Annotated in this window: 52 protein-coding genes (1 of these 52 cut by a window edge); 35 read left to right on the top strand and 17 right to left on the bottom strand. The window is 72.3% G+C overall.

Annotation, left to right across the window (positions count from 1 at the left end; all coding sequences use genetic code 11):
- Positions 1-657, bottom strand: the 5' portion of a protein-coding gene (locus ACT3TZ_RS08405; RefSeq protein WP_444582954.1) for an ROK family protein. The gene continues 444 nt to the left of window position 1, outside the view; only the first 657 of its 1,101 coding nucleotides appear in the window; its start codon is at positions 655-657; its stop codon lies beyond the left edge, outside the window.
- A 115-nt stretch (positions 658-772) separates the two neighbouring features.
- Between ACT3TZ_RS08405 and ACT3TZ_RS08400 the strand changes: the two genes are divergently transcribed.
- Complete coding sequence (locus ACT3TZ_RS08400; protein ID WP_444582953.1) at positions 773-2,218, top strand: MFS transporter; 1,446 nt, start codon at positions 773-775, stop codon at positions 2,216-2,218.
- 154 nt (positions 2,219-2,372) lie between these two features.
- Here ACT3TZ_RS08400 and ACT3TZ_RS08395 read toward each other — a convergent pair whose 3' ends face one another.
- A complete protein-coding gene (locus ACT3TZ_RS08395; protein ID WP_444582952.1) occupies positions 2,373-2,822 on the bottom strand; it encodes a hypothetical protein in 450 nt (149 codons plus the stop codon).
- A gap of 302 nt (positions 2,823-3,124) precedes the next feature.
- Here ACT3TZ_RS08395 and ACT3TZ_RS08390 point away from each other — a divergent pair, with 302 nt between their 5' ends.
- The 7 genes from ACT3TZ_RS08390 (at position 3,125) to cls (ending at position 10,644) form a co-directional block, all read left to right on the top strand.
- Entirely contained in the window at positions 3,125-4,306 is a 1,182-nt protein-coding gene (locus ACT3TZ_RS08390) for a trans-sulfuration enzyme family protein (protein WP_444582951.1), read from the top strand.
- A gap of 143 nt (positions 4,307-4,449) precedes the next feature.
- The gene (locus ACT3TZ_RS08385) at positions 4,450-5,583 is read left to right on the top strand and encodes a trans-sulfuration enzyme family protein (RefSeq protein ID WP_444582950.1); all 1,134 of its coding nucleotides are present in this window, start codon (positions 4,450-4,452) and stop codon (positions 5,581-5,583) included.
- Positions 5,584-5,717: 134 nt separating this feature from the next.
- On the top strand, positions 5,718-6,569 hold the full coding sequence (locus ACT3TZ_RS08380; RefSeq protein WP_444582949.1) for a transporter substrate-binding domain-containing protein: 852 nt from the start codon (positions 5,718-5,720) through the stop codon (positions 6,567-6,569).
- A gap of 6 nt (positions 6,570-6,575) precedes the next feature.
- Positions 6,576-7,244: an amino acid ABC transporter permease gene (locus tag ACT3TZ_RS08375; protein ID WP_444582948.1), complete on the top strand. Its 669-nt coding sequence runs from the start codon at positions 6,576-6,578 to the stop codon at positions 7,242-7,244.
- Complete coding sequence (locus ACT3TZ_RS08370) at positions 7,228-8,025, top strand: amino acid ABC transporter ATP-binding protein (protein ID WP_444582947.1); 798 nt, start codon at positions 7,228-7,230, stop codon at positions 8,023-8,025. The genes ACT3TZ_RS08375 and ACT3TZ_RS08370 overlap by 17 nt, the downstream gene beginning before the upstream one ends.
- A gap of 149 nt (positions 8,026-8,174) precedes the next feature.
- Positions 8,175-9,089, top strand: a complete 915-nt coding sequence (locus ACT3TZ_RS08365; RefSeq protein ID WP_444582946.1) for a Bax inhibitor-1/YccA family protein — start codon at positions 8,175-8,177, stop codon at positions 9,087-9,089.
- Positions 9,090-9,165: 76 nt separating this feature from the next.
- On the top strand, positions 9,166-10,644 hold the full coding sequence (gene cls / locus ACT3TZ_RS08360) for a cardiolipin synthase (protein WP_444582945.1): 1,479 nt from the start codon (positions 9,166-9,168) through the stop codon (positions 10,642-10,644).
- A gap of 30 nt (positions 10,645-10,674) precedes the next feature.
- On the opposite strand, the gene ACT3TZ_RS08355 is transcribed toward cls, so the two are convergent.
- Positions 10,675-11,445, bottom strand: coding sequence for a hypothetical protein (locus tag ACT3TZ_RS08355; RefSeq protein ID WP_444582944.1), 771 nt, complete (start codon positions 11,443-11,445; stop codon positions 10,675-10,677).
- Positions 11,442-12,323: a hypothetical protein gene (locus ACT3TZ_RS08350; protein WP_444582943.1), complete on the bottom strand. Its 882-nt coding sequence runs from the start codon at positions 12,321-12,323 to the stop codon at positions 11,442-11,444. Before ACT3TZ_RS08350 ends, ACT3TZ_RS08355 begins: the two co-directional genes overlap by 4 nt.
- Before the next feature lie 181 nt (positions 12,324-12,504).
- Between ACT3TZ_RS08350 and thiM the strand changes: the two genes are divergently transcribed.
- The 4 genes from thiM (at position 12,505) to ACT3TZ_RS08330 (ending at position 16,101) form a co-directional block, all read left to right on the top strand.
- Positions 12,505-13,335 carry a hydroxyethylthiazole kinase gene (thiM, locus tag ACT3TZ_RS08345; RefSeq protein WP_444582942.1) on the top strand — a complete coding sequence of 277 codons (831 nt, stop codon included), beginning with the start codon at positions 12,505-12,507 and terminating at the stop codon, positions 13,333-13,335.
- A gap of 1 nt (position 13,336) precedes the next feature.
- The gene (locus tag ACT3TZ_RS08340) at positions 13,337-14,200 is read left to right on the top strand and encodes a thiamine phosphate synthase (RefSeq protein WP_444582941.1); all 864 of its coding nucleotides are present in this window, start codon (positions 13,337-13,339) and stop codon (positions 14,198-14,200) included.
- Between the two features lie 68 nt (positions 14,201-14,268).
- A complete protein-coding gene (thiD, locus tag ACT3TZ_RS08335; RefSeq protein ID WP_444582940.1) occupies positions 14,269-15,189 on the top strand; it encodes a bifunctional hydroxymethylpyrimidine kinase/phosphomethylpyrimidine kinase in 921 nt (306 codons plus the stop codon).
- 96 nt (positions 15,190-15,285) lie between these two features.
- Positions 15,286-16,101 carry a LuxR C-terminal-related transcriptional regulator gene (locus ACT3TZ_RS08330; protein WP_444582939.1) on the top strand — a complete coding sequence of 272 codons (816 nt, stop codon included), beginning with the start codon at positions 15,286-15,288 and terminating at the stop codon, positions 16,099-16,101.
- A 37-nt stretch (positions 16,102-16,138) separates the two neighbouring features.
- Here ACT3TZ_RS08330 and ACT3TZ_RS08325 read toward each other — a convergent pair whose 3' ends face one another.
- Positions 16,139-16,648: a hypothetical protein gene (locus ACT3TZ_RS08325; protein WP_444582938.1), complete on the bottom strand. Its 510-nt coding sequence runs from the start codon at positions 16,646-16,648 to the stop codon at positions 16,139-16,141.
- 222 nt (positions 16,649-16,870) lie between these two features.
- The gene (locus ACT3TZ_RS08320) at positions 16,871-18,088 is read right to left on the bottom strand and encodes a glycoside hydrolase family 3 N-terminal domain-containing protein (protein WP_444582937.1); all 1,218 of its coding nucleotides are present in this window, start codon (positions 18,086-18,088) and stop codon (positions 16,871-16,873) included.
- Positions 18,089-18,263: 175 nt separating this feature from the next.
- Between ACT3TZ_RS08320 and ACT3TZ_RS08315 the strand changes: the two genes are divergently transcribed.
- Both ACT3TZ_RS08315 and ACT3TZ_RS08310 read left to right on the top strand, forming a co-directional pair.
- Positions 18,264-20,423, top strand: a complete 2,160-nt coding sequence (locus ACT3TZ_RS08315) for a prolyl oligopeptidase family serine peptidase (RefSeq protein WP_444582936.1) — start codon at positions 18,264-18,266, stop codon at positions 20,421-20,423.
- Positions 20,420-21,916, top strand: coding sequence for an alpha/beta fold hydrolase (locus ACT3TZ_RS08310; protein WP_444582935.1), 1,497 nt, complete (start codon positions 20,420-20,422; stop codon positions 21,914-21,916). Before ACT3TZ_RS08315 ends, ACT3TZ_RS08310 begins: the two co-directional genes overlap by 4 nt.
- Before the next feature lie 69 nt (positions 21,917-21,985).
- On the opposite strand, the gene ACT3TZ_RS08305 is transcribed toward ACT3TZ_RS08310, so the two are convergent.
- Positions 21,986-23,386, bottom strand: a complete 1,401-nt coding sequence (locus ACT3TZ_RS08305) for a DUF2079 domain-containing protein (protein ID WP_444582934.1) — start codon at positions 23,384-23,386, stop codon at positions 21,986-21,988.
- Positions 23,387-23,410: 24 nt separating this feature from the next.
- On the opposite strand from ACT3TZ_RS08305, the gene ACT3TZ_RS08300 reads away from it, so the two are divergent.
- Positions 23,411-23,773, top strand: coding sequence for a DoxX family protein (locus ACT3TZ_RS08300; RefSeq protein WP_444582933.1), 363 nt, complete (start codon positions 23,411-23,413; stop codon positions 23,771-23,773).
- A 100-nt stretch (positions 23,774-23,873) separates the two neighbouring features.
- Here the strand turns inward: ACT3TZ_RS08300 and msrA are convergent, their stop codons facing one another.
- From msrA to ACT3TZ_RS08270, 6 genes are all read right to left on the bottom strand, one after another.
- Complete coding sequence (gene msrA, locus ACT3TZ_RS08295) at positions 23,874-24,569, bottom strand: peptide-methionine (S)-S-oxide reductase MsrA (RefSeq protein ID WP_444582932.1); 696 nt, start codon at positions 24,567-24,569, stop codon at positions 23,874-23,876.
- Between the two features lie 126 nt (positions 24,570-24,695).
- On the bottom strand, positions 24,696-25,976 hold the full coding sequence (locus tag ACT3TZ_RS08290) for a THUMP-like domain-containing protein (RefSeq protein WP_444582931.1): 1,281 nt from the start codon (positions 25,974-25,976) through the stop codon (positions 24,696-24,698).
- Positions 25,973-27,001: an NADP-dependent oxidoreductase gene (locus ACT3TZ_RS08285; protein ID WP_444582930.1), complete on the bottom strand. Its 1,029-nt coding sequence runs from the start codon at positions 26,999-27,001 to the stop codon at positions 25,973-25,975. The genes ACT3TZ_RS08290 and ACT3TZ_RS08285 overlap by 4 nt, the downstream gene beginning before the upstream one ends.
- Positions 26,998-27,807 carry a family 1 encapsulin nanocompartment shell protein gene (locus ACT3TZ_RS08280; protein ID WP_444582929.1) on the bottom strand — a complete coding sequence of 270 codons (810 nt, stop codon included), beginning with the start codon at positions 27,805-27,807 and terminating at the stop codon, positions 26,998-27,000. Before ACT3TZ_RS08280 ends, ACT3TZ_RS08285 begins: the two co-directional genes overlap by 4 nt.
- Positions 27,804-29,024, bottom strand: a complete 1,221-nt coding sequence (locus ACT3TZ_RS08275) for a Dyp-type peroxidase (RefSeq protein ID WP_444582928.1) — start codon at positions 29,022-29,024, stop codon at positions 27,804-27,806. Before ACT3TZ_RS08275 ends, ACT3TZ_RS08280 begins: the two co-directional genes overlap by 4 nt.
- Positions 29,025-29,111: 87 nt before the next feature.
- On the bottom strand, positions 29,112-29,423 hold the full coding sequence (locus ACT3TZ_RS08270) for a hypothetical protein (RefSeq protein ID WP_444582927.1): 312 nt from the start codon (positions 29,421-29,423) through the stop codon (positions 29,112-29,114).
- A 212-nt stretch (positions 29,424-29,635) separates the two neighbouring features.
- On the opposite strand from ACT3TZ_RS08270, the gene ACT3TZ_RS08265 reads away from it, so the two are divergent.
- The 17 genes from ACT3TZ_RS08265 to ACT3TZ_RS08185 all read left to right on the top strand — a co-directional run bounded on the left by ACT3TZ_RS08265 (position 29,636) and on the right by ACT3TZ_RS08185 (position 50,265).
- Positions 29,636-30,628 carry an ABC transporter permease gene (locus ACT3TZ_RS08265; RefSeq protein ID WP_444582926.1) on the top strand — a complete coding sequence of 331 codons (993 nt, stop codon included), beginning with the start codon at positions 29,636-29,638 and terminating at the stop codon, positions 30,626-30,628.
- A gap of 4 nt (positions 30,629-30,632) precedes the next feature.
- Entirely contained in the window at positions 30,633-31,628 is a 996-nt protein-coding gene (locus tag ACT3TZ_RS08260; RefSeq protein ID WP_444583025.1) for an ABC transporter permease, read from the top strand.
- A gap of 9 nt (positions 31,629-31,637) precedes the next feature.
- Positions 31,638-33,401, top strand: a complete 1,764-nt coding sequence (locus tag ACT3TZ_RS08255) for an ABC transporter ATP-binding protein (protein WP_444582925.1) — start codon at positions 31,638-31,640, stop codon at positions 33,399-33,401.
- A 90-nt stretch (positions 33,402-33,491) separates the two neighbouring features.
- Positions 33,492-35,204, top strand: coding sequence for an ABC transporter family substrate-binding protein (locus ACT3TZ_RS08250; protein ID WP_444582924.1), 1,713 nt, complete (start codon positions 33,492-33,494; stop codon positions 35,202-35,204).
- A gap of 89 nt (positions 35,205-35,293) precedes the next feature.
- Positions 35,294-36,181 carry a hypothetical protein gene (locus ACT3TZ_RS08245; protein WP_444582923.1) on the top strand — a complete coding sequence of 296 codons (888 nt, stop codon included), beginning with the start codon at positions 35,294-35,296 and terminating at the stop codon, positions 36,179-36,181.
- Positions 36,181-36,915 carry a GAP family protein gene (locus tag ACT3TZ_RS08240; RefSeq protein ID WP_444582922.1) on the top strand — a complete coding sequence of 245 codons (735 nt, stop codon included), beginning with the start codon at positions 36,181-36,183 and terminating at the stop codon, positions 36,913-36,915. Before ACT3TZ_RS08245 ends, ACT3TZ_RS08240 begins: the two co-directional genes overlap by 1 nt.
- A 209-nt stretch (positions 36,916-37,124) precedes the next feature.
- The gene (locus ACT3TZ_RS08235; protein ID WP_444582921.1) at positions 37,125-37,985 is read left to right on the top strand and encodes a metallophosphoesterase family protein; all 861 of its coding nucleotides are present in this window, start codon (positions 37,125-37,127) and stop codon (positions 37,983-37,985) included.
- A gap of 369 nt (positions 37,986-38,354) precedes the next feature.
- Positions 38,355-38,651 (top strand): co-chaperone GroES, encoded by a 297-nt coding sequence (gene groES, locus ACT3TZ_RS08230; RefSeq protein WP_444582920.1) that lies wholly within the window; start codon positions 38,355-38,357, stop codon positions 38,649-38,651.
- 14 nt (positions 38,652-38,665) lie between these two features.
- Positions 38,666-40,249 (top strand): chaperonin GroEL, encoded by a 1,584-nt coding sequence (gene groL, locus ACT3TZ_RS08225; RefSeq protein WP_444582919.1) that lies wholly within the window; start codon positions 38,666-38,668, stop codon positions 40,247-40,249.
- 166 nt (positions 40,250-40,415) lie between these two features.
- A complete protein-coding gene (locus ACT3TZ_RS08220; protein ID WP_444582918.1) occupies positions 40,416-41,105 on the top strand; it encodes a hypothetical protein in 690 nt (229 codons plus the stop codon).
- Positions 41,102-42,073: a pseudouridine synthase gene (locus tag ACT3TZ_RS08215; RefSeq protein ID WP_444582917.1), complete on the top strand. Its 972-nt coding sequence runs from the start codon at positions 41,102-41,104 to the stop codon at positions 42,071-42,073. Before ACT3TZ_RS08220 ends, ACT3TZ_RS08215 begins: the two co-directional genes overlap by 4 nt.
- On the top strand, positions 42,070-42,993 hold the full coding sequence (locus ACT3TZ_RS08210; RefSeq protein WP_444582916.1) for a hypothetical protein: 924 nt from the start codon (positions 42,070-42,072) through the stop codon (positions 42,991-42,993). The genes ACT3TZ_RS08215 and ACT3TZ_RS08210 overlap by 4 nt, the downstream gene beginning before the upstream one ends.
- A 94-nt stretch (positions 42,994-43,087) precedes the next feature.
- Positions 43,088-44,383, top strand: a complete 1,296-nt coding sequence (locus ACT3TZ_RS08205) for a threonine/serine ThrE exporter family protein (RefSeq protein ID WP_444582915.1) — start codon at positions 43,088-43,090, stop codon at positions 44,381-44,383.
- Between the two features lie 102 nt (positions 44,384-44,485).
- Positions 44,486-45,985: an IMP dehydrogenase gene (gene guaB, locus ACT3TZ_RS08200; protein WP_444582914.1), complete on the top strand. Its 1,500-nt coding sequence runs from the start codon at positions 44,486-44,488 to the stop codon at positions 45,983-45,985.
- A gap of 175 nt (positions 45,986-46,160) precedes the next feature.
- Positions 46,161-46,967, top strand: coding sequence for a hypothetical protein (locus ACT3TZ_RS08195; RefSeq protein ID WP_444582913.1), 807 nt, complete (start codon positions 46,161-46,163; stop codon positions 46,965-46,967).
- A 369-nt stretch (positions 46,968-47,336) separates the two neighbouring features.
- Positions 47,337-47,846: a hypothetical protein gene (locus tag ACT3TZ_RS08190; protein WP_444582912.1), complete on the top strand. Its 510-nt coding sequence runs from the start codon at positions 47,337-47,339 to the stop codon at positions 47,844-47,846.
- 40 nt (positions 47,847-47,886) lie between these two features.
- Positions 47,887-50,265 (top strand): ATP-binding cassette domain-containing protein, encoded by a 2,379-nt coding sequence (locus ACT3TZ_RS08185; protein WP_444582911.1) that lies wholly within the window; start codon positions 47,887-47,889, stop codon positions 50,263-50,265.
- A gap of 24 nt (positions 50,266-50,289) precedes the next feature.
- Here ACT3TZ_RS08185 and ACT3TZ_RS08180 read toward each other — a convergent pair whose 3' ends face one another.
- From ACT3TZ_RS08180 to ACT3TZ_RS08170, 3 genes are all read right to left on the bottom strand, one after another.
- Positions 50,290-50,688 (bottom strand): VOC family protein, encoded by a 399-nt coding sequence (locus ACT3TZ_RS08180; RefSeq protein ID WP_444582910.1) that lies wholly within the window; start codon positions 50,686-50,688, stop codon positions 50,290-50,292.
- A 79-nt stretch (positions 50,689-50,767) separates the two neighbouring features.
- Entirely contained in the window at positions 50,768-51,253 is a 486-nt protein-coding gene (locus tag ACT3TZ_RS08175) for a hypothetical protein (RefSeq protein ID WP_444582909.1), read from the bottom strand.
- 104 nt (positions 51,254-51,357) lie between these two features.
- A complete protein-coding gene (locus ACT3TZ_RS08170; protein WP_444582908.1) occupies positions 51,358-52,179 on the bottom strand; it encodes a hypothetical protein in 822 nt (273 codons plus the stop codon).
- 186 nt (positions 52,180-52,365) lie between these two features.
- Here ACT3TZ_RS08170 and ACT3TZ_RS08165 point away from each other — a divergent pair, with 186 nt between their 5' ends.
- The 3 genes from ACT3TZ_RS08165 to ACT3TZ_RS08155 all read left to right on the top strand — a co-directional run bounded on the left by ACT3TZ_RS08165 (position 52,366) and on the right by ACT3TZ_RS08155 (position 54,960).
- Entirely contained in the window at positions 52,366-53,130 is a 765-nt protein-coding gene (locus ACT3TZ_RS08165) for an exonuclease domain-containing protein (protein ID WP_444582907.1), read from the top strand.
- A gap of 121 nt (positions 53,131-53,251) precedes the next feature.
- Positions 53,252-54,361, top strand: coding sequence for a GuaB3 family IMP dehydrogenase-related protein (locus tag ACT3TZ_RS08160; RefSeq protein ID WP_444583024.1), 1,110 nt, complete (start codon positions 53,252-53,254; stop codon positions 54,359-54,361).
- A gap of 41 nt (positions 54,362-54,402) precedes the next feature.
- Positions 54,403-54,960 carry a GNAT family N-acetyltransferase gene (locus ACT3TZ_RS08155; protein ID WP_444582906.1) on the top strand — a complete coding sequence of 186 codons (558 nt, stop codon included), beginning with the start codon at positions 54,403-54,405 and terminating at the stop codon, positions 54,958-54,960.
- A 13-nt stretch (positions 54,961-54,973) separates the two neighbouring features.
- Here ACT3TZ_RS08155 and ACT3TZ_RS08150 read toward each other — a convergent pair whose 3' ends face one another.
- Entirely contained in the window at positions 54,974-56,170 is a 1,197-nt protein-coding gene (locus ACT3TZ_RS08150; RefSeq protein WP_444582905.1) for a WxL protein peptidoglycan domain-containing protein, read from the bottom strand.
- Positions 56,171-56,221: the final 51 nt, after the last annotated feature.

Genomic DNA, 56,221 nt, shown 5'->3' with positions numbered 1-56,221 from the left:
CCCGTCCTCGACCAGCATGAAGGCGGCATCCCGCACGGCGTGCGGCGCCGCCCAGGACTCCCCGACGATCGCGGCCGTCGAGTCGTGGTCGATCAGCGCCGGCAGCTCGAGGCGCGCCGTGAGCTCGGCGCGCAGGGCGAGTCCCTGCCACGGGTCCTCCGGGTCCGTCCCGCGGAAGATCCCGCCGTCGTGGTCCGTGGGGCCGGGCATGCCCACGCCGATGCCCACGAGTCGTCCCGCGCCCGTCCTGCGGACCCGCCCTGCGAGGTCCACGATCGTGCCGACGAGGGCGTCGGGGGTCGTCGTCGCGTCGATGCGGGCGTCGGCGCGGTCGAGCACCTGCCCGGCCAGGTCGACCACCACGGCGCGGGCGCGCGTGCGCGAGACGTGCACGCCGATCGCGCGCCGCGCCCCGGGCACCAGTGCGTACAGCGTCGCGGGCTTGCCGGGACCGGCGCTGATCGTCCCGGCCTCGACGATGAGGCCGCGCGCGCGGAGCCGCACGAGGATCTTGGTCATGGCCTGCGGCGTGACGTCGAGGGCCGCCGCGAGATCGTGGCGCGACATCGGGTTGCCGCGGCGCGCGAGGGAGAGCACGGCCGCATCGTTGACGCCCCGGACGAGGTCGAGATGTGCTCCGCCGCTCACGCGCCCCATTATGCGGGGCCCTCGTGCCACGACGGCCGCCGTGGCGCACTCCACACGTCACGGAGCGACAAAGTCCGTCCCACCCCGTTGACGAATCGCAACAGCGTTGCCTTACCGTGGAGGCGTGGCTACCGCACCCCTGAGGCCCAGCACCCGTCCCTCCTCCGCGGCGCGCGACGAGAACTCGTCGGCGCTGACCCCCGCACGTCGCCGCCTGGCCCTGTTCGCCCTGGCCCTGGGCGGCTTCGGGATCGGCTGCAGCGAGTTCGTCTCGATGGGGCTGCTCCCCGGGATCGCCCACACGCTCCTGCCCGGACTCATGGCCGAGGCGCCCGAGCAGGGCATCGCCCGCGCGGGCCTCGCGATCAGCGCCTACGCGCTCGGCGTCGTGGTCGGCGCGCCGACCGTCGCCGTCCTCGCCGTCCGCATGTCCCGCACCCGCCTCATCGCGCTGCTGGCCGTCGCGCTGCTGGTGGGCACCGTCCTGTCGGCCATCATGCCGACCTTCGACCTCACGATCCTGGCGCGCTTCGTCGCGGGCCTGCCCCACGGCGCCTACTTCGGCGTCGCCTCGCTGATCGCCGCCTCCCTCATGGGTCCCGGCTCGCAGGGCAAGGGGGTCGCGCTGGCGCTCTCGGGCCTGACCATCGCCAACCTGCTGGGCGTGCCGCTGCTGACCGCCTTCGGTCAGAACCTCGGATGGCGGATCAGCTACCTGCTGATCGCCGCCGTCTTCGCCGTCACCGTCGTCATGCTGCTGACCGTCGTGCCCCACCAGGGCCGTCCCGCCGAGCGCTCGGTCGTCGAGGAGCTCAGCGCCTTCCGCAGCAAGCAGGTCTGGGCCGTCATCGGCATCGGTGCCGTGGGCTTCGCGGGCGCCTTCGCCGTCTTCAGCTACATCGCCGAGATCTCCCAGCAGGTCGCGGGCACGAGCGCCGCCTTCGTGCCGATCGTGCTGGCGTGCGCGGGCCTGGGCATGACGCTGGGCAACATGGTGGGCGGCTGGGCCACGGACCGCTCGCAGAACGGGACGATGTTCATCGGCTTCCCGCTGTACATCGCGGCGCTCGTCGCGCTGTTCCTGTTCTCGGGATCCCCCGTGGGCCTGATGGCGACCCTCTTCCTGGTCAACCTCGCCAACGCGATGCTGGGTCCCGCCGTGCAGACCTGGCTGATCAAGGCCGCCGGCCCCTCGCAGGTGCTGGGCGCCTCGCTGAACCACGCCTCGTTCAACGTCGCCAACTCCCTCGGCGCCGCGCTCGGCGGTGCGGTGATCGCCGCAGGCTACGGCTTCCGGGCCCCCGCCGTGGTCGCGATCGTCCTGGCCTCGACCGGCTTCGCGATGGTCCTCGCGGCCCTGGGCACCAAGCGGGCGCTCGCACGGCGCTCCGCCCGCGTCCGCCCGGTCCCACCCGTCGACGTCACCGCACCGGCAGGGACGGCCGACGCCTCCGCCGCACAGGATCTCCCGACCTCCGCGGAGGATGCCACGACGCCCTCCGAGGAGCACCGGGTCGCCGTGGCCGCCGGTGAATCCGGCCGGGACGCGGCGGACACGACCATGCGCTGAGTCCCGACGCCTCGTCGTGGGGCGCCGGACCGTTCGTCGGTCCGGAGCCCCACGACGTCGCCCCGATGGCTCGGGCATCCCCCGTGCCCGGCGACGGCGCTCGACCGATCGTGCCGCGGCGCGCGCCTCGGGCCCGGCCGTCGCCGAGACCGCCTCAGCGGCGCGCGACGGCCCCGCGCCCGGCGCGTGAACGATGACGCCGGGCAGCGCGCGTCGAGCGCACCCATCGCAGCAGCAGCCGCCGCACGCCCACGAGCGAGTCGACGGCGAGGGCCATGAGCACGGCCGAGACGACCGAGACGATGAAGGTCCCCGTCGCCGTCCCGAGCAGTCCCAGGTGGGCCGCGAGGCTCCACGAGGCCGCCGCCGCACCGCCGCCGGCGGCGATGTCGCGCACCCGCAGCGTGCGCACGGCGGGGGCGACGTCGCGGGCCCTGGCGGACGCGGCCGTCGGCCTCGTCGGCTTCGCATCCGTCGATCCCTCGGCCGCGACGACGGGCAGCGGCCCGGTTCCCAGCGCGCGGAGCACCGAGGTCGCGGTTCGGGGTCGGCGAGGCGTGTGATGGACGGGTCGGACAGCGTCGAGCACGGCGGTCTGCGGCATCCCTCCAGCGTGCCGCAGCCAGGCGGCGTGCTGTCGTCGCGACGTGCGAGGGCCTCGCGGCGCTGTCGTGAAGACGCCTGCACACCTCGGCTCGGCCCGTGCCCCCACCGTCACCCGATCCGTCGCCTCGCGCCGCCACCTGTGCCTGTCGGGCCCGGTCGGCTCCCGTCCGTGCGGTCGCCCGCCCCCACGTCGCCCGTGGCTCGCGGGCCGCCCGGTCACACTCCGACACGTGAGGGGCGCTGTGAACCATCACAGTCGTAGCGTCAGGGCACCGCCCCGAGATCCGACCGAGGAGAACCGTGCACATCGACACCATCGCCGTCCAGGCCCTGCGCGGGCACGAGCACGGCGCCGTCGTCCCACCGATCCACCTCGCCTCGACCTTCGAGCTGGATCCGGCCGACAACAGCGGCGCCTACGACTACCAGCGGGGCGCCAACCCCACCCGAGCCGCCCTCGAGACCGTGCTCGCGGCGCTGGACGGCGCCCGCTTCGGCTTCGCCTTCGCCTCGGGCATGGCGGCCACCAGCGCGGTGTTCTCCCGCCTCACCGCCGGCGACGAGGTGATCCTGCCCGCCGGGGTCTACGGCGGCACATACCGCTTCGTCGACAAGTTCTTCGAGGCCCGCGGCCTGCACGCGCGCTTCGTGCCCGACCTCGGCACGCTCACCGACGCCGACTTCACCGAGCGCACGGCGCTCGTGTTCGTCGAGACGCCCGCCAACCCCACGCTGCGGATCACCGATCTGCGACGGATCGCGGACCTCGCGCACGCCCACGGCGCGATCGTCGCCGTCGACAACACCTTCATGTCCCCGGTGCTGCAGACGCCGCTCGCGCTCGGCGCGGACATCGTCGTGCAGTCGGCCACCAAGTACCTCGCCGGGCACTCCGACCTCCTCGGCGGCACCGTCACGACCGACGACGAGGAGATCGCCGCGAGCCTGGCGCTGGCCCAGAAGGCGCTCGGCGGGGTGCTCAGCCCCTTCGACTCCTATCGGCTGATCCAGGACATCAAGACCCTGCCGCTGCGCCTCGAGCGCCAGCAGGCCAACGCCGTGGCCCTGGCCGAGCACCTGCGCGACCACGAGGCGATCGGCCGCGTGCTCGTGCCCGGATCCCACGACGCCCACGAGGCGGCCGTCCACGCGTCCCAGGCCTCGGGCCCCGGCGCGGTGCTGTCCTTCGAGCTGGGGGAGGGGATCGACCGGATCGCGTTCCTGCGCGCCCTGCGGATCCCCGTCTACGCCGTGAGCCTGGGCAGCGTCGAGACCCTCGTCTGTCATCCCGCGACGATGACCCACGAAGCCATGACCCCTGCCGCACGAGCCGCCGCCGGCATCAGCGACGAGCTGCTGCGCCTGTCCGTCGGCATCGAGAACCTCCAGGACCTGCGCGAGGACCTCGACCAGGCCCTCGCCGCGGCGCGCAGGCCGCGCACGGCCGCCGAGGCGACGGCCGAGATCCCGGTGCACGTCTGAACAGGACAGGAGCTCGACTGCCGTCCGCAGGCCCCTGCGCTTCCCATCACACCCTTCTCAACCCGTTATGGGGAGCCAAAGCGATCGTTTAGTCTGAGATGGTCGTCGGCCGTCGCCGTCGACACCCTCGACCAGGAGCAGCCGTGCACATCGACACCATCGCCGTCCAGGCCCTTCGCGGGCACGAGCACGGAGCGGTGGTGCCCCCCATCCACCTCGCCTCGACGTTCGAGCTCGACCCCGCCACGGCCGACGGCACCTTCTCCTACCAGCGCGGCGGCAACCCCACCCGCTCGGACCTGGAGGCGGTGCTCGCCCAGCTCGAGGACGCCCAGCACGCCTTCGCCTACGCGACCGGCATGGCCGCGACCGCCGCGGTGTTCGGCCTGGTGGAGACCGGCTCCGAGGTGATCCTCTCGGCGTCCGTGTACGGCGGCACGTTCCGGCTCGTCGACAAGGTGTTCCCGGGCCGCGGCCTGACGGGACGCTTCGTCGAGCAGCTCGACACCCTCACCGACGAGGACTTCACCGAGGACACCGCCATGGTGTTCGTCGAGACCCCCGCCAACCCCACCCTGCGCGTGACCGACCTGCGCCGGATCATCGAGCTCGCACACGCCCACGGCGCGCTCGTGGTGGTCGACAACACCTTCATGACCCCCGTCCTGCAGCGCCCCCTGGACCTCGGCGCCGACATCGTCGTGCAGTCGGCGACGAAGTACCTCGCCGGGCACTCCGACCTCCTGGCCGGCACCGCCACCACCAACGACGACGCGCTCGGCGCGGCCCTGGCCCTGTCCCAGAAGACGCTCGGCGGGGTGCTCAGCCCCTTCGACTCCTACCGGCTGATCCAGGACATCAAGACCCTCCCGCTGCGCATCGAGCGCCAGCAGGCCAACGCCATCGCGATCGCCGTCCACCTGCGCGAGCACGAGGCCGTCGCGAACGTGCTGACCCCCGGCTGGCACGGCGAGGCCGAGGCCGTCATCCACGCCTCCCAGGCCTCGGGTCCCGGCGCCGTGGTCTCCTTCGAGCTGGCGCCCGACGTCGACCGCGTCGCCTTCCTCCGCGCCCTGCGGATCCCGGCCTTCGCGGTCAGCCTCGGCGGGGTCGAGTCGCTCATCTGCCACCCGGCCACCATGACCCACGAGGCCATGACCCCGCAGGCGCGCCTGGACGCCGGGATCTCCGACGAGCTGCTGCGCCTGTCGGTGGGCATCGAGGACATCGGCGACCTCCTCGCCGACCTCGACCAGGCGCTCGCCGCTGCCCGCTGACCCCGTGGGCGGTCGGGGAATCCCCGCGGCCCACGTGCAGGCGACGGCGGCCCGCCACCCCGACCGGAACCCTCCCCGACCCACCTCCACCGCGAGCACCCGATGCCCGCCGCGACCCAGAGAAGAGAACTCCCATGACCGCAGCCTTCCGCCCCTCCCGACGTCTCGCCCTGACCACAGGCTCCGGCCTGGGCCTGGCCGCCCTCCTCGCCGCGTGCGGCCCCGCCCAGAACCGCGGCGCCGACGGCAGCGTCGCCTCCGACGGCGGCGACGTGGACGATCTGCTCCCGGGCATCGAGTCCTCCAAGAAGGTCCGGATCGGGCTCGAGGGCACCTACAAGCCCTACGCCTTCCACGACGACTCCGGAGCCCTCGTCGGCTTCGAGAAGGAGATCGCCGACGCGATCGCCCAGGGTCTCGGCGCGACGCCCGAGTACATCGAGACGGAGTGGGACTCGCTCATCGCGGGCCTGGACGTCAACAAGTACGACTTCGTCATCAACAACGTCGGCATCACCGCCGAGCGCGAGGAGAAGTACCTGTTCTCCCAGCCCTACGCCCGGTCGATCGGCCGCGTCGCCGTGCCCAAGGACTCCGACATCCAGACGCTCGCGGACCTCAAGGGCCGCACCGCCGCGCAGTCGGCCACGAGCAACTGGGCCGCGCAGATGACCAAGCTCGGCGCCGTGATCCAGCCCGTCCAGGGCTTCGCCGAGGCCATCGAGCTGCTGGTCCAGGGCCGCGTCGACTCCACCGGCAACGACATCGTCTCCTTCCAGAGCTACCTCCAGGAGAAGCCCGACGCCAACTTCCGCCTGCTGGACGAGGAGCTCCCGGACGACTCGACCGTGGGCGTGATCTTCCGCAAGGACCAGGCGCCGCTGCAGAAGAAGGTCGACGAGATCCTCACGGGCCTCAAGAGCGACGGCACCCTCAAGGGCATCTACGAGAAGTGGGTGGGCACGGACCTCACCCCGCAGAGCTGACCTCCGATGGACAGGGTCCTCGAGCTGTGGATCAGCTCGCTGCCGCGCATGCTCGTCGCGACCGCCGAGGTCACGATCCCGCTGTCGCTCATCTCCTTCGCGATCGCGCTGGTGCTCGCGGTGATCACGGCGCTCACGCGCCTGTACGGCCCGAAGCCTCTGGCCGCGATCGCCTTCGTGTACGTCTGGATCTTCCGCGGGACGCCGATGGTGGTGCAGCTGTTCATCGTCTTCTTCGGCCTGCCCAACGTCGGCATCGTCCTGCCCGCCTTCGGCGCGGCGATCGTGACGCTGGCGCTGAACACCGGGGCCTACGCCTCCGAGGCCGTCCGCGCCTCGGTGCTGTCGATCCCGCGCGGGCAGTTCGAGGCCGCCCAGACCCTGAACCTCTCGCGCTGGTCCACCTTCACCAAGGTGGTCTCCCCACAGGCGTTCCGGATCGCCCTGCCGCCACTCATGAACGACTTCATCGACCTGGTCAAGGGCACCAGCCTCGTCTTCGCCATCACCATCGTCGACGTGTTCCAGGTGGGCCGGCAGATCGCGGCGGCGAACTTCGAGCCGCTCATCATGTACTCGCTGGTCGCCCTGATCTACCTGGCGATCGTCTCCGTGCTCAGCATCCTGCAGAGCCTGCTCGAGAAGAGGATGTCGCGCCATGTCCGCACAGCCTGACCGCCCTGCGCGTCCCGACGTCACCGAGCCGCCGCTGACGCTCTCCGGGATCCGCAAGACCTTCGGCCGCCTCGTCGCCCTGGACGACGTGAGCCTCGAGATCCCGCGAGGGCGCACCACGGTGCTGCTGGGCCCCTCGGGCTCGGGCAAGTCGACGCTGCTGCGCAGCATCAACTACCTCGAGCACCCCGAGGCGGGCGTCATCGACTTCGGCGAGGCCGACGGCAACGGCCGGTTCGCCCTCGACCGGCCCCTGAGCGCCAAGCAGGTCCGTGCGCTGCGATCCCGCTCGACGATGGTGTTCCAGCAGTTCAACCTGTTCCCGCACCTCACGGCCCTGGCCAACGTCACCCTCGCCCCGATCGAAGCCCTCGGGCAGAGCCGTTCGGCGGCCCAGGAGCGTGGCCGCGAGCTGCTCGAGAAGGTGGGGCTCGGGGCCAAGACCGACGCCTACCCCGATCGGCTCTCCGGAGGTCAGCAGCAGCGCGTCGCGATCGCCCGGGCGCTCGCGATGGACCCGGACGTGCTGCTGTTCGACGAGCCCACCTCGGCCCTGGACCCCGAGCTCGCCGCGGAGGTCGTCGCCGTGCTCGCGGACCTCGCCACCGAGGACCGCACCCTCGTGGTCGTGACCCACTCGCTCGCCTTCGCGCGACGGGTGGCGGACAAGGTGGTGTTCCTCGAGGACGGGAAGATCGGCCTGGACGGCTCCTCCGACGACTTCTTCGAGAGCACCGACCCGCGCCTGCGACGCTTCCGGGAGGTCGTCAGCTCGGTGTGACCGCCGGCGGTTCGCCCACGGCACACTCCCTGACCGGATCCCTGCAGGCAGGGCCCGATACGATGGACGGCGACGCGCAGCATCTGTCCGCAGCCAGGGACCGCACGGCGCTCGCGCCCTCATGACCGCACGGCCCCCGAGGAGGAGCCATGGCCAGACACAACATCATCTTCGGCAACGACAAGGCGCTGAACAACGGCTACGCCGGGTTCGACGACCGCACCCCGGTCGACGACCGCGCGCGCGGAGGCTTCGGCCGGTCCGCACCGCAGTTCGGCGCGCAGGCTCCGCAGTACGGCCAGGCGCCGAGCACGCAGGACGACCTCGAGGCGAGCTTCTCCCGGCCGTCCGCCACGGGTCACGACACCGGCCGCATGACCATGCGCGACGCGCTGAACGCGGTCACCGCGACGCTGGGCTTCGTGATCGTCGTCGGACTCGGCGTGGGCGTGATGCCCACGGTCCTCCGCGTCGTCAGCGGGGAGCAGGGCGACGAGCTCGGGCAGCTCATCATGCTCGGTGCGCTCGGCATCGGCCTCGTCGGCGGCATCGTCACGGGGCTCGTCAACGCCTTCAAGCGCACGCCGTCGGCTCCGCTGGTGCTGGCCTACGCGGTGTTCCAGGGGCTCCTGCTCGGAGGCCTCTCGGCGCTGTTCGAGATGCGCTACCCGGGCATCGCCCTCCAGGCCATCGGCGCGACGCTCGCGGTCGCGGGCACGGTCCTGGTCCTGTTCCGCATCGGCGTGCTGCGCACGTCGCCGCGCCTGAACAAGATCTTCATGGTCGCGATGGTCGCCTACCTGGCCTTCTGCCTCGTCAACATCGGCTTCTCGATCTTCGCGGGCTACGACCTGCGCCAGGGGGTCCTCGGTCTGGTGATCGGCGCGATCGCGGTCGTCATGGCCTCGTACTCGCTGGTCATGGACTTCGAGGACGTCCAGCGCGGCGTGAACGCCGGCGTCCCGCGCAGCTACGCGTGGCGCTGCGCTTTCGGCATCGCCGCGACCCTCGTCTGGATGTACATCGAGATCCTGCGGATCCTGTCGATCCTCCGGGGGAACTGACACGTACCGCTCGGCGGGCCCGGCACCTCCTGAGGTGCCGGGCCCGCCGTCGTCAGGAAGGGGCGCCGTGGAGGCGATGTGGGAATGGATCCGGCAGTACGGGCCGGAGATCTTCGCGTACGGCACGTTCACCATCGACCTGATCCTGCGGATCACGGCGATCATCGTCGTGCCGCGCAACCGCCGGCCCGGCTCGGCGATCGCCTGGCTGCTCGCGATCATGATCTTCCCGTGGATCGGCTTCCCGCTGTTCCTGCTGCTCGGCAACGCGCAGCTGCCGCGCCGCCGGCGCGAGAAGCAGAAGATCGTCAACCAGCTCATGCACGAGCGGGCCGAGGACATCCCCGACAGCGACCTGGATCCCGACAGCCCCTCGTGGCTGCAGTCCGCGGTGACGCTGAACCGGAACCTCGGGGCGTTCCCCCTGACCGGCAACAACTCCGCCGAGCTGCACATCCACTACGACGAGACCATCGACCTCATGGCCGAGGACATCCAGGGGGCCCGCCGTGAGGTCCACGCCCTCTTCTACACGATGGCCAGCGACGAGGTCACCCGAGGATTCATCACGGCCCTGTGCGACGCGGCCGATCGCGGCGTCCACGTGCGCGTGCTCTACGACCACCTCGGGTCCTTCACGCACCGCGCGGTGTACAAGGCCATGCGCCGGGCGTTCGACGCCCACCACATCGAGCACTACCCCGCGATGCCCATCAAGCCCTTCCGCGACGGCGCCTTCCAGCGCCCGGACCTCCGCAACCACCGCAAGATCCTCATCGTCGACGGCGAGGTGGCGTGGCTGGGCAGCCAGAACATCATCGCCCGCGACTACGACAAGGCCGCCAACCGCCGCAAGGGGCTGAAGTGGCAGGAGACGATGGTGCGCCTGCGCGGCCCGGTGGTCTCCGAGGCGAACCTGCTGTTCTCGACCGACTGGTACTTCGAGTCCGGGCACTTCCTCGACGAGAGCGTCGTCGTGCGCTCCTCGCCCGACACGACCGGGGAGATGGAGTGCCAGATCGTGCCCTCGGGGCCCGGCTTCGTGCTCGAGAACAACCTGCTGCTGTTCAACCAGCTCTTCTACAACGCCCGCGAGCGGATCGTCGTCGTCAGCCCGTACTTCGTGCCGGACGACTCCATGCTCTACGCGCTCATCACCGCGGCGCGGCGCGGCGTGCAGGTCGAGCTCATGGTGTCCTCCGCGGCCGACCAGTTCATCGTCTCCCACGCCCAGCGGTCCTACTACAGCGACCTCCTGCGCGCGGGCGTGACCATCTGGCTGTTCGAGGAGCCGTACATCCTGCACGCCAAGCACGTGACGATCGACGACTCCGTCACGGTCATCGGCTCCTCGAACATGGACATCCGGTCCTTCGTGCTCGACATGGAGAGCTCGCTCATGATCGGGGGCAGCGACTTCATGGAGCACATGCGGGAGATCGAGGCGACGTACCGGGCACGTTGCACCCGCCTCACGGACGAGGAGTGGCAGCAGCGGTCCTTCATCTCGCGGACGCTCGACAACATCTGCCGGCTGGCCTCGTCGGTCGTCTGAGTCCCCGGTCCACCCGGCGGGGCCGGCGGCTCAGACCGCCTGGATCGACGCCTCGATCTGCGGGCCTGCGGCCTCGATCGCGGGGACCCCGCGCGCGATGTCCGAGTAGTACACGGCCGGGCCCTGGTCGGTGTCCAGCACGATCACGGTGAGGTAGGAGCCCGTCGTGGTCGTCAGCCGCGACTGGTCGAAGACGAGTGTCGCGGTGACCTTGTAGCCCGTCATCCCGTCGATCTCCACCGGGGCGCCGACGGCGTCCTCGACGTGACGCTTCTGCGTGGAACCGTCCCAGAGGCTCGCGTCGGAGACGGTGCAGTCCATGATCCGCTGTGCGGCGACGTCGGCACCGGGGTACTCGTAGCCGGTCTGCCACGTGAGCTCGCCGATCGAGACCATCGAGATCCAGGAGTCCTCGACGTCGATCGCGATCGAGTCGGTGTCGTCGGCGAAGGTCAGCGTCGTCTGCGGGATCTCCCGCCAGCCCTCGGGGATCGTCACCTGGATGCGGGACGAACGGATCGTGCCCTGGCTGTTCCTGGTGCGGGACGTGCGGTCGCTGTTGCTCCAGCAGAACGCCGCGGTCTCGGTGGGCGTGGCCTGCCCCGTCGCGCTCGACGCCGAGCCGTCCGTCGAGGGCACCGTCGTGTCCACGCTCAGGGTCTCCGAGGCCTCCCCGGAGCCCTTCGTGCCGCCCCCGGCCGCCTGGACCGCCACGAACACGATCGCAGCCCCGACGATCAGGGCGAACACCGCCAGGAACGAGACGGAGCCGATGACGAGCGTGCGGGTGCGAGGGCTCATGAGACCACTTCCAGGCTGGCGATGATGTCGTCGAGGTCCTGCACGTGGTCCGGGTGGTCGGCCGCGACGTCGGAGACGAGGACACTCGGGCCCCCGGGGGTGTCGACCACGATGCTCGTGACGACGGACTGGTCGGTGGTCTTGAGCGACGAGTTGTCGAAGTGGTACGTGGCCTGCACGATCCATCCGGCGGTGCCATCCACGGTGGTGGCCTCGGAGCGGTAGTCCGTGACCTCGGGCTGGTCGCCGAACTCCTCGATGAGCCCGGCGGAGGTCGCGTAGCACTGGAAGATCGTCACGGCGGCCTTCTCGGCGCCGGGATACGAGCCCTGGTCCTGGGGCCAGGCGACCCGCGCCACGCTCACCACGCTGTACCAGTTGCCCTCGACGTGGCGCCCGTACCCGGCCACGTCCTCGACGTAGGAGAGGTTCCCGTTGCCCCAGCGGCGGTCGAAGTCCGTGGGGCGCGTGTACTGCAGGCCCCCGCCGCGCACCTTCCCCGTGGTCTGGGGGGAGGTGGAGCCCTGCGGCAGGACGGCGCACGGGGCCGTGGGCGCCTGGGTGAAGATGGGCGGCGGCGGCTCGAGCTGCGGGTCGTTCGGATCCGGGATGTACTCGGGCTGACCGCTCGCGGTGCCGTCGGTGGCCGCCACCGGGGCGGGCGCGGGATCCAGGGTGCTCTTGAAGAGGGTCTGGGAGAGCACCAGCGCGACGACGGCGACGAGGACGATGCTGACGCCGACGACGGCGAGGATCAGCGCGCGCATCCGGGAGCGCGAGCGGTCACCGATGGGCGCCACGACCTCGCGCTCCTGCGTGTCCCGCGTGTAGTCGGGCAGTCCGAGGTCGCCGTGCGACCCCCCGTAGCTGTTCGCCATCTCGTGCCCCTCCTCTCACCGGCTCTCACCCGGGGCGATTCTCGCACAGGGCCGCCCCGCGCACCCCCTGCGACGGGCCCCTGCTAGGGTCGGGCGCGTGGCACGGGGTGCCGTCCGGAGGGCGGCTGAGAGCACACCCGTCGAACCTGCTCCGGTCAGCACCTGCGAAGGGATCGTCACCATGGCGCACTCGGACGCCCCGTCACGCTGGGTCGAGCTCCTCGCTCGGCCGCGGGGGACCTCGCCGCTGGTCCAGTGCCTCACCAACACCGTGGTCCAGCAGGTCACGGCCAACGCCCTGCTCGCCGCCGGAGCGGCACCCGCCATGGTCGACCATCCCGACGAGGTCGAGGCGTTCGCGGCCGTCGCCCAGGGCGTGCTCGTCAACCTCGGGACCGTCGCACCCCATCAGGTCACGGCGATGCCGCGCGCGGCCGCCGCGGCGCGCGCCGCCGACGTGCCGTGGGTCCTGGATCCCGTGGCGGTCGGCGCCCTGCCCGTCCGCACCCCGCTTGCCCACGCGCTGGTCGCGCTCGCCCCCGCGGCCGTCCGCGGCAACGCCTCGGAGATCCTGGCCCTCGCAGGAGCGGGAGCCGGCGGACGCGGGGTCGACAGCGCCGAGGGGTCCGAGGATGCCGTGACGGCGGCCCGCGAGCTCGCGGCCCGCACGGGCGGCGTGGTCGCCGTCTCCGGTGTCCGGGACCTCGTGGTCTCCGCAGAGCGCGCCACCTGGATCGCCGGCGGTGATCCGCTCCTGACCCGCGTCACAGGCACCGGCTGCGCCCTCGGGGCGCTCACGGCGGCGCTCCTGGCCGTGGCCCGCACGGAGGAGGTCTCGGGTGACCTCGACCATGACGCCGTGGTCGCGGCCCATGCCCTCGTCGCGGCCGCCGGCAGCCGCGCCGCGATCGACAGCGCGGGCCCCGGCTCCTTCGCCGTCGCCTGGCTCGACGCTCTGGGGACCCTCGACGCAGCGGACGTCGCCGCGGCGGTGGACCTCGAGGAGATCTGAGGTGCGTCCCTCCCAGGAGCTCGCAGGACGCCTGGACTGGACCGTGTACCCCGTGACGGACTCCGCCCTCTCCGGCGGCATCGACCGCGTGCCCGGGATCGTCGCCGGGGCCGTGAGCGGGGGAGCCCGCGTGATCCAGGTCCGCGAGAAGCACGCGAGCGACGCCGACGTCGCCGCGCTGGTGCGGGCCTGCCGGGAGGCCATCGCCTCGGCGCTCGGGCGCGACGCCGCCCGAGAGGTCGCGGTGTTCGTCGACGACCGGCTCGAGGTGGCCGTCGAGCTCGGCTGCCACCTGCACGTGGGACAGAGCGACACCTCCGTCGCCCACGCACGCCGGGAGCTCGGCGATGCGCTCCTGCTGGGCCTCACGGTCAGCGATCCCGACCAGACGCGGGAGGCGTGCGAGGGCGGGCACGCCGACGTCCTGGGCCTCAGCCCGATCGCCGCGACCGCCACCAAGACCGACACTGCCCCGCCGCTGGGCCTGGACGGGGCCCGGCGGTGCCTCACGGTGCTGCGCGAGGCGAGCTCCGGCCGCGATGCGCGGCGGCACGCCTCCGCGCCCCGGGCGGTCGCGATCGGCGGCATCGACCTCGCGCTCGCCGAGCGGCTCGGCGAGATCGGCATCGACGGCGTCTGCGCGGTCTCGGCGATCGCCCGCGCGGCCTCGCCCGAGGACGCGACGCGGTCCCTGGGAACCGCGGTCCGCCGCGGGCGGGAGAATCGGGGGCACGAGCGGGCCGAGCAGGCCGCGTCGTTCGTGCAGGCAGCGCGGTCGGACCCGTCGGAGCGGGCCGGGCACCCCGTCCGGAGCGGCCGTACGCCGTCGTCCTCCGCGGCCGGGGCCACACGGCCCCCGGTCTGATCCGCCCACCACCGGTCCACAACCACCCGCCACCCGCACACAGCCACCATCAGCCGAGAGCAGGAGCCATGCGACCTCCCACAGCACTGTCGATCGCCGGGACCGATCCGAGCGGAGGCGCCGGCATCCAGGCGGACCTCAAGACCTTCTCGGCCCTGGGGGTGTACGGCACGACGGTGATCACCGCGCTGGTCGCCCAGAACACCCAGGGGGTCCGCGAGGTCCGCGAGGTCAGCCCCGACTTCGTGCGCACCCAGGCTGATGCCGTCCTCGACGACATCCCCCTCGACGCCACGAAGATCGGCATGCTCGGCACCGCCGGGGTGGTGCGCGTGGTCGCGGACCTCATCGCCGAGCGGCGCGCGGACCTGGGCCGGATCGTCCTGGACCCGGTGATGGTGGCCAGCAGCGGCGATCCGCTGGTCTCCGCCGAGGCCGCGCAGCTGCTCCGCGAGCGCGTCGTCCCCCTCGTGCACGTGCTGACGCCCAATCTGCCCGAGGCCGCCCAGCTGCTCGGCGAGGAGGACGCCACCGACCTCGACACCATGCGGGACCAGGCGCTGCGGCTCCAGGCCCTCGGCGTGCCCGTCGTCGTCCTCAAGGGCGGGCACCTCGCCGCCGCGAGCCGGAGCACGACCGACGACGGAGCCGAGGAGGTCGACGAGGTCGTGGACATCGTGGTCCATCCCGGGGGGACCGACCTGCTGCGCGGGGTGCGGGTGCGCACGCGCAACACCCACGGCACCGGCTGCACGCTGTCCAGCGCCATCGCCGCCCAGTACGCCCGGATCTCGGAGTTCTCGCGCGCCGGCGAGCTCGACGAGATCGGGGACGCGGGCCCCGAGGACGACGACCTCACCGTGGTCACCTCGGCCCGGGAGTTCCTCGCGAGCGCCCTGGCGCACGGCGCCGCCTGGGAGCTGTCGCGGACCCCGGCGACGGGCCACGGGCCGGTGGACCACCTCATCACGCTCGCCGATCGGGACTGAGGCCGCCCAGGGATCGGACCCCCGGTGCGTCGCACGCGCACGGGGCGCAGGATGGTGCGCTCCGGCGCGAGGTGACGAGCAGAACGAAGGTGGACGGTGGACGACGAGGCCACGCGGCAGCAGGTGCCCACCGCGCTCGCGGGAACGGTGCTGGGACTGCACCTCGACGAACGGGTCGAGGACTTCGCCCGACTGCTCGGCGAGGCGCCGCTTGCCGGCGTGCGCGAGTCCTCGCGCACGTGGCTGCGTGAGCGCTACGCCGAGATCGTCCCGGTCGTCCTGCCCGCGGCGCTGCGGGCCGTCGAGCACGGCACGCCGATCGACCCCGAGGCCCTCGCGCAGCTGCGCGGCATCGCCCGGGACTGCCCGGAGCTCCCGGCGACGGATCCCTCGGTGATCCTGCGCGGAGGGGCCCCGGCGCTCACGGTGTTCGCCCTCGTCGTGCAGACGGCCGCCCGCCAGGACGTCGAGCGCGCGGCGCTGGCGATGGGGCGGGCCTCGCTCGTGGTGCTGGAGATGGGCTCGTGCTGGACGGAGGCGTGGTGGCGCCGCCGCGGAGCGCGCCGGACGCGCCCGGACGACGACGCGGAGGCGGCCCCCGCGTCCGCGGAGGACCTCGACCTCATCGCGACCGGCTCGGGCACCGCCGAGGGGCTGGAGCCGAGCGACGAGCAGATGCTCGAGCTCCTGGCCCAGGGCCTCTCGAACGAGGCGATCTCCCGACGGACCGCCTACAGCAGACAGGCCGTGGCGTGGCGCCTGGGACGCCTCATGCGCACCTGGAACGCCCCGAACCGCACGGCACTGGTGGCCTTCGCCGTCGCCAAGGGCTGGCTGGGCCCGCGGGGCTCCCGGCGTGCCCAGGGCGCCGGCTCAGGTCCGACGACGGACGAGCCCCCGACCGTCGCGTGACGGTCGGGGGCTCGGAGCGGAGGAGCCGGATGCGGTCTCAGCCGCCGTTGACGTGGATGACGTTGTCCTGGCGGTCGATGTTGCCCTGGACGCCCCAGTTGATCCAGCCCTGGTCGCCGTTGTTGGTGACCTTGCCCGGTCCGCTGAACCAGTAGATGACGTAGGCACCGCCCTGGATGTCGACGTTCTCGGCGTGCGCGATCTCGCCCTCGACGTTGATGTCCTGGTTCTTGTTGACCACGGCCACCGTGAGGCGATCGGGGTTGTTCTCGTTGTAGAACCCGACGTCGAGCGCCGCGCGGACCTTGCCGCCGCGGTCCTTCTGATCGTTGATCGCGTCCTTGACGGCATTGCCGATCGCGACCGGATCGAGGTTGACGTTGACGCTGCCCCCGACCTCGGTGGACGGCGCGGAGGTCGCCGCCGGGGCCGGTGCGGCCGGTGCGGGGGCGGCGCTCGCGGGGCCTGCGACGGCGGCGATGGATGCTCCGGCCAGCGCGGTTCCGGCCAGCAGCTTGGCGGTCTTCGACTTCATCACGTTCATCATGCTCTCCTTCTTCTGCGTGGTGACCTCGGAGGTCTTCCTGCTCGGACGACATCCATCCTGTGCGGCCCCTCACGGCGTGACCAGCGATCATGCGCCGCATTGGGCGATCATCCGACAACTCCCGGAGGATTCGCCCATGCCCCTGGCGTCAGAGGTGACCCGATGGTAGGTTCCGCGCGCGGTCCGGCAGCGCGGAGCCCGGCCCGGCAGCCAGGCGGCGGTTCAGTCCAGCAGGCCCGCGGAGGCCTTGAGCCGGAGCGCGCGCACGGCGGACTCGCGGACCCGGTCGGCGTGCTCCGGGCTCTCCTGCGCCCACGCGACGATCGCGTCGACCAGCTCCCCGGCGAGTGCGGGATCGGCGGTGAGGACGACGTCGCCGCCGGCGGCCAGGAAGCGGGTGGCGCGCTCGCCGACGGGCACCGAGGAGACCGCGGCGGCGGCCCCGACGTCGTCGGTGATCACGAGCCCCTCGAAGCCGAGGTCGCCGCGCAGGAGGTCGGTGACGACGGCGGAGGAGAACATCCCCGGGGTGCCGTCCTCCAGCTGCGGGTAGATCGCGCTGGAGACCATCACGGCGCCGGCGCCGGCGGCGATGCCGGCGCGGAACGGGTCCAGGAAGGGATCCGAGGCGTCGGTGGTCGCGTCCTCGATCCCGGTGTCGGTGTGGTCGGTGTTCCCGGAGACCCGGCCGAGGCCGGGGAAGTGCTTGAGGGTCGCCGCGACCTGCGAGGCGGCCAGGGCCGTCACGGCGGCCTCGACGCACGGGGCCACGAGCGCCGGGTCCGTCCCGAAGCCGCGGTCGAGCTTGCCGACCGGCTCGTTGTCGTCGCCCAGCTCGGGATCCACGACATCGGCCACCGGTGCGAGGTCCAGCGCGATCCCCAGGGACGAGAGGTCCTCGCCGATGCTCGTGTACGCGGCCGTCACCGCCGCGGCGCCGTCCCGGCCGAGATCGGCGGCGCTCGGGGCCTCCCGTGCGGCGTCGCCGCGGAGCATCCGGATCTGCCCGCCCTCCTGGTCGACCGCCAGCAGCGGGCCCACGCCCGTGCCGGTCGAGGCGGTCGCGTCGCGCGCCGCCGTGAGGGCCGTGCGCACGGCGTCCGCGGACGTCCAGCGGCCCAGCAGGAACAGACCTCCCGCGCGGTGCTCGGAGAACGCGGCGGTCGAGACGCGATCCCCGGCGGTGACCCCGACGAGCACGAGCTGTCCTGCGAGGCCGTGGGCATCGAGACGGTCGGCGGCCTGCTCGGCCGGGTCCCCCGAGGGCGCCGCGGAGTCCGATCCCGCGCCCGATCCTGTGTCCGATCCCGCGTCCGAGGCGGCGCTCCCGCCGTCGGAGGCACCGGTGCCGCCGTCGGTGGCGGCGTCCTCCGGGCCGGGCGCGGAGCACGCGGCGAGGGTCGCGGTGGGCAGGGCGGCGAGAAGGGCACGGCGTCGCATCCCGCCAGTCTGGCACGGTCGGCACCCCGCGCCGATAGGGTGAGGAATCGGCGCTCCGCAGGGCCGGGTGCGGCCGGCGGTGCCGGTGGCACGGGCATCGCCGTGACCACGGTCGTGGCCCGGCCCGCGCGCCCGCTGCGGGAGCGCCCTCCGCGACGACAAGGAGCCTGCGCCCATGAGCACGACGCCCACCACCCCTGCCCCCGACGGCCCCTGCCTCCCGGCGCCCGACGGCAGCAGCGACCCCTGGACCTGGCTCGAGGACGTCACGGGCCAGGACGCCCTCGCGCACGTCCGCGAGCGCAACGCCCGGGCCGAGGCCGAGATCGACGCCGACGGCCTCACGGCGACGCTCCAGGGCGAGATCCTCGAGATCCTCGACGCGACGGACCGGATCCCTCCGGTGGTCCGGCGCGGCGAGCACCTCTACAACGTGTGGACCGACGCGCAGCACGAGCGCGGGCTGTGGCGCCGGACGACGCTCGACTCCTACCGCGGCGAGGACCCCGAGTGGGAGACCCTCCTGGACGTCGACGCCCTGAACGAGGCCGAGGGCGAGGACTGGGTGTGGCACGGCGCCCGCCTGCTGCGCCCCGCCGAGGGGCTCCCGTGGCGTCGGGCGCTCGTGGACCTCTCCCATGGCGGCTCGGACGCCGACGTCACGCGCGAGTTCGACCTCGAGACGAAGCGGTTCGTGCCCGCCGCCGAGGGCGGATTCGAGCGGCCCGAGGCCAAGGGCTCCGCGACCTGGATCGACGAGGACACCGTCTGGGTGGCGACCGACTTCGGGGAGGGGACGCTGACGACCTCCGGCTACGCCCGCCAGGCCCGCCGGTGGGCCCGCGGGGTCGCCCTCGCCGACGCCCAGCTCGTGTTCGAGGCCGATGAGACCGACATGGGGGTGTTCGTCGGGCACGACGCGACGCCCGGCTGGGAGCGGGACTGGCTGGTGCGGATGCGCGCCTTCTACGACTCCGAGCAGATGCTGGTGCGGACCGTGCCGGGAGAGCCCGAGGCCTCCTTCGACCTCGTCCCGATCGACGTCCCCGACGATCTCGAGGTCGACGCGCACCGGGAGCTGGCCCTCTTCACCCCGCGCAGCGACTGGGAGGTCGAAGGGACGGTGTTCCCCGCGGGCTCGCTGGTCGTCGGCGAGCTCGACGGCTACCTCCGGGGCGAGCGCCACCTCACCAGCCTCTTCGAGCCGACGGCGACGGCATCGCTGGCCGACGTCACGGTCACCCGCGACCTCGTCGTCCTCACGATCCTCGAGGACGTCGTGCACCGCCTCGAGGTCCATCACCGCGACGGCTCCGGCGCGTGGGTGCGCGAGGACCTCTACCCCGACCTGCCCGGCGCCCTGTCCGTCGCCGCCGTCGACGACGTCGACTCCGACGAGATCTGGGTGACCGCGACCGGCTTCCTCGATCCGACGACGCTCTCGCTCGCCGACCTGTCCGGCGTGCTCAGCGGGGAGGGCCCCGGGGAGCCGGAGGTCATCAAGACCTCCCCGCCGCGCTTCGATGCCGCAGGTCTCGAGGTCACCCAGCACTTCGCGACCAGCGACGACGGCACGCGCGTGCCCTACTTCCTCATCGGTCCGGCCGATCGCGCCGCCGCGGAGGACTCCCCGACGCTGCTCTACGGCTACGGCGGCTTCGAGATCTCGCTGACCCCCAGCTACCTCGGGGCGATCGGCAAGGCATGGCTCGAGCGCGGCGGGACCTACGTCATCGCGAACATCCGCGGCGGCGGCGAGTACGGGCCCCGGTGGCACCAGGCCGCGCTCCAGGAGAACCGCCACCGGGCCTACGAGGACTTCTCCTCCGTCGCGAAGGACCTCGTCGAACGGGGGATCACCGTCCCGGCGCGCCTCGCGGTGCGCGGCGGCTCCAACGGCGGGCTGCTCACCGGGAACATGGTGACCAAGTACCCGGAGCTGTTCGGCGCGGTGATCGTCCAGGTCCCGCTGCTGGACATGAAGCGGTTCTCGCATCTCCTCGCGGGCGCGAGCTGGATGGCCGAGTACGGGGATCCGGACACCGACGACTGGGAGTTCATCCGCACGTTCAGCCCGTACCACCTGCTGCGCGAGGACGTCGCCTACCCGCCCACGTTCCTGCTCACCTCGACCCGGGACGATCGGGTGCACCCCGGGCACGCCCGCAAGTTCGCGGCGGCGCTCGAGTCCCTCGGGGCCGATGTGCGGTCGTGGGAGAACATCGAGGGCGGCCACGGGGGTGCCGCCAGCAACGAGCAGGCGGCCAGGATGAACGCCCTCATGTACGCCTTCCTGTGGCAGAGGATCGGCGCTCCGGCGCCCGCGGACGGATGACCGGCACCCCCGGGCCGCGGGACGAGGAGGAGCCCCGCCCGTCCGTCCCGTCCCGCGCCCGGCGCGCCGTCGCCGACGGCATCGGACGCCGCCGTCGTCGCTCGCGGCCGGCGCTCATGGACATCACCGAACGGGCCGGCCAGGACGAGCTCCTGCAGATCCGCAACGATCTGATGACCGTGTACCGCGAGGTGGGGGAGGGCGACGACCGCCTGTTCCCCCTGCGCTACGCGCGGGCCGGCGGGAATCCGCTGCACCGCGGCACGGCGGCCCCGGCGCCCGGCCCCGCCGCCCGCATCGAGGACCAGGAGTCGCGTCTCCCGCCGATCCTGGTGATCCCGGACGGCCCCGGCACGGCGTCGGTGCTGCCGTACGACGTGCTGCGCCGGATGATGGCCCAGCGCGGCCTCGACGTGATCATGGTCGAGCATCGCGGCGTCGGCCTCTCCCGCCTGGACGCCGAGGGGGAGGATCTCCCGGCGACCTCGATGACCGTGGACGCGGTGATCGGGGACGTCCTGGCGGTGCTCGACCACGCCGCGGTGCCCCGGGCCGTGATCTACGGGACCGGGTACGGCGGCTACATCGCCCAGCTGCTGGCCGCATTGCACCCCGAACGGGTCCACGCGCTCGTGCTGGACTCCCCGCGGGTGTCCGCCGGGGACGACGAGGTCGCGCGCGCCGCCTTCCGCGCCATGTACGTCGACGGGGCCGACGACCGCACCGAGTCGATCGCCCGCGTGGTCCGCCGCCTCGTGGACGAGGACGTCCTCGACGGGCACCGGGCCGGTCCCGTGCTCCTGGCCGTCCACGAGTACGGCGGCCCCGAGGCCGTGCGCGAGCTGGTCGACCTGCTGGCCCAGGACCGCGGGCGCCTCACCTGGACGTCGATCCGTCAGGTGCTGACGCGCCAGTGGCTGCAGTCCACCCCCTACGTGCAGGAGGACGACCTCGTCGCGCGGATCCTGCACACGCAGCTGGGCGTCGGTGCCCGGTCCGACGACGGCGAGCTGGACCCCCTGCAGCTCATCGTCCAGCAGGCCCGCACCGTCCCGGCGTTCACCCGACAGCCCTACGACCTGCGGCAGCTGGCCACCTCGATCGCCGCGCCGACGGTCGTGCTCAGCGGGGACGACGACCTCATGACGCCGCCGAGCATCGCCCGGGACATCGCGGCACGGATCCCCGGCGCCCAGCTGATCCCCCTGGCGCACACGGGCCACGGGATCCTCGACTCCCACCCGACGGTCGCGATCATCGCGGCCTGGTGGGCGGCCGCGGGCTGCGCGGACCGGCTGGCCCCCCACGCCGCGGAGCTGTCCCGCCTGCCGCACGTCTCGGTCAAGGGAGCGGTCACCGAGGGCCTGCGGATCGCGCTGATCGCCGAGCGCATCTCGCCGTGGAAGCTGTGGTTCGAGACCGCCCGGTCGCGCCGCGCCGAGGCGGAGGTCGACCCCGCGGGACGTCGCGCCCGGCGGGCACGCGCACTCTGACGAGCCGGTGCGCCCGGACCTCGGATCGGTGACGTGCCAGGTGCCACGACGGTCCCGGCCTTGCGCCGGTCAGCTCCCCGCGGGCCTGCACACGACCCAGAACCCGCCGTCATCGTACGTGGTCGCGTACGTGCCGGGGTCCTGGCGGTACTGCTCGTCGGCCCACTGGGCGGCATCGCGCGGCGGGGTGCCGTTCCACGAGAAGGCGTAGTCGTCGACGACGACGCACTGCGGCACCCGCTGGTTGGGGCCGTGCAGCCATTGGACGTCGTGCTCGGGGACCAGCTGGGCCATGAGGGTGATGTCCGTGGCGACGACGGCCCCGTCCGGCACCGCCTCGACGGCCCCGGCCGCCGGGGCCGCGCGCCAGGACGTCTCCCAGGTGGAGGGCCGAGCGAGGTTCCACAGCGGCATCGCACTGCCGAGCGCGAGGGTCACGGCGGCGCTCGCGGCCACGGCCACGCCCCGGGTCCAGCGGCTCGTGCCGCGCACCCCGTCGAGCAGGGCCGCCGCGGCGATCGGCATGAGCACGGCGTTGTAGTGCCAGTACCAGGTCCAGTAGAACTCGACGGTGCCGGTGAAGCGCCACGCCAGCGTGGGCAGCATGAGCAGGATCAGCGGGGAGCGCAGCCCGATCCCGCCCGCGACGAGCGCGAGCATCAGCACGGTGATCCACTTGTCGCCCGGGAGGAACACGTCCAGCAGCGAGCCGAGGTTGTCGGTGTAGTCGTACTGCCCGGCGGTGTTCAGCAGCGGCAGGATCACGAAGGTCGACAGGATGAACCAGCCCAGCCCCCAGCACGCCAGGCCCGCGCCCTCGAGGCGGTGCTGCTTCCCGCGCAGCGCGATCACGGCCCCCAGCACCAGGACCGTGAGACCGAGGTCCTCCTTGACGAACACGAGCGCGCCCGCCCACAGGCAGGCCGCGAGGACCCTGCCGCGCAGCAGGCGGGTCAGGGACATCGCCAGCAGCGGCACCGCGAAGGCGATCTCGTGGAACTGGACGTCCTGGGCGCTCTGCAGCCCGAAGGAGAACACGTAGGCGCCGCCGAGGATCCCGCCGAGCCAGCTGCCCAGCCGCTCCATCGCGAGGCGGGCGATGGGGATCGCGGAGATGCCGAACAGCAGCGCCTGGGTCCACAGCAGCGCGAGCCCCGAGGGCCAGACCGCCCAGATCGGCCCCAGCAGCACGAGGATCGGATGGAAGTGGTCCCCGAGCAGGTTCACATCGTCGCCCTTGATGGGGACGATCGGCGCCCTCAGGTGCGCGTAGTCCTTGGCGAGCTGGGAGAAGATCCCGAGGTCCCAGCTGCTCGAGGTGAGGTTGCGGAACTGGTGTGTCGAGAGGATCCCGTAGGCGACGGTCGCGAGGACCGCGAGCGCGATCGGGACGATCAGGCGGGCGGTGGCCCCGCCGCGGCGATGTGTCGGCTCGTCGGGGATCGTCGGCGCCGGTTCGGGGGAGCTCACGGATCGAGGGTATAGCGTCGACGGATGGCGACTGCGACCTCCCGATTCCTGACCGTGCTGCTGGGCGGCGCCGGTGCCGTGCACCTCGCGCGGCCCGCGGTGTTCGACCCCATCGTCCCGCGGTGGCTGCCGGGTCCGCCGCGCGCCTGGACCTACGCCTCGGGGGTGGCCGAGCTGGGCGTCGCGGCGCTCATCGCGGCGCCGTCGACCCGTCGGATCGGCGGGGCGGCCGCCGCCGCGCTGTTCGTCGCGGTCTTCCCGGCGAACCTGCGCATGACCCGCCTGTGGTGGGACCAGGGCGCCGGGAGGCGCGCCATCGCCGTGGGACGCCTCCCGCTGCAGGCGGTGCTCGTCGCGCAGGCCGCGCAGGTCGCCCGCGAGGGCTGACCGGGTCCGTCAGCCCGCAGGCCCCACGGGATCGGTCCAGCGGGGACCGCTCCGCCTGGTCGGACCAACGGGGACGGCTCAGAGAGGTCGGCCCGGCGCGTCAGCCCAGCGAGCAGGCCACGCCGTTGAACCCGTGGTTGCAGTAGCCGTGGGGGTGGGTCGCGAGGTACTGCTGGTGCTCGGGCTCGGCCGTGTAGTAGTGGCCGTCGCCGGTCTCGGAGAGCGGCTCGAGCTCGGTGGTGATCCGGCCGCGGCCCGCCGCGGTCAGGGCCTCCTGGTAGCGCCGCGCGCTGTCGCGGACCACCTCGCCCTGGGCGGGGGTGGTCCAGTAGACGGCCGAGCGGTACTCGGTGCCCACGTCGTTGCCCTGGCGCATCGCGGTGGTGGGGTCGTGCTGTTCCCAGAACTGCTCGAGGATCCGGCGCAGGGTCTCCTCGCCGCCCTCGTAGATCACGCGCACGGCCTCAGTGTGCCCGGTGCGTGCCGAGAACACCTCTTCGTAGGTGGGGTGGGCGGTGAAGCCGCCGGCGTATCCCGCCGACGTCGTCACGACGCCGGGGATCTGCCAGGCCACGCGTTCGATGCCCCAGAAGCAGCCGCCGGCCAGGATGATCTCCTCGGCGCCGCGCGGCCATGGCCGCGGGTTCTCCGGTGCGTCCGGGCCCAGCATGTCGGTGCCCAGCACCGCGTGCTCGCGGCGCAGGGGATAGGGGTAGTGCACGCGGCCGGGCAGGGCGTCCTCGCGCGCGACCATCTGCTTCTTGTGGGCGTTCAGCACATCCATGATCTGCCACATGGCGCACACGCTAGACCCGCGGCCGGAGGGGCGCCGCGACGCACGTCACGCGTCCGCGATCAGCGCAACGTGCGGACCCGGAGCCCGGACGTCCGCAGGGCGGTCCGAGCGGTGCTCCGTGCCCCGTCAGGGGCGGCGGTGGGGGCTGGCGACGATCACGCTCTGCACGCCGGCGATCCGCGTGAGGATCAGGGTCGCCTCGCCGTCGCCGAACCGTCGTGGCCGCAGCCGGCGGCGCAGCTCCTCCGGCTCGACGGCGGTTCCGCGCTTCTTGATCTCCAGGCGGCCCAGGTGGTGCTCGCGCAGGTAGGACGTGAGGCGCTTGAGGCCGAACGGCAGGACGTCGCGCACCGCGTACCCATGGGCGAAGGGCGTGGTGAGCGCGCGCTCGGTGGTGAGGTAGGCGATCGTCGGGTCGATCGTGTGCGCGTCGAGGTCCGCCGCGAGCCGACCCAGCAGTCCCGCCCGGATCACCGCGCCGTCCGGCTCGTAGACGTGCGCGCCGAGCGGCCCGGGGATCGGGTCCGCGACGGCGGAGCGGTCGTCCAGGGCGCGGGCGCCGTCCCGGCCGATGACGACGGCGCTGCGGGTCACGCCCGGGGTCGCGAGCGGACCGAACCAGCAGTCGGCCTCGAGCACCTGGCCGTGCCAGGAGAGCCACTGGGTCTCGGTGCCCGCGGGGAGGTCCTCGTGGGCGATCCCCGGGCCCAGCTTGGTGCCCAGCGGCCCGTCGAGGCCGTCCCGGCCGAGCCGCCGCGCGAGGTCGATGACGGCCGACAGCGGCGGGGAGTACTGCTCGGGGTCGTGGAGGCGGTGGCCGCCGCCGCGCTCGGTGCGCCGTGCGGGATCCGTCCACACGCCCCGTCCGTCGGCCCGCGCCGCGGCGACGTCGAAGCCCTCGACGGTGCCCAGCTCGGCGCGGGCCTCCGGGAAGGGGCGCAGGTTCACGGTCGCGACGGCGACGGTCACGGGGTCGCGGTCCACGGCCAGGACGTCCAGACCCAGCGCCGCGGCGGCCATCGCGTCCCCGCCGATCCCGCACCCGAGGTCCGCGATCGCACCGATCCCGGCGGCGCGGAACCGCTGGGCGTGGCGCGCCGCCAGGGGGAGCCGGGTGGCCTGCTCGAGGCCCTGGGGCGTCAGGAGCATCTGCTCGGCGAACTCCCCGAACTTGTCCCGGGCCTGGACGCGCAGCCGCGCCTGCGTCAGCGCCGCCGCGACGAGCTCGGGATCGTGCCCCTGGGCGCGCAGGCGCGCCCCGACCGCCAGGGCATCGGCCTCGAGGTAGGGCGGCAGGGACTCCAGCAGGGCCCAGCCAGCCGGGTCGAGCACGCGCGCCAGTCCGGCCGCGAACGCGTCCTGGGCGGGATCCTCGGATCGCGGGGTCCCGGTCCCGGCGTCCCTCACAGGGCCAGCACGATCTTGCCGCGCGTGTGGCCGTCCTCGAGGAGCTCGTGGCCGCGTGCGATCTCCGTGAGCGGCAGCACCGCGCTGACCTCGAGCGGGATCCGCCCGGAGGCCAGGTCTCGGGCCAGCTCGTCGAGGACCTCGCGGGTGGGGGAGATCGCCGGGATGTGCGCCTCGATGCCGCGCTCGGTGGCGGGGGTGAGGTCGGCCAGGGTGGGCAGCACGACGATGCGTCCGTCCGGGGCCAGCAGGTCCAGCGAGGGCAGGAACGTCGAGAAGTAGTGGGTGTCGATGACGACGTCGACGCCCTTGCCGTCGGTCGACTCGCGGATCACCTCGCGCCAGTCCGCGTCGTCGTAGGGGATCGGGGTCGCGCCCAGCTCCGCGATCCGCAGGGCGTTCTCGGAGCGACCGGTGGCCCAGACGCGCCCGGCTCCGGCGGCCACGAGCAGCGGCACGATGATCTGCCCGACGCCCCCGCTGCCGCCGTGCACCAGCACGGTGTCCCCGGGGGCGACGTGGGCGAGCTCGACGGCGGCACGGGCCGTGAGGCCGGCGAGCGCGAGCCCGCCGTAGGGGACGAGGTCCACGGTCGTCGCGCCGGGCGTGCCGCCGGCCCGCGGGCCGAGGGGGAGGGCGGGGGCGAGGTGCGCGGCGGGGATCGCGACGATCTCGGCGTCGGTGCCGCGCCAGTCGTCGGCCCCCCGCATCCCGAAGACGGGGGAGCCGACCGCGAGGCCCAGGGCCCCGAGGTCCACGCCCTCGCCGGCGGCCAGGACGGTGCCGCTCAGCTCACGGCCCAGGATCGCCGGCAGCTCCAGCTGCGAGGCCTTGGCGGAGGACCCGTCGCGCAGCTTGTGGTCCAGGGGGTTCAGCCCCGCATAGGCCACGCGCACGAGGATCTCGCCGGGGGCGGGAAGCGGGGTGGGCACCGTGTCGATGCGCAGGACCTCGGGTCCGCCGAAGGCGTGGATCCGCGCGGCGCGGATCGTCCCGGGCAGCTCCGGGGCCGCAGGAATCGTCATGCGGGATCCCCGAGGACGACGGCGGCCTCGGCGGTCGCGACGCGCACGGTGAGGGTCTCCTGGAGGTACAGGGTCACCGTCGCGTCGTCGTGGTGGAGATAGCCGATGGACAGGTCCTGGCCCAGGTGCAGCTCGTAGTCGCCGCCGCGGTCGGAGATGACGACCGGGCGATCCAGGGCCGGCGCCCAGATGATCTGTCCGTCCTTGAGCAGACGCTGAAGGTGCTCGCGGATCGGGTAGCCGTGGTCGACGGTCTCGGCGACCTGGGTGTAGGTCTCCGCGGGCAGGAACAGCACGTACGGGCCGTCGACGCCCACGAGGCGCAGGGCGCTCGTGGCCTGGGCGACGGCGTCCGGGAACTGGCGGATGTCCGCGGGCAGCGCGACGGGCGCATTGGTGCTGGCGGGGATGATCCCATCGATGCCGTCCGCGGACAGCCCGCCGAAGAGCACGCCGTCCTCGGCGCGGGCGATCTTCGCGGCGGCGTCCTTGACGGGCTGCCAATCGGCGTCGGAGGCGCCGCGGTCCACCGAGTCCACCTGCTCACGGTCCACGGTGAAGGGGACGCGCAGCTCGATCACGGGCAGGGTGATGCGACGGCGGCCGCGCACCCCCTCGACCCCGGGGTCGGTGGGGGCCAGGTGGCCGGTGCTCAGCGCGGCGAAGTCGAGGCCCGCGGCCTCGGGGACGTCGACCACGCGGCGTCCGGCGACGTTGCGGGTGAAGGTGCGGCGAGCCTCCTCCTCGATCTCCGACCAGGCGGCGGAGGAGATGGGGGCCAGGGAGCGGTGCAGGTTGGTGCTCATGAGGTGGGTGTGTCCTTTCGTGCGGAGCGGGACGGGGACCGGAGGCTGCCGATCCCGAGGTCGTGGGGGGTGTCGTCGGCCGCGGGCGCCGTCGCGGCGCCGGAGGTGTCGTCCGAAGTGCCCGCGGTCGGATCCGTCGGCGTCGGATCCAGGCCGAGCGCGACGTCGGGCGTGGTGGCGTCGTCGGCACCCGTGCGATCCGGTGCGCCCAGCACCTCGGCGCCCTCGGCGTGCTGGGGCACCGCCGGGATCTCGCCCGGGCCGGGCTCCGCGGCGGCGGGCGCGGGCAGCGCCAGGTCGTCGATGCCGTCGAGGAAGCCGAGGGTGGGCACGAAGAACAGGGCGCCGGTGACGGGCGTCGAGAAGTCGAGGATCCGGTCGTGGGTGCCCTCGGGTCGCCCGATGAACATGTTGTGCAGCATCTGCTCGGTGACCAGCGGATTGCCGGCGTAGCCGATGAAGTAGGTGCCGAACTCCGCGGAGCCGATCTCGCCGAAGGGCAGGTTGTCGCGCAGGATGTCGTGCTCGACGCCCTGCTCGTCGACGATGGTGGTCATCGCGACGTGGGAGTCGGTGGCCTTGAGGGCGTCTGGGATCTCGACGTCGTTGAGCTTGTAGCGGCCGATCACGCGCTCCTGCGCCTCGACGCTGAGGGACTGCCAGGCCTCCATGTCGTGCAGGTACTTCTGGACCACCACGTAGCTGGACCCGGCGTACTGCGCGTCGCGGTCGGGCTGGACGAGCGCCGAGGCGGCGGCGTCGTCCCCGATCGGGTTCGCGGTGCCGTCGACGAAGCCCAGCAGGTCGCGCTCGTCGTAGTAGGAGAAGCCGTGGACCTCGTCGACCACCGTCGCGTGCGCGCCGAGCTGCTGGGTCAGCAGCCACGCGTACTCGAAGCACATGTCCATGTGCGGTGCGCGCAGGTGGACCAGCACGTCCCCGGGCGTGGACGGCGCGGTGTGCACGGGCCCGCGGAACTCCGGCAGCGGGTGCAGGTCGCGGGGGCGCGGCAGGTCGATGCACCGGTCCCAGTACTCCGCGCCCAGGCCGATGGTGACCACCAGGTCGGTGCGGGGATTGCGGAAGGCCACGGACTTGGCGAGGTCCGAGGCGCCCGCGAGGACCGCGCGGACGGCGCGCTCGGAGCCGGGGGGCACGGTGAGGGTGAGGAACATGGCCGCTCGCGCCGGGGGAGCGATGACCTGCTGGGTGGGCACGGTGCTGGGCCTCCTGGTCCGTGGGGCGTCCGTGGGGTGGTTCCAGGGTATCGCCGGGGGCGGCCGCAGAGCGGTGGCGGTGACGCGTCAGTCGCGGCCGGGCAGCTCCAGCTGCCGGGCACGCGCTGACGCCTGTGCGCTGCGTGCCTCCTGCGTCCGGCGACGGTTCGCACTCAGCTTCCGCGCCCAGCCGACCGTGGTCACCCCGGCCGACGCCAGCCCGAGGCCCAGCGCGACGGCGAGGACCTCCCCGCTGTAGAGGAGTCCCCCGAGGAGCACCAGCAGGATCGTCGCGACGGCCACCGGCCAGGGGCCACGATTGCGATGACCCAGCAGGTCGGAGGCGATCACGCCCGCGGCGCACCCTCCGGCGAGCAGGGCCAGATGAACGAAGATCACGATTTGATGTTATCTCGGCTCAGGAGTTCGTACTGTGCCCCGTCACACCCCTGATCCGCTTACTGTGTTCGGACTGTCCTGCCGCAGGCGAACCCGGCGGCGGGACGAGGGCCCGCTGTCGGACGGATCGGAACGGTCCCTGGACGTGCCCTGTGAAACGATCCGCGATCCCGCGGAGAAGGAGAACGATCCGGTGATGCGAGCGGGTGGCCGTGCTTAGATTCATCATCCTGCGGACCCTGAACTACGTGGTGCTGACGTTCGTCGCCACGAGTTTCGCGTACCTCCTGGCGGCGTCGCTGATGCACCCGGAGTCGGTGATGTACCCCCCGATCGCGTCCAGGCCCCTGCCGCCGTCGACGATCCAGGCGTACCTCGACGCCCGCAACATCAACCCCGACACGCCGCTGTTCACCCGCTACGCGACGTGGCTCGGCGGGGTGCTCCACGGTGACCTCGGGGTCACGACGGGCACCAACAAGGTCATGAACCCGGTGCTGGACGAGTTCAAGAACCGCATCCCGATCAGCCTGCGGCTCATCGTCCTGGGCACCGTGATCGGTGTGGTCCTCGGGATCGTCCTGGGTCTGGTCTCGGCCGTCCGACGTCATTCCGTGGGGGACCGGATCGCGACGATCTTCTCGTTCCTCCTCCTCTCGCTGCCGACCGTCGTCGTCATCCTGCTCGTCCAGCAGCTCAACCAGCTCGTCAAGAACAGCACCGGGTTCGGGCTGCCGGCGCTGAACCCGGTCAACCCCCTGCTCGCCGAGGGGTCCTGGGCGTCGTTCTCGTACCAGGTCCAGGCGCTCGTGATGCCCACGATCGTGCTCGGTCTCTTCGGAGCCGCGTCGTACAGCCGCTACATGAAGGTCACCACCTTGGACGTCCTGGGCAGCGACTACCTGCGGACGGCGCGTGCGAAGGGACTGACGCGCTCGCAGTCCATGTGGCGCCACGGCCTACGCATGGCCCTGATCCCGATGGGGCAGTACCTCGCCTTCGCGGTCGGCGCGGCGTTCACCGGCTCCCTGTTCGTCGAGCTCATGTTCAACTGGCAGGGCATCGGGCGCTTCAGCGTCACGGCGATCCAACAGGCGGATGTCAACGGCACGGCCGCGGTCGTGCTGTACTCCGCGATCCTCACCCTGCTGTCGGCGACCTTCGCCGACATCCTCCAGGGCATCCTCGACCCCAGGATCCGGTGACGTGATGACGAACCCAGGTGGTTTCAACGCGGGCGATGCGGCCCGGAAGGTCGACGACACGAGCTCGGCAGCCGATCTCGTCGTCGTCGAGGCCAAGGGCGATGCCGTCGCCGTCGGCCAAGGCGCGGTGGGCAGGCCGCTCAGCCGGACCCAGCTCCTGCGCCGGAGGTTCCTCCGCAACGTGGGTGCGATCGTCGGCATGGTGATCGTGGCGGTCCTCGTGCTCCTGGCGATCTTCGCGCCGATGTTCTACCAGTACGGCCCGTTCGAGCGGGATCTCGCCAACACCCTCGCGGGCCCGTCGGTCTACCACTGGTTCGGCGTCGACGAGCAGGGCCTCGACGTCTTCGCGCGGACGATGCAGGGCCTGCGCATCTCGCTGGTCATCGGCGTGGGAACAGCGGTGCTGACCTCGGCCATCGCGATCGCCGTGGGAACGGTCGCGGGCTACGTGGGATCCTCCGGCCGGCTCGGCGCGTTCGCGGACACCGCGCTCGTCAACCTCATCAACCTGTTCCTGGTGATCCCGAGCCTGCTGCTCCTCATGCTGTTCAGCCCCGCTCTGCAGCGGGCGAGCTGGCTGTGGATCATCCCCCTGCTGGCGTTCTTCGGCTGGATGCTGACCGCTCGTGTGCTCCGCTCGATGACCCAGCAGCTGGTGCACACCGAGTACGTGCAGGCGGCGCGGTTCATGGGCGTGCCGCCGATCGTGACGATCTTCCGCCACGTGATCCCGAACGTCGCCAGCTGGATCATCATCGACACGACCCTGGGCATCGGTGCGGCCATCCTGGGGGAGACCGGGCTCTCCTTCATCGGGCTCGGCATCCAGTACCCGCAGGTGTCCCTGGGAACCGTGCTCCAGAGCTACAACATCGCGTTCCCCCACACCTGGATCCCCGCGGCGACCGTGCTGGCGCTGCTGGTCATCTCCATCAATCTCATGGGTGAAGCACTGCGCGACGCCCTCGATCCGACCAGCGGCTCCGGCCGCATCTGAGGTTCAACGATGTCGACACCCCTGCTCTCGGTCCGCGACCTCAGCGTCACCTTCCCCTCGGAGGCCGGCCCCGTCCATGCCGTGCAGAACCTGTCCTACGAGGTCCGCACGGGCGAGGCGCTCGCCATCGTCGGCGAATCCGGCTCCGGCAAGTCCGTGAGCTCCCTGGCCGTGATGGGCCTGCTCCAGGCCTCGGCATCGATCTCCGGGAGCATCTCGTTCGAGGGCAACGACATGCTGGCCATGAGCGACCACGAGCTCTCCCGCCTGCGGGGCGAGAAGATCTCGATGGTCTTCCAGGACCCGCTCTCGGCCCTGACCCCCGTGTTCACGATCGGCCGGCAGATCGCCGAGGTCATCAAGATCCACCACCCGACGATCTCCGAGAACGCCGCGCGTCTGCGAGCGATCGAGCTGCTGGACGCCGTGGGGATCCCGGAGCCGGCGCGCCGCTCCCGGCAGTACCCGCACGAGTTCTCGGGCGGCATGCGCCAGCGGACCGTGATCGCGATCGCGATCGCGAACGAACCGGATCTGATCATCGCCGACGAGCCCACCACCGCGCTGGACGTGACGGTGCAGGCCCAGGTGATGGACCTCCTCAAGACGGCGCAGCAGATGGTCGACGCGGCCACGATCCTCATCACGCACGACCTCGGCGTCGTGGCGGGCTTCGCCGACCGCGTGCTGGTCATGCAGAACGCGCGGGAGGTCGAGACCGGCGACGTCGAGCACATCTTCTACGAACCCCAGCAGCCGTACACCCAGCGTCTCCTCGCGGCCGTGCCGCGCATCGACACCGTCAGCCGACGGGACGAGATCGGACCCGTCGATCTCGCGGATCCCGAGTCCGTGGCCCATGCACGTCGCGCCGCCCGTGCGGTGGACCTGGGCACGCGCGACCTCTCCGCGCGGCCGACGGTGCTCGAGGTCGCCGATCTGCGCAAGACGTACCCCATCACCAAGGGCGCTCTCGTGCGCAGGAAGGTCGGCGTGCAGAAGGCCGTCGACGGGATCTCGTTCGACGTGCACGAGGGCGAGTGCTTCGCCCTCGTCGGCGAGTCCGGCTGCGGCAAGACCACGACCCTCATGGAGATCATGAACCTGCGGGCTCCCGAGGAGGGCACGATCCGCATCAACGGGACGGACACGTCCGCCCTGACGCGTGCGGAGCGTTCGCGTCTGCGCTCGGACGTCTCGATCGTCTTCCAGGACCCGATGGCATCGCTGGATCCCCGGATGCCGATCGGCGACATCCTCCGCGAGCCCATGCGCGTCCAGGGCTACGACACCAAGCGGATGGACGACCGGGTCAGCTGGCTCCTGGACACCGTGGGACTTCAGCCGGAGCACGCCATGCGCTTCCCGACGGAGTTCTCCGGCGGCCAGCGCCAGCGGGTGGGCGTCGCCCGCGCCCTCGCATGCGAGCCCAAGCTCGTGATCCTGGACGAGCCCACGAGCGCCCTGGACGTGACGATCCAGGCCGGCATCCTGACCCTGCTCGGGGATCTCAAGCGTCGGCTCGGGGTCAGCTATCTCTTCGTCTCCCACGACCTCTCGGTCGTGGCCAACATCTCCGATCGGATCGCGGTCATGTACCGCGGGAGGATCGTCGAGGTCGGAAGCACCGCGGAGGTCTTCGAGAACCCGCGGCATCCGTACACGAAATCCCTCCTGTCGGCGGCCCCCGTCCCCGATCCCCGGATCGAGAGGACCAAGGAACGGGTCGTCTTCGACAGGGCGGCGTTCGACGAGGAGGCCGCCGGTGTCTAGGCGCCGGGCCCCCTCGAGCCATCCCCTCCCCACCACAACCACCATGCGCGTCGGGAAATCCTCGGCGGAACGCGAATGAAGGAGAACACCATGCGATTCACTCGACGCACAGTCCTCGGGGCCTCGGCTCTCTCTGTCGTGGCCCTCGCAGGCTGCAGCCAGGCCGGCAGCGGCTCCGGCGCGGGCGGCAGCGACGGCGGCGGCACGGCGGTCGCCTCCGACGAGAACGACATCAACGCCAAGAAGCGCGGCGACCTCGGCGAGGGCGGCGTGCTGCGCCTGACCAACAACGCCTTCCCGGCCAACTGGAACCCGTGGCACGTCGACGGCAACGAGGCCAACACCAAGGAGATCCTCGAGACACTTCTCCCGTCGCTCACCAAGTCCGACGCCAAGGCCGCCGTCTCGGCCGACCCGACCTACGCCAAGCGTCTCGAGCTGGTGTCCGAGGATCCCCAGGTCATCGAGATCGAGCTGGCCGAGGGCCTGAAGTGGTCCGACGGCACCGCCATCGACTACAAGAGCATCGCCAACGCCTTCAACACGCTCAACGGCTCGAACGAGGCCTACGAGCTGGCGTCCTCCGAGGGCTACGACAAGGTCGAGAAGGTCGAGCCCGGGGACAACGACCTCACCGCGAAGATCACCTTCAAGGAGAAGTACGCGGACTGGATCGGACTGGCGACGGTGATGCCCGACGCCCTGGCCGCGAGCCCGGAGGCGTTCAACACCTCGTGGGTCGACGGCCCCAAGGTCACGGCCGGCCCGTTCAAGATCGGCAAGATCGATGCCGCCAACAAGACCGTGCTGGTCGAGCCGGACGAGAACTGGTGGGGCGACAAGCCCTTCCTGAAGCAGGTCCTGTGGACCACGATCGAGGACCCGTCGGCTGCGGCGACCTCGTACCAGAACGGCCAGCTCGACGCGATCAACACGACGGTCGCGGCCACCTACACGGTCCTCCAGGCCCTGGTGGGCAAGGGTTCGGAGCTGCGCCGCTCGGCGGGCCCGGACTGGACGCACCTGACCCTCAACGGCGGCGAGGGCCGCGTGCTGAACGACGTCAACGTCCGCAAGGCGCTGTTCCAGGGCATCAACCGCAAGGACACCTTCGAGTCCGTGACCTCGGCGCTGCCCTACCCCAAGGACACCGAGCAGCTCAACAACCACATCCTGGTGACCAACCAGGAGGGCTACAAGGACAACGCCGGGGATCTGGGGAAGTTCGACGTCGACGCCGCGAAGAAGCACCTCGAGGCGGCCGGGTACACGATCGAGAACAATCAGGCGACCAAGGACGGCAAGCAGCTCGAGATCACCTACGTCTACAACGACGGCTCCAAGACCAACGAGGCCGTCGTGCCCGTCGTCCAGGAGAACCTCGAGGCCATCGGCGTGAAGCTGAACGTCCAGAAGGTCCCGCCGACGGACCTGTTCGCCAAGTACATCTCCGCCGGCGAGTACGACATCACGCTCTTCGGGTGGAACGGCACGCCGTACCTCTCGGGCAGCGACAACGTGTGGAAGGAGAAGGGCGTCTCGAACTTCGCGCAGAACGGCAGTGCCGATCTCGATGCGAAGCTCGACGAGGTCGCCACCGAGTTCGACCACGACAAGCGTCTCGATCTCGCCAACGAGGCCGACGCGCTGATCTGGGCCGAGGCCAACACGATCCCGCTCTGGCAGTCCTACGACTTCTACATCCAGAACAAGGATCTCGCGAACTTCGGCGCAGCCGGGTTCGAGAGCATCGACTGGACGCTCGTCGGCTACGTCAAGGGCTCGGACAAGCTGAACGGCTGAGTCCCGAGCACTCCGGGAAGGGCGCGATCCACCAGGGTCGCGCCCTTCCGCGCGTCCGACGGCCGCGCGGAGCACGCGATACTTGCCCGATGCGCTCCTCGTCCTCCGTCCCCACGATCCCGTGGGCCGAGCACGGTGCGGACCTCGCCGCCCTCCTGGCCGCGCACGCCAGGACCGCGACCCGGCGGCTCGGCCCCGAGGTGTCCGGCGCCGTGCTCGCACGTCCGTGCCGGGCCCCACGCGCCGCATCGGGGGCCACTGCGGCGGGCGAGCGGGTCCTCGATGAGGGGGCGGTCCTCACCCCGGCGGTGATGGGGATGCTCGTCGCGCTCGGCATCATGGAAGTGGCCGTCCACGAGCCCTTCGAGGTCCTCGTGGTGTCGGGCGCTCATGCGGCGACCGCCGCGGCCTGCGGTGCATCGCTGCGTGCCGCCGGAGCGGCCGTCACGACGATCGGGGAGGACAGGCTCGCCGACCCGGGGGACCGCACGTCCGAGGAGCTCGGGGCTGCCGACCTCCTGGTCACCATCGGGCATGCGGAGGACCCCTTACGGACGCGGGGCCTCGGGGTCGATGCCGGGCTGATCCGGGTGCGCCTCGCCCAGGAGCCCGGAGGGATCCAGGGGATCGGCACCCTCTCGACGGGGACCCGGCACCTCGCCCGGGTCGACCTGCCCGCCGATCCCGTGGCCGCCCTCGTCGTCTGCGAGACGCTCCTGCGGCCCACGCTGCGCGGGCCGAGTCCGACCCGGTTCCGACTCCCGCTGCGCACAGATGACCCGATCGTCTCGGCGGCGGGCCTGCGCACCGCCCTGGCCACGCGCGTGCTCCCGTCCGGGTCCCTGAGGGCCGTCGGCCCCTCTCTCGCCGCGTTCGCCCGTGCCGACGCCCTCGCCGTGATCCCCGAGGAGACCACCGAGGTCCGTGACGGCGATCTCCTGGACGTCTCGCTCCTGCCCGCCCGGGGGGTCCTGTGATGTCCCAGCTCCTGCCGCTCCTCGCCGCCTCCGCGTCCCTGCTGGGACTGGGCCTGGTCATGGGGACCAGCCCGACGCTCTACGCCATCGTGATCCGTCTGCTCACCACGTCGCCGCGCGCGTTCCCGGCGGTGCGCTGGGTGCTGCTGGGCGTGGCGCTGGGCACGACGGTGCTGCTGCTCCTGTTCCGCGTGGTGGATCCCCGCACGCTGACCGCAGCGCTGCGCAGCGACACCGAGAAGCTGCTCGTGAGCTCGGGGATCGACCTCCTCGCGGGTCTCGTGTTCCTCGCCTTCGGGATCCGGGCGCTGCTGCGGCTGCGCCGGCCGCGGCGCGAGCATCGTCCCAGTGCCCCGGCAGGGGTCGAGCACGAGCAGCGACCGTGGCGCCTGGTGCTGCTGGGCGGGGCCAACGCCATGATCGGCGTCAGCGGCATGGCCACCATGTACGTCACGGGCCGTGTCATCACGGGAGCCAGCCACGATTTCGCGATCCAGACCCTGCTGTACGCGGTGTTCCTCGTGATGGTCCTGGGCCCGTACGTCGCCCTGACCCTCGCCTGGGAGCGGTTCCCGGCCTTCGCGCACCTCATCACCCGCATGCTCGACCGGATCTCGACGGCGGACACCCGCCCGCTGCTGGCCGCAGGCCTGCTCGTGGCCGCCGTCGCGTTCCTCGCGCTGGGGCTGTGGGGGCACGGACACCTCCCGGCGCTCCTTGAACGGGTCCTCTGAGGCGGACCGCCCGGAGCCCGGTCGCACCGGCGTCGGTGGTCCGGCCGTGGAGGGTGCGCCACCCCGCCCCGGCCCGTCGACGCCGCGGTGCGTCACCCCGTCCCCGCCATCGGTGCCCCCATCGGCCCGCCCGTCGACGCGCAGTGCCCACGTCCTGCCCGTCACCGGACGGTCACCCCGACGCCACCTGGGCGGCCTACCGTGGCCCGATGCGCATCCTCCAGCTCACCGACACCCATCTCTACGGCGATCCCGCCGCCCGCCACTACGGCCGCATCGACAGCCACGCCGCCCTGGTCTCGGTGCTCGACCGCCTCGCCGGGCTCGAGGACGTGGACCTCGTCCTGCACACCGGTGACGCCTCGGAGGATGGCACGGCGGAGAGCTACCGCCGGCTGCACGCGCTCCTGGACCCCTTCGCGGCCGCGCTCGGCGCGCCCCTCCTCGTGACGATGGGCAACCACGACGTCTCCGCGGAGTACCGCGCGCTGGTCGGTCCCGGCGACCACGGCGGCGACGCGCAGGACCGCACGCGCATGCTCGCCTCGGGGCTGCAGGTGATCGTGCTGGACTCCAGCGTCCCGGGAGCCGGCTACGGGCACCTCGATCCCGAGCAGCTGACCTGGCTCGCCGCCCAGCTGGCCCGGCCGGCCCCCGGCGGCACGGTGCTCGCGATCCACCACCCGCCGCTCGTGGCCGCGACCCGCCTGCTGCGGGGCCTGGACCTGGACGGCCTCGACGAGCTGGCCGACGTGCTCGACGGATCGGACGTGCGGGCCGTCCTGTCGGGGCACTACCACCACGAGATGACCGGCGAGATCGCCGGGATCCCCGTGCACGTGGCCCCCGGCACCACCAACGTCGTGGACCCGCTGGCCGCGGGAGGCCAGGAGAGCGCGCTGCCTCTGTCGGGCGCGAGCATGCTGGAGCTGCCCGAGGGCGGGGGAGCGCCGATCGTGACCACCTCGGTGTGGCCCAACGCGGGGGACGTGCTGGGGGAGCCGGCCACCCCCGTCTACGCCTTCGGCGCCGCCCAGGTGGAGGCGATCGTCGCCGACGCCGGACGCTGATCCGGCCCATCCGGCCCATCCGGCGCTCCGGACGCCCCCGACCCGAGCTCCTGAGGCCCTCGTCCCGAACTCCGGAGGCCGCTCGCGCGGCGGCCGGGGACCCGGGGGGCTGCGGCGCATCCGCGAGTGCCCTGCGCCCTGGGCGAACACCCCCGTGACGCTGGTTGGCACTCACCTTGCACGAGTGCCAGGACGGTCCTAGAGTGAGCCGTGTTGGCAGTCACCCGGCCCGAGTGCCAGGTGCCCGCCGCGCGGGTCCCGTCCGGGCCGGCACCGCGACGACGGTCCAGACATCCGGGTCCCGCAATCCGAGAACTCCCTGGTCTCGCAGCATCGCGCGAGTCCACCCAACACGAAGGAGTGAGCCGCATGTCGGTCTCCATCAAGCCCCTCGAGGATCGCGTCGTCGTCCAGCCGACCGAGGCCGAAGAGGTCACCGCCTCCGGTCTGGTCATCCCCGACTCCGCCAAGGAGAAGCCCCAGGAGGGCACCGTCGTCGCCGTCGGCGAGGGCCGCTTCGACGACAAGGGCCAGCGCGTCCCGGTCGACGTCAAGGTCGGCGACAAGGTCGTCTACTCCAAGTACGGCGGCACCGAGCTGACCTACGCCGGCCAGGACTACCTGATCCTCGGCTCGCGCGACATCCTCGCGATCGTCGAGAAGTGAGGGTCTGAGCACCTATGCCTAAAGAGATCATCTACGACGAGGACGCCCGTCGCGCCCTCGAGCGCGGTGTCGACAAGCTCGCCAACACCGTCAAGGTGACGCTGGGCCCCAAGGGCCGCAACGTCGTGCTCGACAAGAAGTGGGGCGCCCCCACGATCACCAACGACGGCGTCACCATCGCCCGCGAGATCGAGCTCGAGGACCCCTTCGAGAACCTCGGCGCCCAGCTCGCCAAGGAGGTCGCCACCAAGACGAACGACGTCGCCGGTGACGGCACCACCACCGCCACCGTCCTGGCCCAGGCGCTCGTGCACGAGGGACGTCGCAACGTCACCTCGGGCGCCGCTCCCGCCGGCGTCAAGCGGGGCATCGAGGCCGCGGTCGAGGCCGTGTCCGACAAGCTCGCCGAGATCGCCATCGCGATCGACTCCAAGGAGCAGATCGCGGACGTCGCGGCCGTCTCCAGCCAGGACCGCGAGATCGGCGAGCTGCTCGCCGAGGCATTCGACAAGGTCGGCAAGGACGGCGTCATCACGGTCGAGGACTCCTCGACCGCAGAGACGGCGCTCGAGTTCACCGAGGGCATGCAGTTCGACAAGGGCTTCATCTCCCCGTACTTCGTGACCGACGCGGATCGCCAGGAGGTCGTCCTCGAGGACGCCTCGATCCTGCTCAGCCAGGGCAAGGTCTCCTCCGTGCAGGACCTCCTGCCGCTGCTCGAGAAGGTCATCGAGACCAAGAAGCCGCTGCTGATCATCGCCGAGGACGTCGACGGCGAGGCCCTGTCCACGCTGGTCGTCAACAAGATCCGCGGCACCTTCCAGGGTGCGGCCATCAAGGCGCCCGCCTTCGGCGACCGCCGCAAGGCGATGCTCCAGGACATCGCGGTGCTCACCGGCGCCCAGGTCATCACCCCCGATCTCGGCCTCGAGCTGAAGACCGCGGGCCTGGACGTGCTGGGCACGGCCCACCGCGTGGTCATCACCAAGGACACCACCACGATCGTCGGCGGCGCCGGCGACCAGGAGAACGTGTCCGACCGGGTCGCGCAGATCCGAGCCGAGATCGCGAACTCCGATTCGGACTGGGACCGCGAGAAGCTCCAGGAGCGCCTCGCCAAGCTGTCCGGCGGCGTGTCCGTCATCAAGGTCGGCGCCCACACCGAGGTCGAGGCCAAGGAGAAGAAGATGCGCATCGAGGACGCGGTCTCCGCGACCCGCGCTGCCATCGAGGAGGGCATCGTGGCCGGTGGCGGAAGCGCCATCGTCCAGGCGGCCTCCGTCCTGTCCGACGACCTCGGCCGGACCGGTGACGAGGCCGTGGGCGTGCGCGCCGTGGCCAAGGCCGTCGCCGAGCCGCTGCGGTGGATCGCCGAGAACGCGGGCTACGAGGGCTACGTCGTCGTCGAGAAGGTCCGTGAGGAGAAGACCGGTCACGGTCTGAACGCCGCGACCGGCGAGTACGTCGACCTGGTCGCCGCCGGGATCATCGACCCCGTGAAGGTGACGCGCAGCGCCCTGCGCAACGCGTCCTCGATCGCGGCCCTGGTCCTGACGACCGAGACCCTCGTGGTCGAGAAGAAGGAGGACGAGGACTGACCTCCCGTCCCTCCGCCTGATCGCGACGCCCCGGCCGCCCCGTGCGACCGGGGCGTCGTGCCGTCCTCGTGCACGCCGGATCGCCCGGCGTGCCGCGCCACGGTGGACGGTCCCTCGGACGTCCGGCCCCCCGCCTAGGATGAAGCCGACGCACAGGAGGCAGACCGTGACCGCAGAGGCGACCGGGTGGAGCGAGGGCACGCGCGTGCCCTCCCTGGTGTTCGGCCCCGTGCGCTCGGCGGTCATCGCCACCCTCGCGGCCGTCCTCGTCTTCGGCGTGGTCCTCGAGGCCCTCGTCGTCACGAGCTTCATCGGCCAGAAGCTGTGGCGCAGCGCCGCGCTGTTCCGCGAGCTCGTCTTCACCACCCCGCTCGTGCTGTGGGTGCTGGTCGTCGGCACCGTCGTCGCCCTGGCCCTGCGGGTCATCACGGCCTGGCTCCAGGTCGATCAGCACGGCGTCGGGATCCGGGGCCTGTTCCGCCGTGACGTGCACATCCCCTGGGAGCGGATCGCTCGCGTCGTCGCCGTGCGCGACGTCGCCCGCGGCAAGGCAGAGGCCATCGACCCCGGGGGAGAGACCTACGACGGCCTCTACGTCGTCCGCTCGGACGGCGGCCGCTCCGTGGCCGTCACCGGGAGGGTGTTCGGGGGTCGCGCCCAGCGCGCCATGCTCGCCCGCGCCCACGAGGCCGGCGTGCCCGTCGAGGAGATCGACGAGATCACCCCCCGCGAGCTGCGCGCCCGCGTCCCCCGCGCCGTGCACCCCGTCGAGCTCCACCCGGGCCTGCTGCTCCTGCTCATCGCGCTCGTCTACATCGGGCACACGGTGCTGACCCTGGTCATCTGGGGGCTGTGATCGGACGGACGGCCCGCCGCACCGCCCGCCTGCGGGAGCGCGCGCCCCTGGACCGCGTCGGGGGACTGGCACCGGTGCGCCTGCTGGCCGACGCCGAGCTCCTGCACCGGACCGCGGGCGCGTGCGCCCAGGACGTGCTGCTGGCGCGCTTCCCGCCGTTGGCGGATCCCGCGGCGACGCCCTTGGCCCTGCGCTTCTCGCAGGGCGAGATCCTCCGGGCCGACGGCTCGGCATGGGGGCGCGAGGACCCGGTGGTCCCGGGCGACGAGCTGTGGTTCCACCGCGAGCGCCGGGACGAGGCCGTGCCCGAGGTCGAGCTGCCGATCCTGCTGCACGACGAGCACCTCCTGGCCGTCGACAAGCCCCACGACCTCGCGACCATGCCGCGCGGTCAGCACGTCCTGGCCAGCGCCCTCGTACGGCTGCGCGCCCTGACAGGCATCGAGGACCTGACGCCCCTGCACCGCCTCGACCGCCGCACGGCGGGCGTGCTGCTCCTGGGCATCGTCCCTGCCGAGCGCGGCGCCTACCAGGGCGTGTTCGCCCGCGCCGCCGCGCACAAGGAGTACCGCGCGCTCGTGGCCGATGCGCCCGAGGCGGTGGCGGGCCGGCGCCTGGAGGTGTCGGTGCGGCTCGAGCGGACCCCCGGGGACCTCCGCACCCGGGTCGTGCCCGGGACCGCGAACTCCCGCACCCTCGTCGAGCTCGGCGAGCCCCGTGAGGCCGGGGCCCGGGAGGTGCGGCTGTGGCCGCGCACCGGGCGCACCCACCAGCTGCGCGCCCATCTCGCCCACCTGGGCATGCCGATCCTGGGCGACGACCTGTACCCCGTGGTGCGCCCCGTGCAGGAGTGCGGGGGAACGCTGCGCCTGCTCGCCCGGTCCCTGCGTTTCACGGATCCCGTCACCGGCGCCGAGCGCAGCATCCTCAGCACGCGGGAGCTCGACCCCTGGGCGGTGGGCACGTGACCGGGACGTCGCCGGAGACCGACGCGGATCCTGCGGATGCCCGGGCGGCCGCCCCGGAACCGGGACCCGCCCCCCGTCGCACCCGGTCCGGGGCCGTCCGCATCGGCCCGTCGATCCTGGCGCGCTATCGACCCGGGGCGCTCATCGGCCTGCCGCTCGTGGCTCTCCTGCTGTGCCCGCTCGGGGCCGCCGGGCTGCAGCAGTGGCGGTGGGGAACGCTCGCCGAGCACGGGCCGACGGCGCTGACCGACCTCCTGGCACACGACCTCGTCGTGTTCCCCATCGCCGCCCTCCTGATCTGGGCCCTCCTGGCCCTGTGGGCATTCGTGCCCCTGGTCGCGACCACACCGCAGGTGGTGCTCGACGAACGGCGCGGGGTGCTCGTGCGCCGACGTGGCCTGCGGCCGCGCGAGGAACGGCCGCTCTCGAGCGTCGTCTGGGCCGTGGCGGAGGGCGAGCGCGACGCGATCGCGCTCATCGGCTTCGCGCGGCCGGGAACCGGGGGCGTCGACGATGTGTCCGATGCCGATGCGGGTACCGGTCCTGATGCCGGTGCGGTCGACCCTGTCGGACTCGAGAGCCCGGACGTCCACGGGGATCCGGGCGAACCCGTCGGATCTGCCGACGTCGAACGCTGGGTGGTGCCGTACATCGGCTGGGACGACCGCAGCTTCGAGGGCCTGCGCGTCCTGCAGACGGCGGCGGGCCTGCGTCCCTCGCCGCCCCGGCGGGAGCTGGTGCAGGAGGCGCGACGACAGCGCCAGGTGCGGGCCCGCCGCGAGATGGCCGAGCGCGTCGCGATGCCGTGGCGCCCGGAGTACGAGCACGATGCCGCGGCGTTCGGCCGCGATCACGACCATGCGCGCCGGGTGCTCGGCGGCAAGGAGCCCCAGGATCCACCACCCGCGGCCCGTCCGTGACACGGACATCGCTCGTGACGCGGACCTCGCTCGTGACGCGTACCCCGCCCGCGACGCGAGGCCCGGCCTCACCGGGAGGACTAGCCTCGTGGGCATGGACCGCGCCGAGCATCCCCGCCGCACCGAGACCAACCCGATCGGGGTCGTCGACTCGCTGACGGTCCGCGCCGAGGCGGCAGCGGCGGTCGGCTCGACCCTCCTGTCCAGCGGCATGGCCTCCTACCGGGTCAAGGCCGCCATGGCACGGACCGGGCGCGCCCTGGGCCTGACCTCGCTCGTCTCCATCGTCACCTACACCGACATCACGTCGACCGCCATGATGGACGGACGCTTCCGCACCCTGGTCACCCAGCCCGACCACGTGGGCGTCGACGTCGACAGGATGGCCCGCACCCAGCGCATGGTCGAGACCCTCCCCGCGGGCGTCGACGCCGCGGAGGTCCACGCACGGCTGGCCCGCATCACCACGCGCGGGCCGCTGTACGGGGACGTCGTCAACGCGCTCGCCGCGGGCATCGCGTGCGCGGCCTTCTGCTTCCTGAACCGCGGCGGCCCCGTCGAGATGGCCTGCGTGCTGGTCGCAGCGACGATCGGCCAGGCCCTGCGCCGGGTGATGCAGCGTCGGCACTGGAACCACCTGCTCATCACCCTGCTCGCCGGTGCCGTCACGAGCGCCGTCTACGTCGCCGCGATCCTCGTGCCCGCCTCGCTCGGCATCACGGGGGACGGGCACGCCGGCGGTCTCCTCGCGGCCGTGCTGTTCCTGGTCCCGGGATTCCCCCTGATCACCGGGCTGCTGGACATCGTCCGCTCGGACTTCAGTGCGGGGGTGGCACGCCTGGCGTACTCCGCCGCGGTGATCCTCACGGCCGCGGCGGCCGTGTGGACCGTCGGGCTTGTCGCGGGCCTGTCGCCGCAGACCGCCGAGGGGCTCACGCTGCCGCTCGGCGTCGAGCTGCCCCTGCGGGCCCTCGCGACCTTCGCCGGCGTCGTCGGGTTCGCCGTCATCTTCAACTCGCCGTGGGGGATCGCGTTCGCGGCCGCGACGATCTCCTGCCTCGCCAACAGCGGACGGTTCCTGCTGACCAGCGTCGATGTGCCCGATCAGCTCGCGACGCTCGCCGCGACCGTGCTCGTCGGGGTCCTCGCCTACGTCGTCGCCGTCTGGCGTCACGTCCCGCGCACCGGTGTCTCCGTGCCGGCCGTCGTCATCATGATCCCCGGCTACACGCTGTACACCGCCTTCACGCTCATGAACTCCGGCGACGTCGCGAGCGCGCTCGTCCTCACCCAGGACGCCGTCCAGGTGATCCTCGCGGCCGGGCTGGGCCTCGCCCTCGCCCACCTCGCCACGTCCCCGGCGTGGCGCCGGGTCTCCCACCCGCACTGAGCCCGCGTGATTCGGGCCACGGATGGTGTCTGCGCTGGTCACAGCCGTCTGCGTGGAGCACGGCACGTCCCGGGCCCGGCATCGGGCGGGTAGGGTCGGTGCATGACGACAGGGGATCCTTTCGGTTTCATCGGCCTCACCTACGACGACGTGCTGCTGCTGCCCGGGGAGACGGACGTGATCCCCTCCGAGGTGGACACGACCTCACGCCTCACCCGGGAGATCTCGCTGCGGATGCCGCTGGCGTCCGCCGCGATGGACACGGTCACCGAGTCCCGCATGGCGATCGCCATGGCCCGCCACGGCGGCATCGGGATCCTGCACCGCAACCTCTCCATCGAGGACCAGGCCCACCAGGTGGACCTCGTCAAGCGCACCCAGACGGGCCGCATCACCAACCCCGTGACCATCGGCCCCGACGCCACCCTCGAGGAGCTCGACGAGATCTGCGGGCAGTATCGCGTCTCCGGCCTCCCGGTGGTCGATCCTGCGGGCAAGCTCCTGGGCATCTGCACCAACCGCGACCTGCGCTTCACCCCCGTCGCCCAGTGGTCCACGACCCGCGTGCACGAGGTGATGACCCACGAGGTCTACACCGCCCCGGACGACGTCAGCGCCGAGGACGCCACCGCGCTGCTGCGCCGCAACAAGCGCGAGCGCCTCCCGCTGGTCGACGCCGGCGGCAAGCTCACCGGCCTCATCACCGTCAAGGACTTCGTGAAGTCCGAGCAGTTCCCCAACGCCTCCAAGGACCGCCAGGGCCGCCTCCTGGTCGGCGCGGGCGTCGGCTTCTTCGGGGACTCCCTGGACCGCGCAGGCGCCCTCCGGGACGCCGGGGCCGACGTGCTCGTCGTCGACACCGCCAACGGCCACGCGCGCCTGGCCACCGACATGATCCGCACCCTCAAGAACGACCCGGGGTTCCGGGACGTCCAGATCATCGGCGGCAACGTCGCCACCCGCGCCGGGGCCCAGGCCCTCGTCGACGCCGGTGCGGATGCCGTCAAGGTGGGCGTCGGTCCCGGTTCGATCTGCACCACGCGCGTCGTCGCGGGCGTCGGCGTCCCCCAGATCACCGCGATCCACGAGGCCTCCAAGGCCTGCGGTCCGGCGGGCGTGCCGCTGATCGGCGACGGCGGCCTGCAGTACTCCGGCGACATCGCCAAGGCGCTCGTCGCCGGGGCGGACACGGTCATGATCGGCTCGCTCTTCGCGGGCTGCGAGGAGGCACCCGGGGACCTCGTGTTCGTCGCCGGCAAGCAGTACAAGGCGTACCGCGGGATGGGCTCGCTCGGGGCGATGGCCTCCCGGGGCAAGAAGTCGTTCTCCAAGGACCGCTACTTCCAGGCCGACGTCGAATCCGACGACAAGATCGTGCCCGAGGGCATCGAGGGCAAGGTCCTGTACCGGGGGCCGCTGGCCAACGTCGCCCATCAGCTCGTCGGCGGGCTGCACCAGTCGATGTTCTACGTCGGCGCGCATACCGTCTCCGAGCTCAAGGAGCGCGGCCAGTTCGTGCGGATCACCCCCGCAGGCCTCAAGGAGTCCCACCCCCACGACGTCCACGCGGTCGCCGAGGCGCCCAACTACTCCGCGCGCTGAGCCGGGTCCGTCTCCCCTCGGGTGCTCCGTCGTCCGTGGCGGACGTCGCCGCCGGTGCGTGGCCGATGCTCTGCCGAGTCACGTCGACCCCTTATCATCGGCGCAGGTCGTCGCACGGGCGTGAGGAGCAGCCTCCGCCTCCGGAACGTGGCGCCAGGGAACAGGGGAACCGGGGATGAGCACGCAGGGCGGCGGGTACGGCGGGCAGGGCGGGTACGGGGGCTACGGCTCGGAGCCGCAGGGGCAGGGCGGATACGGAGGCTACGGCTCCGATCCGCAGGGGCACGGCGGGGCCTCGGGACCGTCGGGCACGTACCCCGGCGCGCCGCAGGGCCAGGGCGCCGTCCCCGAGCCGCCGCAGTGGCAGGGCGACAGCGGCTCGGCGGCCTCGTGGCAGCAGAGCGGAGGCGGGATCCCGCCCAAGAAGAAGAGCCCCCTGCCGTGGATCCTCGGCGGTTGCGGCTGTCTGCTGGTCCTCGCCCTGGCGATCGTGCTGGTCGTCGTGCTCGTGGTCCTTCCCGGCGGCGGGGGTGACCGTGCGGAGGAGGATCCCACCTCGACCTCCTCGGCGCCTGCCACGTCCGGCGCACCGACCTCGGACGCTCCCACGTCCGACGCCCCGACCACGGACGCACCCACGTCGGATGCGCCGACGACGGCCGCCGGGGCCGTTCCCGCGACGCCCAAGGAGGTCGCGGGATACACCAATGCGGACACCACGACTGAGGCCTTCTGGATCTACATGACCCCCGACGCCTCGGACACGATCGGCGTGCTCTTCTGGGATGGCATCAGCCCGGAGGTCCTGACCAGCAGCCTCGAGGCCCCCCAGACCTTTGGCACATGGACATGCGGCACGTCGGAGGGCACTCCGACCTGCATCGGCACCGCTCATGGCGGCGCCGTGCAGCTCATCGGCGCAGGCAAGTCGGGAGCCGATCTCGCGGGGTGGGGGGACACCTTCGTCGCGGCCTGGGTCTGACCTCCCGGAGAGCTCCCCATATCATCGGCAGGGACACCGTGAGCGTGCCGAGACTCCTCCGCGCCGTGCACGGTCCTGAGCAGGGGGTGGGGCATGGGCTCGAACGGATACGGACCGGGGAACGGGTACGGCGACGGCGGAGGACCGCGGCACGGCGACGGCCCATACCCTCAGGGGGGCGTCCCCGGACCGTACGGGGGAGGTCACCCCGGGCAGCCGGGCCCCGGGGTTTCGGGGCCTGGGGGATACAGTGCCCTCCTGGATCTCGGAGCGCCCCGGGGGTACGGGCCGGGGAGCGGGGACACCCCGGCGTCGCCGACGCCTCCGCGCACGGGGGCGACCCCCTGGATCCTCGGGGCCCTGGGCTGCGTGGCCCTGCTGGTGGTCCTCGCGATTGTGATCGTCGTCGGGTTCGTCCTGGTCCAACGCGGCGGTGACGAGCCCGACCCCACGGCGGGGCCCGGCACGAGCACGGTGCAGACCGATCCGGCCACCACAGAGCCCGTCACCACGGAGCCCGTGACCTCCGAGGTCCCGAGCGCGGACACCGCGACCTGGGGGGCCGGCGAGGTGCCCCCACCTCCCGCAGAGGTCGACGGCTACTTCTTCCAGGAGACCAAGGGCGAGATCAGCACGTACCTCACGGGAGATGTGAGCGATGCGATCGGGCTGTCCTTCCGGCCCGGCACCGACCCGTCCACCTTCGCGGGCGCCCTGGAGCAGCCGATCGAGTACCGGACCTGGACGTGCGGGATCACCCAGGGCATGGCGTCGTGCGTGGGCGGCACCCACGGCGGCACCGCCTTCATCATGAGCCAGGGGAAGTCCCCGGCAGAACTCGCCACCTGGGGCGACGCGCTCCTCGCCGCCTGGGGGTGACCTGTGCTCGTCGGTCGGCACCTGGCCCTAGCACGACGCCATGACCAGCACCCCCGGCCCCGTCGCCGAGACCCCCGAGCACGGCACCTCCGACGCGCACGACGTGATCCGGGTGCGTGGTGCCCGGGTCAACAATCTGCGAGGCGTCGACGTCGACATCCCCAAGCGGCGCCTGACGGTGGTCACGGGGGTCTCGGGCTCCGGGAAGTCCTCCCTCGTGTTCGGGACCATCGCCGCGGAGTCCCAGCGGCTCATCAACGAGACGTATTCGACGTTCGTCCAGACCTTCATGCCCTCGGCGCCGCGACCCGAGGTCGACGAGCTCGCCAACCTCACCACCGCGATCGTCGTGGACCAGAACCCCCTGGGCGCCAACGCCCGCTCGACCGTGGGCACCGCCACCGACGCGTACGCCCTGCTGCGCACCCTCTACTCGCGCTGCTCGGTGCCCCACGTCGGCAGCTCGCAGGCCTTCGCCTTCAACGTCGCCTCGGCGAGCGGGGCAGGGGTGCTGCGCACCGCCGACGGCAAGGCCGAGAAGAAGACCTTCGAGGTCATCGGCGGCATGTGCCCGTCGTGCGAGGGCACCGGCCGTACCAGCACGCTCGACGTGGACGTGATCGTCGACCGCTCCAAGACCCTGAACGACGGCGCGATCCTGCTGCCCGGGCACCCCGTGGGCTCGTGGCAGTGGCGCTCCTACGCCGAGACCGGACGGCTGGATCCCGATGTGCGGGTCGCCGACTACACCGAGGAGCAGTGGCACTGGCTGTACGACCAGGAGCCCACGAAGATCAAGTTCGCAGGCATGAACTACACGTACCAGGGGCTCGCGAGCCGGGTGCGCCGCTCGTACCTGGATCCGCAGAACCCCCCCAAGCAGAAGCACATCCAGGAGTTCGCCGCGCGCGTGGCGACCTACGGCCTGTGCCCCGAGTGCCACGGCACCCGGCTCGCCGAGAAGCCCCGCACGGCGGTGGTGGGCGGCAAGAGGATCTGGGAGCTCACCGCCATGCAGGTCACCGACCTGCTCACCTGGGTCCAGGAGCTCGACGAGCCCTCCGTCGCGCCCCTGCTCGTGAACCTCACCGGGATGCTCCGCGCGATCATCGACATCGGCCTGGGCTACCTCTCGCTGGATCGTGAGTCCGGGACCCTCTCGGGCGGCGAGGGACAGCGGATCAAGATGATCCGCCACCTGGGCAGCCCGCTCACCGATGTCACGTACGTCTTCGACGAGCCCACCGCGGGCCTGCACCCCCACGACATCTCGCGGATGAACGCCCTGCTGCTGCAGCTGCGGGACAAGGGCAACACCGTGCTCGTCGTCGAGCACAAGCCTGAGGTCATGGCGGTGGGCGACCTCCTCATCGACATCGGTCCCGGCGCCGGCGCCGACGGCGGCACCGTGCTGTTCACGGGCACCTTCGACGCCCTGCGCGCGACGGACACGGCGACCGCCCGCAGTCTCGACCACCGGCTCACGCTGCCGGCGTCCGTGCGGACCGCGAAGGGCCGGCCGATCGAGATACGCGGCGCGAGCGACCACAACCTGCGCGACGTCGACGTGGACCTGCCCAGCGGCGTGCTGACCGTGGTCACGGGGGTCGCAGGCTCCGGCAAGAGCTCCCTGATCCAGGGCGGGCTGGAAGGGCGCGACGGCGTCACGGTGATCGACCAGGGGGCGATCAGCGGGTCGCGCCGCTCGAACCCCGCGACGTACACGGGGCTGCTGGATCCCATCCGCTCGGCGTTCGCCAAGGCGCACGGCGTCAAGCCCGCACTGTTCAGCTTCAACTCCGAGGGCGCCTGCCCCGCCTGCAAGGGCGCCGGTGTCATCTACACCGACCTCGGCCTGATGGCCGGCACCGCGATCCCCTGCGAGGTCTGCGGGGGGCGGCGCTTCCAGGCGGAGGTGCTCGAGTACCGCCTCGAGGGCCTGACCATCGAGGACGTGCTGAACCTGTCCGTCGCGCAGGCCGCCGAGCACTTCACCGCCGCCAAGGAGAAGAAGATCCTGCGGCGCCTGCTCGACGTGGGACTGGGGTATCTGCGGTTGGGTCAGCCGCTCACCACGCTCTCCGGAGGCGAGCGCCAGCGGCTCAAGCTCGCCGCGCGCATGGGCACGGGGGCCCAGACCTTCGTTCTCGACGAGCCCACCAACGGCCTGCACCTGCAGGACGTCGACACGCTCGTGGCGATGTTCCAGCGCCTCGTCGACGCCGGCTCCACGGTGATCGTGATCGAGCACAGCCCGGCCGTGATGTCCCAGGCCGACTGGCTGATCGACGTGGGCCCCGGCGCCGGCAATGACGGCGGGAGCATCGTCTTCGAGGGCACCCCCCGCACGATGGTCGAGGACGCGTCCGTGGACACCCTCACGGCGCAGGCGCTGCGCGCCTGGGTGCAGGACAGCTGAGGCGCCGGCCGTCGGCCGGGTGGATCAGGACGGCTGATACCCGATCAGCCAGGTGACGCCGAAGCGGTCGCGGACGGTGCCGTCGGTGTCGCCCCAGGGCCGCACGGCCAGGGCATCGACCACGGTGCCGCCCTCGGCCAGGGCGTCGAACCAGGCGTGCAGCACGGAGGGCTCGGCCGCCCCGAGCAGGCTCAGGAACAGCCCCTCGGCGCGCAGCGTCTCCGCATCCGGTTCCGCGTCCGCGGCGAACAGCGACACCGTCCCGTCGAGCCCGCCGTGGGCGACGGCCTCGGGGGTCCCGGAGTCCCGGTGGAAGTCCGCGTGGGTGTAGACCGTGACCTCTCCGCCGAAGACGCGGGCGTAGAGCTCGAGGGCGGCGCGGGCCGTCCCGGGAAGCAGCAGGTAGGGAACCGGTGCGGGCATGTCTGCTCCTGGGGTGCGCGGTGCATGAATGGGAGACGGTCCCGCACATCGGGTGCGTGCGGGATGGGGGTCGAAGACCTCAGGGCGCGCGGGGCCGACGACGGATGACGAGCCCGATGACCAGCAGGAGCAGGCCGGCCGCGGCGCCGAGCATGGGCACCGCGAGTCCGATGGCGAGGCCCGTGTGGGCACAGGTGAGGTCCAGGGGAGCGATCACGGACCGACCCTCGCCCGCGCACTCCACGGAGATCGTGCCCGGCCCGGGGGCCGAGACCTCCAGGCGCGACCGGAGCACCGTCCCGTCGTGCTCCACCTCGACCACTGCCGCGGGGGAGATCTCGATCGCGGAGGGGGGATCGGTGTCCGTGCGGCAGACCGCGTCGACCGAGGATTCCATCAGGATGATCCAGGTGCCGGCTTCGACCGGGACCTGGACGCCGCGCTCGAAGGTCATGGGCTGAGCGGCCCGCACGGCTGCGTCGTAGCCCAGCCGAGCGCCGGCGAAGCCCCCGGGGAGGATCGACATCACCGACAGGGCGAGGAGGACGGCCCCCGCGATGGCCATCGCCGTGCCCGGTGGCCGGCGTCCTCGCCGGTTCGCGTGCGGACCGGGCGGGAGGAGCGCTCCCGGTCCGCGGGCGGTCATGTCCGGGTCTGTGCCGCGCGTGCTCAGGCCTGGGCGCGGCCCGAGCGCACGCGGCCCACGATCCCGGAGATGAGCAGGATCAGGCCCAGGAGCGCGAAGATGCCGGGGATCCCGACGCCGATCGCGATGCCCGCGATCACGCCGCCTCCGCCCACGCTCGCGATCACGATCTGATCGGCGTCACCGCAGTCGACGGTCACCTGCGCATCGCCCGTGGTGGTGAACTGGTGGACGGCCTCGTACTCGGTGCCATCGACATCCACGGTGATCGAGCCGCTCGAGCTCTCGTCGCTGACGTTGCTCGCGGGATCCCCCGTGACGGTGCAGGACGCCACCGTTCCCGAGGGCACGAAGACGTAGTAGAGACCGGCGGTCGTGCCGAACTCCTGCCCGGAGGTGATGGGGGTCTTCTCGGCGCTGCTGATGGAGGCGAGCGCTCCGACACCCAGGCCCACGAACCCCCCGATGACCATGGCGATCCCGCTCAGGACCAGCAGGACGATGCCGATGATGATCCGCTTGAGCCCGCGCTTCTTGGGGGGCTGGGTGTAGCCCCCGCCGGACGTCGTCTGCCACGAGGAGTACGGCGCCTGACCCGCGGAGTTCGCAGAGCCCGCGTAGGCCGGGGAGGATTGGCCGAATCCCGGGTTCTCGCTCGCGTATGAGGGCGAGGGCTGCCCGTAGGAGGGGGAGGGCTGGCCGTACGCCGGCTGCTGGGGCTCCTGGGCCGGCTGACCGTTGGACGGCTGCTGGGCGCCCTGGCCGTAGGCGGGGGGCTGGTTCCCCGAGCCCTGGCCGTAGGCTCCGCCCTGGGAGCCCTGCGCGTTGCCGTACGGATCAGACATGGGAGTCCCCCTCGAAGAGTGTGGTGTGCGGCACCATCATGCCAGGTGCGCGCCGGGTCCGTCCCGCGACGACACGTGGGGCCACGGTCAGGAGTCATCTCGCCGGGCGGGCTCCCCGGGGGGGGGGCGGGCGCCGACGCAGACGCAGTCGCTCCGACTGTCGGCGGTGACTCGTACGCTCGTGGCATGACGACGCACGGGACGACCGGGACCACAGCAGCCGGCGACGCAGCACGCGGCGGGGACGGCGCGACGCTCGCGACCTCGCCGCTGCTCGGCTTCGACACCGAGACCACGGGGACGGACGTGCACCGCGACCGCATCGTGACGGCCGCACTGGTCCACTCTGTGGGTCCCGGGCGTGACCTCGAGACCGTCGCGACCTGGCTGATCGACCCCGGTGTCGAGATCCCCGAGGGCGCCGCCGCCGTCCACGGCATCTCCACCGAGCACGCGCGGGCGCACGGCATGGCGCCCGCCGAGGCGCTCGACGAGGTCGCCGCGATGCTCGCCGACGCGCTGGGGCGCGGGATCCCCGTGGTCGCCTTCAATGCAGGCTTCGACCTCCAGATCCTCGAGGCGGATCTCGCCCGCCACGGCCTGCCCACCCTGGCCCAGCGGCTCGGGCACGAGATCGCCCCGGTCGTGGATCCGCTGGTCCTGGACCGGGGCCTGGACCGGTTCCGCAAGGGCAAGCGCACCCTGACGGACCTCTGCTCCGTGTACGACGTGACCCAGGACGGTCGGATGCACACGGCCGACGTCGACGTCTCGGCCACCCTCGACGTGCTGCGCGGGATCATCGCGCGGCATCCGGATCTCGGCGCGGCGCCCCTGGCCGAGGTCCACCAGCGCCAGATCGCACTGCACCGCGACTGGGCCGAGAACTTCAACGACTTCCTGCGGCGCAAGGGCAAGACGCCCGACGTCGAGGTGGTGTGGCCGCTGTGACTGTGCCAGGAGCTGCTGCGCCGTGCGTGAGCGTGCGGTGCATCCCCTGATCGCTGTCGCCGCGCCGCCTGCGTGGGCGCCGCGGCCCGCGCCGGCGGCGCCTCGGTAGACTGCCCGCGTGATGAACGAGATCGAGATCGGCCGGAACAAACGTGGACGCCGGGGCTACGGCCTCGATGACGTGGCGGTGGTCCCCTCCCGCCGCACCCGTGATCCCGAGGACGTCTCGACGGCCTGGCAGGTCGACGCCTACCACTTCGACATCCCGATCTTCGCCGCGCCGATGGACTCCCTCATGTCCCCGGCCACCGCGATCGCCCTCGGCCGCGCCGGCGGTCTGGGGGTCCTCGACCTCGAGGGCGTCTGGACCCGCTACGAGGATCCGACGGACCAGCTCGCGCGCCTGGCCGCCGCTCCCGAGGACGAGGTCGTCTCGACCCTGCGCGACATCTACGCCGCTCCCGTCCGGGCCGAGCTCATCACCGCCCGGATCCAGGAGCTGCGCGATGCCGGGGTGACCGCCGCGGGCGCCCTCTCGCCCCAGCGCACCCAGGAGCTGTGGAAGACGGTGGTCGACGCCGGGGTGGACCTGTTCTTCATCCGCGGCACCACCGTCTCCGCCGAGCACGTCTCGGGCAACCGGGAGCCCCTGAACCTCAAGCGCTTCATCTACGAGCTCGACGTCCCGGTGATCGTCGGCGGCTGCGCCACCTACACCGCGGCCCTGCACCTCATGCGCACCGGTGCGGCGGGGGTCCTCGTCGGCTTCGGCGGCGGCGCCTCGCAGACCACCCGCGAGACGCTCGGCATCTCGGTGCCCCTGGCAACGTCCGTCGCCGACGTCGCCGCCGCCCGCCGGGACTACATGGACGAGTCCGGGGGCCGCTACGTCCACGTCATCGCCGACGGCGGCCTGGGCCGTTCGGGGGACATCGTCAAGGCGCTCGCCTGCGGCGCCGACGGCCTCATGGTCGGTGCCGCCCTCGCCCGCGCCGAGGAGGCGCCGGGGCACGGCTTCCACTGGGGCAGCGAGGCGCATCACCCCACCCTGCCGCGCGGGCACCGCGTGCCCGTGGGCGCGGTCGCCCCGCTCGAGCAGATCCTGTTCGGTCCCGGGCTGTCGGCCGACGGCACCACCAACCTCATCGGCGCCCTGCGGCATGCGATGGCGACCACCGGGTACACGGAGCTCAAGGAGTTCCAGCGCGTCGAGGTCATCACCACCGTCTGACCGCTGCGGCATCCGCACCGCACGCTTCGGGGACGAGGACCATGCAGCACGAGATCACGCTCACCCGCGGGGACGTCAGCCTGCGCCCGCTCACGGCCCAGGACGGACCCGCCCTGCGGGCCCTCGTCGACGAGGCCACCTGGGCGGGCAACGCCCAGCCGCTGCCGGCGACGGATGCGGAGATGTCCGCCCACCTGGCCGGGCTCGTCACCGCGCCCGGAACTCTGGCCTTCGCCGTCGAGCAGGCCGGAACGCTGGTCGGCCGCACCACGCTGTACGACCTCGTGCCCGGGGTCCGGGTGGAGATCGGCAGCACGATCTATGCCCGCAGGGTGTGGGGCACCCGAGTGAACCCGGCCTGCAAGCTCCTGCTGTTCGGGCACGCCTTCGAGGTCTTCGCCGTCCAGCGGGCGGCCCTGCGCTGCGATCACCGCAACGCCCGCTCCCACGCCGCGATCCGCAAGCTCGGCGCCCGCTTCGAGGGCACGCTGCGCAGGTTCCGGCCCGCGGCCGACGGGACGATCGCCGATGTGGACTACTTCTCGGTGATCGCCGAGGAATGGCCGCGCGTGCGCGAGGGACTCCTGGCGCGCAGCTGAGCGTGTCGGCCGCTCAGGACCGCGGGATGCCGTCGCCGTCGTCGCGGGCGTCCAGAGCATCCAGAGCGCCGAGCGCACCCAGGGCCCGCGAGTCCGGAGCCGGGGACGAGACGTCGTCCGCATCGTCGGCCTGCGGGGCCGGAGCCGACGACGGGACGTGGGGCGCGACGTCGTCCGCATCGTCGGCCTGCGGGGGCGTGCTCGGCGACGGGGTCGCGGCGGGCGGCGCGGCGGTCCGCCGCCCGAGCCGGCCGCTGAGGCGCACGCCGAGCACCACCGCGAGGACGAGGAGCAGCACCATGACGATCAGCTGCGTCCAGGGGGCGGCGAAGACGGACGTCTCGAGCGAGACGGCGGTCCCGGGGGTCTCGTCGACCGCGAAGGACGTCGTGTCCACCGTGATCCGGTTCCACAGCAGGGCCCGGGCATCGACCTTCACGGACCGCTGGACGGTGGCGCCCGGGAGCACCTCGGCCAGGGTCGCCGTGGTCCGCAGCGCCCCGATGCCCAGCGGGCCCGAGGCGGTGATGGTCTCGTTGGCGTAGATCCGGGCGTTGCCGGTGTTGGTGAGCGTGTAGGTGACGGTGGCCGTGCTCGGCGTGAGCAACGACCAGGTCGACGGGATCTCGACGGCGAGGTCGGAGATCTCGTGCGTGGCCGTCAGCTCGCCGGCGACCCGGACGTCCACGCGCGTGGCCACACGATCGTCGACCGAGACCGATGCGCCCGGCGTCGTGTACGAGACGAGGATCCCGCCGGAGTGGTCGCCGGGGGCGGCGTCGGCGGGGATCGTCAATGTGAAGGGCACGGTGACGCTCTGGCCGGCGGGGATGTCGACGGTCTCCTGGGGCAGGGCGATCCAGGCGCCGATCCCGGTGTCGGGCACGTCGGCCAGGGCCAGGTCGAGGTTGCCGTCGCTCGTCGTGATGGCGTCCTTGGCCCCGAGCGCGAGCTGCAGGGAGGTGTCGTTGTAATTGGTGATGACCACGGAGTCCTGGACGGTGGTGCCCGGCTCGAGGAACCAGGCCAGCGTGTCCCCGCGACCGGTGGACCCGTCGCTGGGACCCGGGGCGATGGAGAGCGTGACGTCCTCGGCGTTCGCGGCGGCGAGGCCGGAGGTCAGGACGAGCATCACGGCGATCAGTGCGGCGTGGAGCAGACGGACGATCGGAGATCGCCGCGCGGTGGGGTGGGCGGTGGGTGCAGACATGACGGACCTCGGGGCGCAGGACGGTGGGGACGGGGGGGGCCGGCCCGGGGG

The organism is Brachybacterium sp. AOP25-B2-12 (assembly GCF_052378625.1).
Taxonomy (GTDB): domain Bacteria; phylum Actinomycetota; class Actinomycetes; order Actinomycetales; family Dermabacteraceae; genus Brachybacterium.
This window is presented reverse-complemented; position numbering and strand designations above follow the sequence as displayed.

Coding starts and splice junctions, on each gene's coding strand:
- ACT3TZ_RS08370 (WP_444582947.1), top strand. CDS start 7,228: ATGTCCGCACAGCCTGACCGCCCTGCGCGTCCCGACGTCACCGAGCCG.
- ACT3TZ_RS08235 (WP_444582921.1), top strand. CDS start 37,125: ATGCGCATCCTCCAGCTCACCGACACCCATCTCTACGGCGATCCCGCC.
- ACT3TZ_RS08355 (WP_444582944.1), bottom strand. CDS start 11,445: ATGAGCCCTCGCACCCGCACGCTCGTCATCGGCTCCGTCTCGTTCCTG.
- ACT3TZ_RS08245 (WP_444582923.1), top strand. CDS start 35,294: ATGCGCTCCTCGTCCTCCGTCCCCACGATCCCGTGGGCCGAGCACGGT.
- ACT3TZ_RS08315 (WP_444582936.1), top strand. CDS start 18,264: ATGAGCACGACGCCCACCACCCCTGCCCCCGACGGCCCCTGCCTCCCG.
- ACT3TZ_RS08255 (WP_444582925.1), top strand. CDS start 31,638: ATGTCGACACCCCTGCTCTCGGTCCGCGACCTCAGCGTCACCTTCCCC.
- ACT3TZ_RS08285 (WP_444582930.1), bottom strand. CDS start 27,001: ATGACGATTCCTGCGGCCCCGGAGCTGCCCGGGACGATCCGCGCCGCG.
- ACT3TZ_RS08205 (WP_444582915.1), top strand. CDS start 43,088: ATGGACCGCGCCGAGCATCCCCGCCGCACCGAGACCAACCCGATCGGG.
- groES (WP_444582920.1), top strand. CDS start 38,355: ATGTCGGTCTCCATCAAGCCCCTCGAGGATCGCGTCGTCGTCCAGCCG.
- ACT3TZ_RS08310 (WP_444582935.1), top strand. CDS start 20,420: ATGACCGGCACCCCCGGGCCGCGGGACGAGGAGGAGCCCCGCCCGTCC.
- ACT3TZ_RS08155 (WP_444582906.1), top strand. CDS start 54,403: ATGCAGCACGAGATCACGCTCACCCGCGGGGACGTCAGCCTGCGCCCG.
- cls (WP_444582945.1), top strand. CDS start 9,166: ATGTGGGAATGGATCCGGCAGTACGGGCCGGAGATCTTCGCGTACGGC.
- ACT3TZ_RS08375 (WP_444582948.1), top strand. CDS start 6,576: ATGGACAGGGTCCTCGAGCTGTGGATCAGCTCGCTGCCGCGCATGCTC.
- ACT3TZ_RS08280 (WP_444582929.1), bottom strand. CDS start 27,807: ATGAGCACCAACCTGCACCGCTCCCTGGCCCCCATCTCCTCCGCCGCC.
- ACT3TZ_RS08325 (WP_444582938.1), bottom strand. CDS start 16,648: ATGATGAACGTGATGAAGTCGAAGACCGCCAAGCTGCTGGCCGGAACC.
- msrA (WP_444582932.1), bottom strand. CDS start 24,569: ATGTGGCAGATCATGGATGTGCTGAACGCCCACAAGAAGCAGATGGTC.
- ACT3TZ_RS08365 (WP_444582946.1), top strand. CDS start 8,175: ATGGCCAGACACAACATCATCTTCGGCAACGACAAGGCGCTGAACAAC.
- thiM (WP_444582942.1), top strand. CDS start 12,505: ATGGCGCACTCGGACGCCCCGTCACGCTGGGTCGAGCTCCTCGCTCGG.
- ACT3TZ_RS08320 (WP_444582937.1), bottom strand. CDS start 18,088: ATGCGACGCCGTGCCCTTCTCGCCGCCCTGCCCACCGCGACCCTCGCC.
- guaB (WP_444582914.1), top strand. CDS start 44,486: ATGACGACAGGGGATCCTTTCGGTTTCATCGGCCTCACCTACGACGAC.
- ACT3TZ_RS08260 (WP_444583025.1), top strand. CDS start 30,633: ATGACGAACCCAGGTGGTTTCAACGCGGGCGATGCGGCCCGGAAGGTC.
- ACT3TZ_RS08380 (WP_444582949.1), top strand. CDS start 5,718: ATGACCGCAGCCTTCCGCCCCTCCCGACGTCTCGCCCTGACCACAGGC.
- ACT3TZ_RS08195 (WP_444582913.1), top strand. CDS start 46,161: ATGAGCACGCAGGGCGGCGGGTACGGCGGGCAGGGCGGGTACGGGGGC.
- ACT3TZ_RS08160 (WP_444583024.1), top strand. CDS start 53,252: ATGAACGAGATCGAGATCGGCCGGAACAAACGTGGACGCCGGGGCTAC.
- ACT3TZ_RS08250 (WP_444582924.1), top strand. CDS start 33,492: ATGCGATTCACTCGACGCACAGTCCTCGGGGCCTCGGCTCTCTCTGTC.
- ACT3TZ_RS08180 (WP_444582910.1), bottom strand. CDS start 50,688: ATGCCCGCACCGGTTCCCTACCTGCTGCTTCCCGGGACGGCCCGCGCC.
- ACT3TZ_RS08300 (WP_444582933.1), top strand. CDS start 23,411: ATGGCGACTGCGACCTCCCGATTCCTGACCGTGCTGCTGGGCGGCGCC.
- ACT3TZ_RS08240 (WP_444582922.1), top strand. CDS start 36,181: ATGTCCCAGCTCCTGCCGCTCCTCGCCGCCTCCGCGTCCCTGCTGGGA.
- ACT3TZ_RS08170 (WP_444582908.1), bottom strand. CDS start 52,179: ATGTCTGATCCGTACGGCAACGCGCAGGGCTCCCAGGGCGGAGCCTAC.
- ACT3TZ_RS08165 (WP_444582907.1), top strand. CDS start 52,366: ATGACGACGCACGGGACGACCGGGACCACAGCAGCCGGCGACGCAGCA.
- ACT3TZ_RS08185 (WP_444582911.1), top strand. CDS start 47,887: ATGACCAGCACCCCCGGCCCCGTCGCCGAGACCCCCGAGCACGGCACC.
- ACT3TZ_RS08350 (WP_444582943.1), bottom strand. CDS start 12,323: ATGGCGAACAGCTACGGGGGGTCGCACGGCGACCTCGGACTGCCCGAC.
- thiD (WP_444582940.1), top strand. CDS start 14,269: ATGCGACCTCCCACAGCACTGTCGATCGCCGGGACCGATCCGAGCGGA.
- ACT3TZ_RS08395 (WP_444582952.1), bottom strand. CDS start 2,822: ATGCCGCAGACCGCCGTGCTCGACGCTGTCCGACCCGTCCATCACACG.
- ACT3TZ_RS08150 (WP_444582905.1), bottom strand. CDS start 56,170: ATGTCTGCACCCACCGCCCACCCCACCGCGCGGCGATCTCCGATCGTC.
- ACT3TZ_RS08175 (WP_444582909.1), bottom strand. CDS start 51,253: ATGGCCATCGCGGGGGCCGTCCTCCTCGCCCTGTCGGTGATGTCGATC.
- groL (WP_444582919.1), top strand. CDS start 38,666: ATGCCTAAAGAGATCATCTACGACGAGGACGCCCGTCGCGCCCTCGAG.